Origin of the sequence: Puniceibacterium confluentis, from assembly GCF_007923445.1 — a bacterium.
Classification (GTDB): Bacteria; Pseudomonadota; Alphaproteobacteria; order Rhodobacterales; family Rhodobacteraceae; genus Puniceibacterium; species Puniceibacterium confluentis.
Genome location: NZ_VOJI01000020.1, coordinates 1 through 48,478, shown reverse-complemented (window position 1 = coordinate 48,478; position 48,478 = coordinate 1). Strand labels below are relative to the sequence as shown.

54 protein-coding genes and 4 pseudogenes are annotated in these 48,478 nt (G+C 62.7%); 29 read left to right on the top strand and 29 right to left on the bottom strand.

Annotated features, from left to right (window positions below; translation table 11 throughout):
• The 14 genes and pseudogenes from FOY53_RS18125 to FOY53_RS18055 all read left to right on the top strand — a co-directional run.
• A pseudogene (locus FOY53_RS18125) lies at positions 1-217 on the top strand (IS3 family transposase); the annotation flags it as partial.
• A gap of 434 nt (positions 218-651) precedes the next feature.
• Positions 652-822, top strand: a pseudogene (locus tag FOY53_RS18120) (single-stranded DNA-binding protein); the annotation flags it as partial.
• A 140-nt stretch (positions 823-962) separates the two neighbouring features.
• A complete protein-coding gene (locus tag FOY53_RS18115; protein WP_439332552.1) occupies positions 963-1,223 on the top strand; it encodes a type II toxin-antitoxin system ParD family antitoxin in 261 nt (86 codons plus the stop codon).
• Complete coding sequence (locus FOY53_RS18110) at positions 1,201-1,512, top strand: type II toxin-antitoxin system RelE/ParE family toxin (RefSeq protein WP_186766656.1); 312 nt, start codon at positions 1,201-1,203, stop codon at positions 1,510-1,512. The genes FOY53_RS18115 and FOY53_RS18110 overlap by 23 nt, the downstream gene beginning before the upstream one ends.
• A 61-nt stretch (positions 1,513-1,573) precedes the next feature.
• A complete protein-coding gene (locus FOY53_RS18105; RefSeq protein WP_146591479.1) occupies positions 1,574-1,960 on the top strand; it encodes a hypothetical protein in 387 nt (128 codons plus the stop codon).
• A 159-nt stretch (positions 1,961-2,119) separates the two neighbouring features.
• Positions 2,120-3,319, top strand: a complete 1,200-nt coding sequence (locus FOY53_RS18100) for a DUF932 domain-containing protein (RefSeq protein WP_146591477.1) — start codon at positions 2,120-2,122, stop codon at positions 3,317-3,319.
• A 129-nt stretch (positions 3,320-3,448) separates the two neighbouring features.
• Positions 3,449-3,889, top strand: a complete 441-nt coding sequence (locus FOY53_RS18095) for a JAB domain-containing protein (RefSeq protein WP_146591475.1) — start codon at positions 3,449-3,451, stop codon at positions 3,887-3,889.
• A 108-nt stretch (positions 3,890-3,997) separates the two neighbouring features.
• Positions 3,998-4,516, top strand: a complete 519-nt coding sequence (locus FOY53_RS18090) for a DNA repair protein RadC (protein WP_146591473.1) — start codon at positions 3,998-4,000, stop codon at positions 4,514-4,516.
• A gap of 100 nt (positions 4,517-4,616) precedes the next feature.
• Positions 4,617-5,108, top strand: a complete 492-nt coding sequence (locus FOY53_RS18085; RefSeq protein ID WP_146591471.1) for a DUF6878 family protein — start codon at positions 4,617-4,619, stop codon at positions 5,106-5,108.
• A 10-nt stretch (positions 5,109-5,118) separates the two neighbouring features.
• A pseudogene (locus tag FOY53_RS24075) lies at positions 5,119-5,462 on the top strand (DUF6915 family protein).
• Positions 5,463-5,736: 274 nt separating this feature from the next.
• Positions 5,737-6,156: a hypothetical protein gene (locus FOY53_RS18070; protein WP_146591467.1), complete on the top strand. Its 420-nt coding sequence runs from the start codon at positions 5,737-5,739 to the stop codon at positions 6,154-6,156.
• Positions 6,149-6,793 carry a DUF8835 domain-containing pootine gene (locus FOY53_RS18065; RefSeq protein WP_146591465.1) on the top strand — a complete coding sequence of 215 codons (645 nt, stop codon included), beginning with the start codon at positions 6,149-6,151 and terminating at the stop codon, positions 6,791-6,793. The genes FOY53_RS18070 and FOY53_RS18065 overlap by 8 nt, the downstream gene beginning before the upstream one ends.
• A gap of 62 nt (positions 6,794-6,855) precedes the next feature.
• Positions 6,856-7,125 (top strand): type II toxin-antitoxin system prevent-host-death family antitoxin, encoded by a 270-nt coding sequence (locus FOY53_RS18060; RefSeq protein ID WP_146591463.1) that lies wholly within the window; start codon positions 6,856-6,858, stop codon positions 7,123-7,125.
• A complete protein-coding gene (locus FOY53_RS18055) occupies positions 7,118-7,534 on the top strand; it encodes a hypothetical protein (RefSeq protein ID WP_246107458.1) in 417 nt (138 codons plus the stop codon). Before FOY53_RS18060 ends, FOY53_RS18055 begins: the two co-directional genes overlap by 8 nt.
• A gap of 28 nt (positions 7,535-7,562) precedes the next feature.
• Here the strand turns inward: FOY53_RS18055 and FOY53_RS18050 are convergent.
• Positions 7,563-7,858: pseudogene (locus FOY53_RS18050) on the bottom strand (hypothetical protein).
• Positions 7,859-8,034: 176 nt separating this feature from the next.
• Here FOY53_RS18050 and FOY53_RS18045 point away from each other — a divergent pair.
• From FOY53_RS18045 to FOY53_RS18025, 5 genes are all read left to right on the top strand, one after another.
• Positions 8,035-12,414, top strand: coding sequence for a strawberry notch family protein (locus FOY53_RS18045; RefSeq protein WP_146591461.1), 4,380 nt, complete (start codon positions 8,035-8,037; stop codon positions 12,412-12,414).
• 3 nt (positions 12,415-12,417) lie between these two features.
• Positions 12,418-13,449, top strand: a complete 1,032-nt coding sequence (locus FOY53_RS18040; protein WP_146591459.1) for a DUF7146 domain-containing protein — start codon at positions 12,418-12,420, stop codon at positions 13,447-13,449.
• Positions 13,450-13,816: 367 nt separating this feature from the next.
• On the top strand, positions 13,817-14,749 hold the full coding sequence (locus FOY53_RS18035) for a DUF2493 domain-containing protein (protein ID WP_146591457.1): 933 nt from the start codon (positions 13,817-13,819) through the stop codon (positions 14,747-14,749).
• An 84-nt stretch (positions 14,750-14,833) separates the two neighbouring features.
• On the top strand, positions 14,834-15,091 hold the full coding sequence (locus tag FOY53_RS18030) for a WGR domain-containing protein (protein WP_146591493.1): 258 nt from the start codon (positions 14,834-14,836) through the stop codon (positions 15,089-15,091).
• 50 nt (positions 15,092-15,141) lie between these two features.
• The gene (locus FOY53_RS18025; RefSeq protein WP_146591455.1) at positions 15,142-15,372 is read left to right on the top strand and encodes a DUF6429 family protein; all 231 of its coding nucleotides are present in this window, start codon (positions 15,142-15,144) and stop codon (positions 15,370-15,372) included.
• 425 nt (positions 15,373-15,797) lie between these two features.
• Here the strand turns inward: FOY53_RS18025 and FOY53_RS18020 are convergent, their stop codons facing one another.
• The gene (locus FOY53_RS18020; protein WP_146591453.1) at positions 15,798-17,153 is read right to left on the bottom strand and encodes an IS5 family transposase; all 1,356 of its coding nucleotides are present in this window, start codon (positions 17,151-17,153) and stop codon (positions 15,798-15,800) included.
• A 43-nt stretch (positions 17,154-17,196) separates the two neighbouring features.
• Here FOY53_RS18020 and FOY53_RS18015 point away from each other — a divergent pair, with 43 nt between their 5' ends.
• Positions 17,197-17,550 (top strand): hypothetical protein, encoded by a 354-nt coding sequence (locus FOY53_RS18015; protein WP_246107457.1) that lies wholly within the window; start codon positions 17,197-17,199, stop codon positions 17,548-17,550.
• 199 nt (positions 17,551-17,749) lie between these two features.
• Here the strand turns inward: FOY53_RS18015 and FOY53_RS18010 are convergent, their stop codons facing one another.
• From FOY53_RS18010 to FOY53_RS17985, 6 genes are all read right to left on the bottom strand, one after another.
• Complete coding sequence (locus FOY53_RS18010) at positions 17,750-18,349, bottom strand: TetR/AcrR family transcriptional regulator (protein WP_146591451.1); 600 nt, start codon at positions 18,347-18,349, stop codon at positions 17,750-17,752.
• Positions 18,350-18,352: 3 nt separating this feature from the next.
• Positions 18,353-18,997 carry a DsbA family oxidoreductase gene (locus FOY53_RS18005; RefSeq protein ID WP_146591450.1) on the bottom strand — a complete coding sequence of 215 codons (645 nt, stop codon included), beginning with the start codon at positions 18,995-18,997 and terminating at the stop codon, positions 18,353-18,355.
• On the bottom strand, positions 18,994-19,425 hold the full coding sequence (locus tag FOY53_RS18000; protein WP_146591448.1) for a hypothetical protein: 432 nt from the start codon (positions 19,423-19,425) through the stop codon (positions 18,994-18,996). Before FOY53_RS18000 ends, FOY53_RS18005 begins: the two co-directional genes overlap by 4 nt.
• Before the next feature lie 53 nt (positions 19,426-19,478).
• The gene (locus FOY53_RS17995; RefSeq protein ID WP_146591447.1) at positions 19,479-20,048 is read right to left on the bottom strand and encodes a carboxymuconolactone decarboxylase family protein; all 570 of its coding nucleotides are present in this window, start codon (positions 20,046-20,048) and stop codon (positions 19,479-19,481) included.
• Positions 20,049-20,146: 98 nt separating this feature from the next.
• Positions 20,147-20,629: a DUF2798 domain-containing protein gene (locus FOY53_RS17990; RefSeq protein WP_146591444.1), complete on the bottom strand. Its 483-nt coding sequence runs from the start codon at positions 20,627-20,629 to the stop codon at positions 20,147-20,149.
• 86 nt (positions 20,630-20,715) lie between these two features.
• Positions 20,716-21,027, bottom strand: coding sequence for a hypothetical protein (locus FOY53_RS17985; RefSeq protein ID WP_146591442.1), 312 nt, complete (start codon positions 21,025-21,027; stop codon positions 20,716-20,718).
• Between the two features lie 85 nt (positions 21,028-21,112).
• Here FOY53_RS17985 and FOY53_RS17980 point away from each other — a divergent pair, with 85 nt between their 5' ends.
• The 3 genes from FOY53_RS17980 to FOY53_RS17965 all read left to right on the top strand — a co-directional run bounded on the left by FOY53_RS17980 (position 21,113) and on the right by FOY53_RS17965 (position 24,920).
• Positions 21,113-21,475, top strand: a complete 363-nt coding sequence (locus FOY53_RS17980; protein WP_146591440.1) for a tautomerase family protein — start codon at positions 21,113-21,115, stop codon at positions 21,473-21,475.
• A gap of 621 nt (positions 21,476-22,096) precedes the next feature.
• Positions 22,097-23,929, top strand: a complete 1,833-nt coding sequence (locus tag FOY53_RS17970; RefSeq protein WP_369333837.1) for an RcgA family putative transporter — start codon at positions 22,097-22,099, stop codon at positions 23,927-23,929.
• Positions 23,919-24,920 (top strand): RcgR family putative quorum lactone hydrolase, encoded by a 1,002-nt coding sequence (locus FOY53_RS17965; RefSeq protein ID WP_146591436.1) that lies wholly within the window; start codon positions 23,919-23,921, stop codon positions 24,918-24,920. Before FOY53_RS17970 ends, FOY53_RS17965 begins: the two co-directional genes overlap by 11 nt.
• A gap of 76 nt (positions 24,921-24,996) precedes the next feature.
• Here the strand turns inward: FOY53_RS17965 and FOY53_RS17960 are convergent, their stop codons facing one another.
• Positions 24,997-25,656 carry a hypothetical protein gene (locus FOY53_RS17960; RefSeq protein ID WP_186766655.1) on the bottom strand — a complete coding sequence of 220 codons (660 nt, stop codon included), beginning with the start codon at positions 25,654-25,656 and terminating at the stop codon, positions 24,997-24,999.
• Between the two features lie 4 nt (positions 25,657-25,660).
• Positions 25,661-26,380 (bottom strand): ParA family protein, encoded by a 720-nt coding sequence (locus FOY53_RS17955; RefSeq protein WP_146591434.1) that lies wholly within the window; start codon positions 26,378-26,380, stop codon positions 25,661-25,663.
• A 497-nt stretch (positions 26,381-26,877) separates the two neighbouring features.
• Here FOY53_RS17955 and mobC point away from each other — a divergent pair, with 497 nt between their 5' ends.
• From mobC to FOY53_RS17940, 3 genes are read left to right on the top strand one after another with little or no spacing between them, the layout of a single operon-like run.
• On the top strand, positions 26,878-27,468 hold the full coding sequence (gene mobC, locus FOY53_RS17950) for a plasmid mobilization relaxosome protein MobC (RefSeq protein WP_146591432.1): 591 nt from the start codon (positions 26,878-26,880) through the stop codon (positions 27,466-27,468).
• Positions 27,455-29,803 carry a relaxase/mobilization nuclease domain-containing protein gene (locus FOY53_RS17945; RefSeq protein WP_146591430.1) on the top strand — a complete coding sequence of 783 codons (2,349 nt, stop codon included), beginning with the start codon at positions 27,455-27,457 and terminating at the stop codon, positions 29,801-29,803. The genes mobC and FOY53_RS17945 overlap by 14 nt, the downstream gene beginning before the upstream one ends.
• Positions 29,796-31,763, top strand: a complete 1,968-nt coding sequence (locus FOY53_RS17940; RefSeq protein ID WP_146591428.1) for a type IV secretory system conjugative DNA transfer family protein — start codon at positions 29,796-29,798, stop codon at positions 31,761-31,763. The genes FOY53_RS17945 and FOY53_RS17940 overlap by 8 nt, the downstream gene beginning before the upstream one ends.
• 53 nt (positions 31,764-31,816) lie before the next feature.
• Here the strand turns inward: FOY53_RS17940 and FOY53_RS17935 are convergent, their stop codons facing one another.
• From FOY53_RS17935 to FOY53_RS17860, 16 genes are all read right to left on the bottom strand, one after another.
• Complete coding sequence (locus tag FOY53_RS17935) at positions 31,817-33,136, bottom strand: type II toxin-antitoxin system HipA family toxin (protein ID WP_146591426.1); 1,320 nt, start codon at positions 33,134-33,136, stop codon at positions 31,817-31,819.
• Positions 33,136-33,387 (bottom strand): helix-turn-helix domain-containing protein, encoded by a 252-nt coding sequence (locus FOY53_RS17930; RefSeq protein WP_146591424.1) that lies wholly within the window; start codon positions 33,385-33,387, stop codon positions 33,136-33,138. The genes FOY53_RS17935 and FOY53_RS17930 overlap by 1 nt, the downstream gene beginning before the upstream one ends.
• A 152-nt stretch (positions 33,388-33,539) precedes the next feature.
• A complete protein-coding gene (locus tag FOY53_RS17925) occupies positions 33,540-34,568 on the bottom strand; it encodes a TrbL/VirB6 family protein (RefSeq protein WP_146591422.1) in 1,029 nt (342 codons plus the stop codon).
• On the bottom strand, positions 34,568-34,987 hold the full coding sequence (locus tag FOY53_RS17920) for a hypothetical protein (protein ID WP_146591420.1): 420 nt from the start codon (positions 34,985-34,987) through the stop codon (positions 34,568-34,570). The genes FOY53_RS17925 and FOY53_RS17920 overlap by 1 nt, the downstream gene beginning before the upstream one ends.
• 17 nt (positions 34,988-35,004) lie before the next feature.
• Positions 35,005-35,991, bottom strand: a complete 987-nt coding sequence (locus tag FOY53_RS17915) for an ATPase, T2SS/T4P/T4SS family (protein WP_146591418.1) — start codon at positions 35,989-35,991, stop codon at positions 35,005-35,007.
• A 1-nt stretch (position 35,992) separates the two neighbouring features.
• The gene (locus FOY53_RS17910; RefSeq protein WP_146591416.1) at positions 35,993-37,315 is read right to left on the bottom strand and encodes a TraB/TrbI/VirB10 family type IV secretion system protein; all 1,323 of its coding nucleotides are present in this window, start codon (positions 37,313-37,315) and stop codon (positions 35,993-35,995) included.
• On the bottom strand, positions 37,312-38,019 hold the full coding sequence (locus FOY53_RS17905) for a TrbG/VirB9 family P-type conjugative transfer protein (protein ID WP_146591414.1): 708 nt from the start codon (positions 38,017-38,019) through the stop codon (positions 37,312-37,314). Before FOY53_RS17905 ends, FOY53_RS17910 begins: the two co-directional genes overlap by 4 nt.
• The gene (locus FOY53_RS17900; RefSeq protein ID WP_146591489.1) at positions 38,016-38,669 is read right to left on the bottom strand and encodes a VirB8 family type IV secretion system protein; all 654 of its coding nucleotides are present in this window, start codon (positions 38,667-38,669) and stop codon (positions 38,016-38,018) included. Before FOY53_RS17900 ends, FOY53_RS17905 begins: the two co-directional genes overlap by 4 nt.
• Positions 38,670-38,671: 2 nt before the next feature.
• The gene (locus FOY53_RS17895) at positions 38,672-39,412 is read right to left on the bottom strand and encodes a type IV secretion system protein (protein ID WP_246107456.1); all 741 of its coding nucleotides are present in this window, start codon (positions 39,410-39,412) and stop codon (positions 38,672-38,674) included.
• 68 nt (positions 39,413-39,480) lie between these two features.
• A complete protein-coding gene (locus tag FOY53_RS17890; RefSeq protein ID WP_146591410.1) occupies positions 39,481-40,623 on the bottom strand; it encodes a lytic transglycosylase domain-containing protein in 1,143 nt (380 codons plus the stop codon).
• Positions 40,624-40,626: 3 nt separating this feature from the next.
• A complete protein-coding gene (locus FOY53_RS17885; RefSeq protein WP_146591408.1) occupies positions 40,627-40,830 on the bottom strand; it encodes a hypothetical protein in 204 nt (67 codons plus the stop codon).
• Positions 40,830-43,214 carry a VirB4 family type IV secretion/conjugal transfer ATPase gene (locus FOY53_RS17880; RefSeq protein ID WP_146591406.1) on the bottom strand — a complete coding sequence of 795 codons (2,385 nt, stop codon included), beginning with the start codon at positions 43,212-43,214 and terminating at the stop codon, positions 40,830-40,832. The genes FOY53_RS17885 and FOY53_RS17880 overlap by 1 nt, the downstream gene beginning before the upstream one ends.
• On the bottom strand, positions 43,204-43,482 hold the full coding sequence (locus FOY53_RS17875) for a VirB3 family type IV secretion system protein (protein WP_146591404.1): 279 nt from the start codon (positions 43,480-43,482) through the stop codon (positions 43,204-43,206). Before FOY53_RS17875 ends, FOY53_RS17880 begins: the two co-directional genes overlap by 11 nt.
• A gap of 8 nt (positions 43,483-43,490) precedes the next feature.
• Complete coding sequence (locus FOY53_RS17870; RefSeq protein WP_146591402.1) at positions 43,491-43,781, bottom strand: TrbC/VirB2 family protein; 291 nt, start codon at positions 43,779-43,781, stop codon at positions 43,491-43,493.
• A complete protein-coding gene (locus FOY53_RS17865; RefSeq protein ID WP_342784268.1) occupies positions 43,778-44,419 on the bottom strand; it encodes a lytic transglycosylase domain-containing protein in 642 nt (213 codons plus the stop codon). Before FOY53_RS17865 ends, FOY53_RS17870 begins: the two co-directional genes overlap by 4 nt.
• A 73-nt stretch (positions 44,420-44,492) precedes the next feature.
• Positions 44,493-44,828: a hypothetical protein gene (locus FOY53_RS17860; RefSeq protein ID WP_146591400.1), complete on the bottom strand. Its 336-nt coding sequence runs from the start codon at positions 44,826-44,828 to the stop codon at positions 44,493-44,495.
• A 183-nt stretch (positions 44,829-45,011) separates the two neighbouring features.
• On the opposite strand from FOY53_RS17860, the gene FOY53_RS17855 reads away from it, so the two are divergent.
• Positions 45,012-45,290: a hypothetical protein gene (locus FOY53_RS17855; protein WP_439332551.1), complete on the top strand. Its 279-nt coding sequence runs from the start codon at positions 45,012-45,014 to the stop codon at positions 45,288-45,290.
• 13 nt (positions 45,291-45,303) lie between these two features.
• On the opposite strand, the gene FOY53_RS17850 is transcribed toward FOY53_RS17855, so the two are convergent.
• Together FOY53_RS17850 and FOY53_RS17845 are read right to left on the bottom strand one after the other, a co-directional pair.
• Complete coding sequence (locus tag FOY53_RS17850; RefSeq protein WP_146591398.1) at positions 45,304-45,624, bottom strand: type II toxin-antitoxin system RelE/ParE family toxin; 321 nt, start codon at positions 45,622-45,624, stop codon at positions 45,304-45,306.
• 5 nt (positions 45,625-45,629) lie between these two features.
• Positions 45,630-45,872 (bottom strand): type II toxin-antitoxin system ParD family antitoxin, encoded by a 243-nt coding sequence (locus FOY53_RS17845; RefSeq protein ID WP_146591396.1) that lies wholly within the window; start codon positions 45,870-45,872, stop codon positions 45,630-45,632.
• A 168-nt stretch (positions 45,873-46,040) separates the two neighbouring features.
• Between FOY53_RS17845 and FOY53_RS17840 the strand changes: the two genes are divergently transcribed.
• Positions 46,041-46,697 (top strand): hypothetical protein, encoded by a 657-nt coding sequence (locus tag FOY53_RS17840; RefSeq protein ID WP_246107455.1) that lies wholly within the window; start codon positions 46,041-46,043, stop codon positions 46,695-46,697.
• A 236-nt stretch (positions 46,698-46,933) separates the two neighbouring features.
• Positions 46,934-47,776 carry a hypothetical protein gene (locus FOY53_RS17835; protein WP_146591394.1) on the top strand — a complete coding sequence of 281 codons (843 nt, stop codon included), beginning with the start codon at positions 46,934-46,936 and terminating at the stop codon, positions 47,774-47,776.
• Between the two features lie 424 nt (positions 47,777-48,200).
• On the opposite strand, the gene FOY53_RS17830 is transcribed toward FOY53_RS17835, so the two are convergent.
• A partial coding sequence (locus tag FOY53_RS17830) for a transposase domain-containing protein (RefSeq protein ID WP_246107454.1) occupies positions 48,201-48,478 on the bottom strand: 278 nt, incomplete at its 5' end.

Here is a 48,478-nt window from a genome sequence, read left to right as displayed (position 1 = left end):
GAACCGCACGATCAAGGACGCCACTGTAAAACGCTTCCACTACAACAGCCATGATCAACTGCGAACGCACCTCACAGACTTCATGGCAGCATACAACTTCGCGCGTCGGCTCAAGACCCTCAACGGGCTCACACCCTACGAATACACCTGCAAGATCTGGACATCAGAACCGGACAGATTCATCCTGAACCCGATCCACCAGATGCCGGGACTGAACAAATTGTCGTTCGATGAATTGAGGGACTCGGCACAGCCGGTCGATGCGGAACGACACGACAAGTTGCTTGTTAAGGCACGTCGGTCAATTCGTGAGAAGAATTTCGATTCCGCGCGAAGATCGCTGGGCGAAATGCATGGCATCCGGATGAAAGTCCTGGCGGAAACCCCAGATTTCTTGATTGAGATTCTGAAACTTCTTGCAACAGAGAGACATCTGGTCGTTGACGACGGTCTGCACGAACAACTTGTCGCTGCTGGCGTAGAAGCTGCTAAGGGCGGTGATGTAGATCGGCTAAGATATGTGATAGGCCAAATGATGAGCAACAGAGTGTCTACTGGCGCTGATGCGGCTGACATTGTCGAGCTAGCGCATCTTTTGGGTTCGTAGACAGCTTCTCCCCATTTAGGGGAATGGAGGATACGATCATGTGGAAGGTCCTCGTCCACGGCCGCATCCACTACAGCAAGTGGATCGACAGCATGGGCAACGACCGCTACGGCTGCGAAATCATCGCTGAGAAGGTCGACTTTCTCAGCCGCCCGAAGTCGGCCGAGAATGAAAACCCCGAGCTGGTCGACCGCGACCACGAGATCCCGTTCTGAGAACGGGGTCTCCCCCTCGGGCTCGGCGCGGTTCAACCGGGTCCAGTGCGCGCGGTGAGCAGGCAGGTCCGGTCTGGTGACACCGGCGCAAATGTTGACAAACTTTGCCAATTTATGCCATCGTCATCCAAAAGGAGATCATGACCATGGCGACGATGAATGTTTCATTGCCCGATCCGATGAAGACTTGGGTCGAGGCGCAAACCAAGGATGGGCGTTACAGCAACGCGAGTGACTACGTTCGCGATCTCATCCGCCGGGACCAGGACCGCCATCAGGCCATTGCTGAGCTGCAGCAGCTCGTCGAAGAGGGCATCGCCAGTGGCCCCGCGCGGCATCTGGATGTCGAAGCATTCCTTGCCCGCAAGCGAGATCAGAATGCCGAAACGAACGGTCACTGAATACCGGCTGTCTCCCGCAGCATTAAACGATCTGGACGAAATCTGGGATTATACCGTGCGCATCTGGTCTGTCGGCCAGGCCGAAACCTACATTCGCGCGATTGGCAGCGATATGTCCCTTCTGGTCCGACACCCGCAAATCGCGCGCGAACGGCTCGAAATTCGCCCACCGGTGCGGGTGTACCGCTCAGGGTCCCATCTTATCCTCTATCGGATCGAAGACAGCTGGCTGGACGTGCTGCGTATTGTGCATGCGCGGCAAAACTGGACGGCTTATCTCAACGAATAATCTTGGCTTCGTGCCAGAAAAGCCAGCGGTCGATGTTTCGCTATCATATGAGGATTTGCCCATGAAACCCGCTGACGAAGACCGCATCGCAGCCAACCTTGCGAAGATCATGGCGATGATCTGCATCCGAAATACACACCTCGAAGAACTGCACGCAGGCACGGTGCCGATAACCAGGACGGGGGACTATTCCGATGTCATCGTGATCGATGCCGAGGGTCGGAAAATACTGTGGCCCAAAGCCGCCCAAATCGACGACGACCAGTTGGCAAGCCTGATGCGTGACATCGTCAATCGCCTGTTCACGTTTCACATGAAGAGCGACGATCCGAGTTTCCGGAAGGATCTGGATTGCTGGATGGCTGTCGCGGGCAAATGGGACGATCCGGTGCTGGATCAGGCCTTCCTTGATGCAGTGGCAAACTTGAAGTCTAGACCGAACAATTAGACCAGGACCCGGTGTCACTGTGCCTGTGTCGGGCTGCTTGCCGATAGACGGTGCTTTGACCTCGTTCTGCGTTTGAGAGTCAGAGAGGTGTTGGTTGTTTTCGCGACAGGTTGAAGGCTTGGGAGAGTGGCTCCCTGCGCCTGTCGCGGAGGAATGCCGATGGGCGTTGCGGAAGTTTTGGACCCTGTACAGCCGGTGCGGGCTGGTGGCTGGAAAGTGGATGTAAGCCAGGGCGAGCGGAACGGGCGGGTGTCGTCCGAATGGTTCAACCGGCCGGATGACGAGCGGTATCTGTCGCTCGACGATCTGTGGGCCAATGTGAAGGGTCGCTCCGAGCGCAGCCGCAGCCGGGTAGTTCAGACAGCGGACATCCGTGTCGAGGCCGTGCGCGACAGCGCAGACCGGCTACACCTGGTCCTGCCGAAGGCGCATGAACCGGTTGCACCCACCCATTGGGCCTTCGGCCAGCTTGCCAGCATCGTCGGCGCGCCGGCGTCCTATATGCGGCAGTTGCCCGCGCCGCTGGCAGGGATCAATCTGCAGTATGGCCTGACCAATCATCGCGCTGAGCAGGTGAAAACCTTCGAGACGGAAGACGGCCGCACCGAACTGCGCGCGGTGACCGGCCCGGACTACGGCCGTATCCATGACTACGAGCTGGTCGAGGCGGTGCAGCGCATCGCGGGCAATGGCACGGGCGACACGCGCTGGAAGGTGCCGGGCGTGCTGGACTGGTCGACAGGGGTCTACAACCCCGATGTCGAGATCAGCCGCGACACGACCACGCTTTATGCCTCGGACCGCGATGTCTTCCTGTTCCTGGTCGATGATCGCAACCCGATCGAAGCGGGCAAGCTGCCGGACGGCTCCCCCGATCTCTACTTCCGGGGCTTCTACTGCTGGAATTCGGAGGTGGGCGCCAAGACCCTTGGCATGGCGAGCTTCTACCTGCGGGCAGTGTGCCAGAACCGCAACCTCTGGGGCGTCGAGGATTTTCAGGAGATCCGGATCCGGCATTCGAAATACGCCGCCTCCCGCTTCGCGCATGAGGCGGCACCGGCGCTGACGCGGTTTGCCAATTCCTCGCCACAGGGCTTCGTGAGCGGCATTAAGGCAGCGCGGCAGCAGATCGTGGCACGCAGCGATGAGGATCGCGCGGATTTCCTGCGTAAGCGTGGATTCTCGAAGGCAGAGTCCGGCAAGATCATCGAGAAGGTGCTGTTGGAAGAGGGCCGCCCGCCGGAAAGTATCTTCGACTTCGTGCAAGGGATCACGCGGCTTGCGCGCGACAAGACCCAGCAGGATGCCCGCCTCGATATGGAGGGGCGCGCCAAGAAGCTCCTCGACCGGGTCGGCTGACCAAGCGCCCATGCAGCGATCGCCCGACACCGGGGCGGTCGCTGCAGTCTTTTTTTCTCAACACGCACGCCGCTGGCCATGCCCCGAAAGCGCAGGGTGCTTCAGTATGCGCATTTCAGCGAGACGCCCATGACTCCCCAGGAAGAAACTGTCGTCCTCGAGGCCCGTGACATTCTTGGCCGATACCTCAGCCAGAATTCGGTCATCGGCAGCTGGCAGGCGCTGATGGACTACTGCGCACTGACCGTCCGCGGACCGATCGAGCGCTTTCACGTCCTCTATCTCGACCGCAAGAACCGCATCATCGCGGATGAGCTCCTGTCGACCGGCACGGTCGACCATGTTCCAGTCTATCCGCGCGAGGTGATCAAGCGGGCGCTGATGCTGAACGCCTGCGCCCTGATCCTGATCCACAACCACCCGTCGGGCGATCCGACGCCGTCCGAGGCCGATCTCAGTATGACCAGGGAGATCCAGAAGGGCTGCAAGTATCTCGGCCTGACGCTGCATGACCACATCATCGTCGGCGCCGGAACGGAGCTGAGTTTGCGGGCCCTCGGCAAACTCTGAGGGCCCATCGGACCCATCACCGCCGCCCCTTCGAGGAAGAGGGCGGCGGTTTGGTTTTTGACGGATGAGGCGGGGAGAGAGGCTTCCCGCGCCGTCGGAGATACTCCCATGTTCGACCAGCACTTGCCCATCCACCCGACCGCCTACGCGCGGGGCATCCCGCCGCATTTTCCCTTGGGCGACACCGATCCCGATCATCCCTTCGCCCTGACACTGTCGCGCCGCGCACCGGCTGACCTCATGTCGGGCCGGGCCGCCCCGCTGGTCCTCGCCCGTTTCGCGACGCTGGCCGAGGCCATGCAGGGCGCGATCGGTCATGCCGAGGGGATCGACCCGGGTGCCGCGCCCCAGCTTCTGGCGATCCTTGACCGCGACGACCGCCTTGTGCTGGCCGGGGCGGCCAGCGACCACGCCTTCGCCTGGTGCCACCCGGTGACGAGCGCGGCTGAGGCGCGCGGCGTCGTGACCGAGGCAAGCCAGCTGCGCGCGCAGGCGGGCCGCACGGCCGCCTGGGGTGAGCCCGATCTGGCGCGACGGCTGCGCCACCGCGCTGAGCTTCTTGATGCCCGCCTCGTCGACCCGCTCTGGCGCGCCTTTGCTGCTCGGGTGCTGCAGGTCGCGGCGTGAGGCCCGAGAGGCAGAGAAGGGCAGGGGGGATTTGGAGCTTGTCCGGGGGAGAGAGATCGCCCGGACCGGCTCCGATCCTTCCCCTTACCGGAGACACCCGATGAACCTGACTGAACCTACCCTCGCGCCGCCGATGGCCCCCCCGACCGTCGACATGGCGCAGATCTTCGCGGCGCATGCCGAACGCGCGGCCCGGATCGAAGCCCTGCGCCCCGGCAACAAGGACCGCCTCTTCGATGGCCTCACGGCCGCCGGCATCACTCATGTCACTGTCACCTTCGATGGTGCTGGAGACAGCGGCCAGATCGAAAGCATCGGCGCATGGTCCGGTGAGACCGCCGTCGATTTCCCCGCCACCGAAATCGAATACGCCGCGCTGACCTGGGACGACCCCGAGGTCGAGATGCGCAGCCTGTCGCTCGAGGATGTTGTCGAACAACTCGCCTACGACTTCCGCTCCGATGCCCATGGCGGCTGGGAGAACAACGACGGCGCCTGGGGCGAGTTCTGCTTCGACGCTGCCGCCCGCTGCATCCATCTCGAGTTCAACGAGCGCTTCACCTCGTCCGAACTCACCACCCATGATTTCTGAGGGGGCGGGTATGGCACATCCCTATCACCACGCCCTCTCCTCGGTGAAGAAATGGGGCGGCACGGTCGACGACTTCATCGCCGTGCATGCTTGGTTCGACCACAGCAAGGAGATTACTGCGGACTTTCGGCACCGGGCGCTCCGCCATGCCGAGGGCATATTCATGGCCGAGACGATCTTCGGCCAGACCCTCACGCTCTCGACCGGGCGCATCATCCCGACCCGCTGGGTCGGCGAACAGCACGTGAAGGAAGACCTCGGCTTCATCCCGAGCTTCGCCGACTGGGTGAAGGCCATCCGGCCCGAACCCTGGTCGATCCGCATCTCGCCTCGCCCGTGGTCAAAGTCAGTTGACATGACTGATCCCGCATACTTGCGCCTCGGTCTGCCGCCGACGGCATCGCCCCAGACAGTTCTGCGCGCGGCGGTCCGGGCGCTGCACTCCGACACGCGCGCCGTTCGCAGCTTCCGGACGGCGCGCAAACGCTTCTACCGGCAGATGCTCTGTGCCCACGCAGCGCGACAGGCCGCAGACGATCCGCCATCTGGCTGATCGCACGGCTTCATCCCCTCATTCTAATCCAGCGCCCGGCCCCTTGGCCGGGTTTCTTAATCTCAGGAGGTCCCCATGGCGGACTACTTCACCCATTTCTCATGCCTGATCGAAGTCGGCAGCCCCGAAAAGGCCGCCCGGGCCCTTGCCCTGTTCCAGGGCTTGCGCGCCGCGGATCAGGACGCCGATGACCCGGAGGTCTCGGGCTTCACTCTTGCGCACCAGGACGCGCCCGAGGGCAACACGCTCTGGATCCATGACGACGAGCACGGCGATGTCGAGGCGGTTATCCGCTTCGTGCTGCGCCTGGCAGAAGACCTCGACCTCACCGGCCTCTTGGGGTTTCAGTACGGGCTGACCTGTTCCCGTCCGCGCCTCGACGCCTTCGGCGGCGGCGCGCATGTCATCGATCTCGGCGCGCGCAAGTCCATCGGCTGGACCAGCACGCAAGAATGGCTGGCCGCCGCGCTGAATGGGGAGGACGTCGATGCCTGAGGTCATCTGTACAACAGTCTACCAGTTCCCTGAACTCTCCGACGTCGCCAAGGAAAAGGCGCGCAGCTGGTATCGCGAGCTTGGGCCCCATGACGACAGGTGGGACGCGGTCTACGAGGAGTTTGAGCGCATATGCGATATTCTCGGCATCCGGCTCAAAACCATGCCCGTGCGGCTGATGGGCGGAGGGACGCGGGCCAAGCCCTGCATCTGGTTCTCTGGGTTCTGGAGCCAGGGGGACGGGGCATGTTTTGAAGCATACCTCAGCCACGCCAAGGGCGCGGCCGCGCGCATCCGGGACTACGCCCCGACGGACGCCACGCTGCACAGCATCGCCGACCGGCTGCGGGCCATCCAGCGGCGCAACTTTTACCAGCTTGCTGCTGAGGTCAGCCATCGGGGCCGCTACTACCACGAATACACCATGTCCGTGGACGTCACCCGCGAGAGCCCGACCTGGCAGGCGCCCACGGAGGACGCAGAGGAGACCGTTGTCGAGGCGCTGCGCGACCTGGCCCGCTGGCTCTACCGCCAGCTTCAGAACGAATACGACTACCTGACCTCGGACGAGTCCGTTGAGGACGGCATCATCGCCAATGAATACACCTTCACCGCAGGGGGGCGGCGGTTCGGATGACACAGGGGAGGTCGCAACCCATCTCTTGCAAAATATCCAGAAAGTATGTATATTCTGTACAAATGGAGATCCCGATCATGCATGAGCTTCCCGAGTTCAAAGCGGCCGACCTGACGCGGCACACCAGTGACCTGTTTGACGCGGCCATTCGGTCGCCGATCGCGATCACCAAGCACCGCAAGCCGAAATTCGTGCTGATGAGCATGGATCAGTATCAGCAACTCGCGCGGGGGGCCACGCAGCAGGCTCACATGATCGACGAGATGCCAGAGGATCTCAAGGCGCTGATGATAGAAGGGCTCGAGCAGGATTTGACTCAGTTGGATGACTAAGCCGAGCGCTGGAGAGGTTTTCCGCTATCCGTTCCTGTGGAAACGCGAACAGATGGCCGGCGAGACCGAGGGCCGCAAGACGCGACCGGTCTGTATCGCCGTCACTGTCGCCAAGTCCGATAGCGAGACCGTGGTGTTCATCCTGCCGATCACGACGCAGCCGCCTTTGCCCTCGCGCAAGTGCATCGAGGTGCCACAGATCGAGTCGCAGCGCGTGGGGTTGGAGACCCATGTCCGCAAATGGGTCATGCTGGACGAGATCAACACCGATATTCTGGAGCGGTCCTATGTCTGGGAGGACCGCACGCCCATAGGCACGTTCAGTTCCGTCTTCACATCCAAGATCCAGTCCAGCCTCATCGCGCTTGCAAGGGCGGGTGGAGCATCCGTTGTCGATCGGCTGAAGTAATCTCGATCACCGTAGGATCTGTCTAGCTTCACTTGTTCCCGTCGATCCACTTCGACATCAGCCCCTTGTCGCGGAAACATTCATCCGGGACGGCGCGGCGCTTGATGCGGGCGAGACGCTCGGCAAAGGCGACCTGTTTGGACGAGGGCAGGCTGTCCAGCGCTGTCGCGGATGTGAGCTTGGCTTGTGCGTCGATCCAGGCGCTCAAGGAGCGCCGGTCTTGCTGAACCTCCCACGGCAGAAGCGTCTGGTTGCGCAGGCGAGTGAGCGCGCATAGGCGATCTGCTTTGGCGTTGCCGGCAGGGCGTAAGTGGTGCTTTCCATCGGGGATCTCCCTTCCTAGCTTGGCTTTCAGTAAAGAACATAACATGAACAAAAGCGAGCCACCTGCGGAAATCATGGGGTTTGAGAGGAAGATGAGGGCCGGGGAAGGTCAGGCCTGAGGGTGCCCGAGAGAGGGTGTCCGGGCCTGATCCTGTCCTTCATTCCGGAGTTTCCCGATGACCCATCTCGTCCCTGTTGTTCAAACGCGCGCGCTTGCACCCGTTGTCCCCATCCCGTCCCTCGATACGGCTGCTGCGATCTTGAGCGTAGCCGAGGCGCTGCAGCCTGATGTGGCGCAGGGTTTCCAGATCGATGCGCTGCGCCTGCGCGTTGAGATGGAACGCGCCTTTGGCGGCTCCGATGCGGATGGTGCTTGGGATTGGAAACTGGCCTATGAGGCGGGCGAGGCCGCGCTGGTCCTGTTTTTGCGGAAATTTGGCCGCGCGCTCTTGGCACGTGCCGGATCACCCACTGCACTCTTGCCGATCCTTGCCAAGGTGTCCGGCCTCTTGCCGACCCATACGCGGCGATCCGAGGAGATGGAGCGGTTCCAGCAATTCTCAACGCCGCTGCCTATGGGGCTTGCGGCTTTGGCTGCGGCAAAAATCACCGCGCGCGATCTGGTGCTGGAGCCATCGGCAGGGACCGGGCTTCTGGCGATCCTCGCCGAGATCGCAGGCGGCGGCCTCGCGCTGAACGAGTTGGCCGACACCCGCGCCGACCTTCTGCGCCGCCTGTTTCCGGGTCGACCGGTCACCGCGTTCGACGCCGCACAAATTGACGATCATCTCGACGCGGGCCTGCGCCCGAGCGTCATCCTGATGAACCCGCCGTTCTCGGCCGTGGCCAATGTCGACGCCCGAAGCACCGAGGCGACAGCGCGGCATCTGCGCTCGGCGCTGGCGCGTCTGGCGCCCGGAGGACGGCTGGTGGCCATCACGGGAGCCAGTTTCACGCCCGACGCACCCGCCTGGGCCGAGACCTTCGCCCGCCTGAGCGAGGCCGCGCATCTGGTCTTTACGGGTGCGGTGTCCGGTGCCGCCTTCGCCAAGCACGGCACCAGCTTTGAGACGCGGATTTCGGTCTTCGACAAATGCCGCGGTGGCAAGCGGGGCGGCATCACAGCCGATCTGGTGCGCCCGATTTCGCCTGATGTCGCCAAACTGATGTCGCTGATCACTGCCCATGTCCCGCCGCGTCTCGAACTGGATCAGATTCCACCGTTGAAGCAGGACCGCTCTTCCCCTTTCCCGGGAAATCCTGCCCCCACCAAGCGCATCGCGCCTACGGGTTCTCGCGCTACGACAGCAACACCGGCCACCAACACCGCTCCGCAGAGCGAGGCCGCAGACCTCGCCTATAGCCTGCGTGATGCGACCGAGGACGGTGCCAGCGCGCGCCTGTCGGATGCCATTTATGAGACCTTCCGCCTGCAGGCGATCGACATCCCCGGGGCGGAACCGCACCCGACCAAGCTTGTGCAATCGGCGGCCATGGCCTCGGTCGCGCCCCCGAAACCCACCTATTGCCCGAAACTGCCCTCCTCCGTCCTGCGCGACGGCCTGCTCTCCGACGCACAGCTTGAGACCGTGATCTACGCGGGCGAGGCGCATTCTGCGCGTCTTGCTGGGTCCTGGTGCGTCGATAAAACCGGCGACATGGTCTCGGCCGCACCTGAGGATGCCGCTGACGCCGTCCGCTTTCGCCGGGGTTTCTTCCTTGGCGATGGCACCGGGGCGGGCAAGGGCCGCCAGTCAGCCGGGATCCTGCTCGACAACTGGTGCCAAGGCCGCCGCAAGGCGCTCTGGATTTCGAAGAGCGACAAGCTCCTCGAGGATGCGCAGCGCGACTGGTCCGCACTCGGCCAGGAGCGGCTTTTGGTGACGCCCCTGTCGCGTTTCGCGCAGGGACGTGACATCCCGCTGACCGAGGGCATTCTCTTCACCACCTATGCCACGCTGCGCTCCGAAGAGCGGGGTGCCAAGAAATCCCGCGTCGATCAGATCGTCGACTGGCTCGGGGCGGATTTCGACGGGGTGATCCTCTTCGATGAAAGCCATGCCATGGCGAATGCCGCCGGAGGCAAAGGCGAGCGCGGCGATGTCGCGGCCTCGCAGCAGGGCAGGGCGGGTCTGCGCCTGCAGCACAGGTTGCCGAATGCCCGCGTGGTCTATGTCTCGGCCACCGGCGCGACCTCGGTGCATAACCTCGCCTATGCGCAGCGCCTCGGCCTCTGGGGCGGCGAGGACTTTCCGTTCGCCACCCGCGCGGAATTCGTCGAGGCGATCGAGGCCGGTGGCGTTGCCGCGATGGAGGTCCTCGCCCGCGACCTGCGGTCCCTTGGCCTCTACACCGCCCGTTCGCTTTCTTATGACGGCGTCGAATACGAGATGCTGGTTCATGCGCTCAGTCCCGAGCAGCGCGGCATCTACGATGCCTATGCCGGGGCCTTCGCCATTATTCACAACAACCTGGCCGCCGCGATGGAAGCTGCAAACATCACTGGAGATTCTGGCACACTGAACCGTCAGGCCAAGTCCGCCGCGCGCTCGGCTTTCGAGTCTGCCAAGCAGCGCTTCTTCGGCCATCTGCTCACTTCCATGAAAACCTCCACCCTCATTGCCGCCATCGAGGCCGATCTCGCCGCAGGCCATGCAGCGGTGATCCAGATCGTCTCGACCGGTGAGGCGCTGATGGACCGCCGACTTTCGGAAATCCCGACTGACGAGTGGAACGACATCCGGGTCGACATCACGCCGCGCGAATACGTCCTCGACTACTTGGCCCATTCCTTCCCAGTTCAGCTCTACGAGCCTTTCACCGACAGCGAAGGCAATCTCTCGTCCCGGCCTGTGGTGCGTGACGGCCAACCGGTGGAATGTCGCGAGGCCGCCCGCAGGCGGGATGCCCTGATCGAAAAATTGGCATCTCTGCCACCCGTACCGGGGGCGCTTGACCAGATCGTGCAGCGCTTTGGCACCGACCTCGTGGCTGAAGTGACGGGCCGGTCGCGCCGCATCGTGCGCAAGGGCGAAGGGGCAGCGGCACGGCTGGTCGTGGAAAGCCGGGCGGGCTCGGCCAACCTCGCGGAAACCGCCGCCTTCATGGACGACCAGAAGCGCATCCTGATCTTCTCGGATGCGGGCGGCACGGGGCGCAGCTATCACGCGGATATCGGCGCCAAGAACCAGCGCCTGCGCGTCCATTACCTTTTGGAGCCTGGCTGGAAGGCCGATGCGGCCATTCAGGGTCTGGGCCGCACCAACCGGACCAATCAGGCGCAGCCGCCGCTCTTCCGGCCGGTGGCCACCGATGTGAAGGCGGAGAAGCGGTTCCTGTCGACCATCGCGCGTCGCCTCGACACGCTCGGGGCGATCACGCGCGGCCAGCGCCAGACCGGCGGGCAGGGGCTGTTCCGCCCCGAAGACAACCTAGAGAGCCCCTATGCCCGCGATGCCCTGCGCCAGCTCTACCGCCGGATCTATCGTGGCGATGTGACGGGCTGTTCACTTGTGGCTTTCGAGGACGCGACCGGTCTCAGCCTGACCGATGACAATGGGCTGAAGGATGGCCTGCCGCCGATCACGACCTTCCTCAATCGCCTGCTGGCGCTGACGATCGACATGCAGGCCGTGCTCTTCTCGGCCTTCGAGGAATTGCTGGACCAACGGATCGAGGGCGCCATCGCGGCCGGCGTCTACGACCTCGGCCTCGAGACGCTGCGCGCCGAAAGCTTCCGCGTCACGGATGCGCGGGTGATCTACACTCATCCTGGTTCGGGCGCGGAAACCCAGCTTCTGACTATCGCAGAAAAGCGGCGCAACACGCCGACAGCGCTCGCGGATGCGCTCGACTGGCTCGACGACCCAAAGGCACGCCTGCTGGTCAACAGCCGCTCGGGCCGGGCCGCCGTGCAGGTGCCCGCCACCAGCCTGATGCTGGACGATGGCACCATCGAGCCCCGCCTGCGGCTGATCCGCCCGACTGACGCCAGCACCGTGCCTGCCAGGATCATGGAAGACAGCCACTGGCTTGAGGCAGATCGGGCGGCCTTCACCGCCGTTTGGACCGCGGAACTGGCCGAGGTGCCGGAGTTCAGCGAGTCCACCCTGCACATCGTGGCGGGTCTGCTGCTGCCGATCTGGAAGCAGCTGCCGCAGGATGAGACCCGCGTCTACCGACTACAAACCGACGATGGCCAACGCATCATCGGGCGCCGCGTCTCTCCCGCTTGGGTCGCGACCACGCTGGCCGCCGATGCGCCGCAACTGACGGTAGCGCAAGTCCATGCCCTCGTTCTGGAGGGCAAGACTGTGGTGCGCCTGTCCGAGGGCATGGAACTGCACCGGTCTCGCGTGATGGGCGTCAACCGGATCGAGCTGTCGGGCTTCTCTGAGGCCGCCAAGGACCGGCTCAAGGCCGATGGCTTATTCTCGGAGATCATCAGCTGGAAGCTGCGATTGTTCTGCCCAACGGATCCGAGCGGGCTCAAAGTGCTGGATCGTCTGCTTGCACGTTGTCCTGTGACGGGGCTACATGCACGCGGAGGTTGCTGAACCATGTATTCCGAAACCGAAGATGTGATCCGCGCTTTGGCGGAGAATGCAGAGAGCGTATGTCGCGCCTACCTTCCCGCCGGACGGCGGGAGGGGTCCTACTGGATCGTGGGCGATCTGCAGAACAACCCCGGCCGCTCGCTCTTCGTGCGGCTGACCGGGCCTGTGTCTGGGCCGGGTGCTGCCGGCAAGTTTACCGACGGCGCCACGGGCGAGCATGGCGATCTTCTGGACATCATCCGTGAGCGAACGGGGATCTCCCGCTTTCCCGATCTTCTCACTGAGGCCCGAGCGCATCTTGGCCGTCCGCAGCCGGTCCTCCCGAATACGCCAGTGCCGAAGAAGCCCAACCCCCCCGGTGGCACGCCAGCTGCGGCGGCGCGTTTGTTTGCAGCCTCTATGCCGGTCGCAGGCACGCTTGCCGACACCTACCTCCGCTCCCGGGGCCTCACCCAAGGCGGCACGATGAGCGCGCTGCGCTTCCACCCGACATGCTGGCATCGGGATGAGGGCCAGACCCGCAGCATCCCCAGACCGGCGCTGATCGCCGCGGTCACCGATGGGGCAGGGGCCTTGCAGGGCGTGCATCGTACCTGGCTGGCCCCTGACGGACAGGGGAAGGCGGAAGTCAAAACGCGGCGGCGGGCCATGGGTCACCTCTTGGGCAATGCCGTCAGGCTGAGCCCTCATGAGGACATCCTCGCGGTTGGCGAAGGCATCGAGACCATGCTGTCCCTGTCCGAGGCGGCCCCCGGCCTTCCGGTCTGGGCGGCGCTGTCGTCGGGTCATCTCGGGGCGGTCCAGTTGCCGGAGGGGGTACAGCGCCTCTACATCGCCATCGACCGGGATCCGGCCGGGCAACGCGTGGCAGAGAGGTTGAGCGCCAGAGCCATCGAGATCGGGATTGGGTGCCATGTGCTCGAGCCGCAACTCGGGGATTTCAACGATGATCTCCGGGCGAACGGCAAGGATGCGCTGCGCCAGCATCTGGCGGGGCAGATCGGGCCCGAGGATCGACATCGCCTGTTCTGCTGAGGCGCATCGCGCAGGGGGCGGGCAAGGCACAGCGGGGCAGGGGTCACGGATCCCTGTCGTGGTGCTGGACCGTCGCTTTGCCTCTTCCCGGGCAATCTCATTCACCCGTCACCCGAGCGGCCTTCAAGAGATGGGCAGGCGGCCGTCAAAGGGGACGCCCCATCAAGGGCGGCAGGCAAGCTATTTCCGCCGCGGGGACGAGCCCCCGCTTTGCATCGCGAAACAAATAGCTTGCCTGCCGCCCTCCTCCACATGCGTTCCGGCCCCGAAGGCGGGGTGAAGGGGCGTCCCCAGTGACAGCTTTCGCAGCCCATGAAGGCCGCGCGGGTTGTCGCGCGGACGAGACAGGCCCGGAGGCAAGAAACCGATGACGATCCACACCCACGACGACGCGTATGAACCCGCCCATACCGCATCCCAGACCGCCCATGCGCTCGATGAGTTGCAGCTCTATGGCTACCGTCCCTTTGATGAGCCCGATCCCCGCCCGATGCCCGATGGGCAGCGCCTCGCAGTGGCCGTCGCCGACATCTTCGATGCCCTCGTCGCGACCCTGGAAGACACCCGCATGGAACCCGACCTCGAAGAGGTGCTCTGGGGCCAGGTCAACCTCTTCCACCGCGCGACGGCCCGGATCGAGCGGTCGCTCGATGAGAACGAGCAGGCGCAGCGCCGCCTCCAGCGCGAGCAGGACGGCTCCGAGGTAAAATCCGTCGAACTCGAGCGCCTGACGGCCGAAGGCCTGACGCTTATCGAACGGCGCAACTGCATGGACATGATGCGCGATCACGCCGCCACGGAGTTCGTCCATCACACGGGCTCGGCCTGGCGACCCCGTACTGGCTCGATGGTAAACCGCCAGCACATGACCGCGGCCCTGATCGACAGCCGCGACTTTTTGGCTGCCAAGCGCCGCGCCGAGACCGAGGTGATGCTGCCCGCAGGCCCCAAGGTCGCCCTCACCGGCGGGACCGATTTCAACGATCACTGCCTGATCTGGGGTAAGCTCGACCAGGTCCGGACCAAATATCCCGACATGGTCCTTCTGCACGGTGGTAGTCCGAAGGGCGCAGAGCTCATCGCCGCCAAATGGGCCGAGGCAAGGGGCGTGACGCAGGTTGCCTTCAAGCCCGATTGGAGCAAGCATGCCAAAGCCGCCCCCTTCAAACGCAACGACGCGATGCTCGATGTGCTGCCCGTGGGTGTTCTGGTGTTCCCAGGAACCGGTATCCAAGAGAACCTCGCCGACAAGGCCAAAAAGCTCGGCATCCCGGTCATGAAGTTCGAGAAGGGGGCGTGAGCCCCCTTTTCCCCTCGCGGGAAATCAAGGTGGCAGGGCATGCGTCCACTTGATATTATGGAAGAAAGCCTGCTGGATCCCGATATGTCTCACACTGTCGCTCAACTTGAGGTGTTCCCGACCGACCTGCAGATTCGGCGGATCGATCCAGCCTGCAACATGAGGCGGTTTTACCGCATGAGCATTCAGCCCGATCTCTTTGGGGGCGCCAGCCTGGTGCGCGAATGGGGCCGCATTTGCGCGCGCGGGCAGATGATGATTGAGCAGCATCCGGATGAAGGGCGCGCTGTCACTGCGCTTATGAAACTTGCCGCGATGAAGAAGCGGCGGGGTTATGCATGAAGCGGGGTTGCGCTTCGAAAAACCGGCAGACACAGGAAAACGGGGCGGAGATGGCACTCGACATCGATAAGGTTGATGATGCGGCTCTCGCGATCCTCAGCCTGACGCTGCATTACGGCGATCAGGTCTGGAAGGGAGTAGATTGGGCCATCACTGGCCGGCTCCATAACAAAGGTCTGATCGAGGATCCGAGGCGCAAGACGAAATCACTGACACTGACGCCCGAGGGCATTGAGCGCGCGCAGGCAGTACTGGAACGGGAATTCACAAAGGTAGAATGATCGGGGAGAGCAGTTCGAGCTGGCGGTGCGCCAATCGAGACGCAATATTGGACAAACGCGAACTTTTCCGTAGCTGCGGCATGACTCGACCCATGTGGGGGCAATGCGCAGGGAGCTGGCTTTGCAAAGTTGCGAACTGTGGTCGTCCTTCAAAGAACCCCCGGCCCGAAGCCGACCTTTGAAAGAGGTGAAGGTGCCGGGTCGCAGTACATTATACTTGACGTTCGTCTATATGACGCTGAACGATGTAGTCGGCAACTGAAGTTCGATATTTGGTTCCGTCCAATCACAAGCTTTCCCAGTGTAGGACCATTGCCATGATCAAGATGCGAGATTTGAATTCCGGATTTGCGTATCGATCTTCGTGGACCGGATACGCCAAGGGTCGAGGCCTCGATATCAGTAGTTCATCCTGATCAATGATTTCAGGCTGGGGTTTGCAGTTCCCGATGTCGCCCGGCGCCTTGGGTGAACCCTCTGAGCATTGTGATCAGCCAGATGAATTGGCACCAGAAGACCTTCAGGTGGCGCAGGATCATGCGGATGTTGTGACCGCAGCCGCAGAGGACCGCGAAAAGGGCATCACCTTCGGTTCCTTTGAGTGGGCATCGGGTCAGGCGGCCATCGGTTTTCATATGGCCGATCACCGGCTCGATGGCACTTCGTCGTCGCAGCAGTTTTGCGATCGTCCTGGTGACGCCGCGCCTCGCACCGCTGATGAAAACCTTTACAGTTTCGACGCCATGGCCCCGGTAGCCACGATCAACAAAGGCCATGTCTGGGCGCCGGTCGGTCAGGATCTCCACCTGTTCCAGCGCCTCGTGCAGGGTGTGTCCATCGTAAGGGTTGCCCGGCAGCGCGCGCATGCCGACGACGAAGCCGCCTTCGGTGGTCGTAGCGACGCTGACCTTCGTGCCGAATTCGTAGCGCTTGTGCGCCTTGCCTTTGGAGATGCAGTCCACGGCCGGTTCATGCAGGCTGTAGAGCTTCTTGCGATCCTTCGGCTTCTGCGCCAGCAGCCGGTTCACCAGCGCCGTCGTCTCCGCTACCCGCGCTTTCAGCGGTCCCTCAGCCACCGTGTCCATCTGCCGTTCGATGTCGCGCAGCACGCGGCCGGTATAGCCCTTGAGCTGACGCAGGGCCTTGCGCATCCGCTTGAACTGGCGGGCATGGGCATAGCGGCCGACCTGACCGGACAGCCGGGGGCCGAGGCGATTGTAGTTCTGACGCAGGTTGATATCAGCCGCGCGGGCCAGCCCGACCAGATTGCGCCGTGCGACTTCGTAAAGCCGGGCATCGGTGGGGTGCGCGATGTTCTTTTCCATCACCGTGGTATCGACAGTGATCTTCTTGAGGTGGTCATCCTGCACCGCTCCGGCGCGCTGTCCGGCCTTGATCGTCTCGGTCAGCAGCCACTCGACACCTTCCTCGCCGATCCGGTTGCGCCAACGCGTCATCGACGAGGGGTCGATTGGCAGGCGGTGCTGGAAAAACGTCTCCCCGCAGAAATGCTGCCAGTATGGGTTCTCAGCCCACCGCGCCACGACGGCTTCATCGGACAGTCGGAAGGCATGCTGGAGATAGAAGAGCCCAGCGACCCGGCGGGTCGGTGTGGCTGGGCGACCGACTGAGGACGGGAACAGCCCCGCCCACTCCCGCTCAAAGACCTCCCAGTCGATCAGGGTGGCGAGCTTCACCAGCTCGTGGCGCATGTCGATCATCTCGACCAGTCGTGCGCGCAGCAGATCATCCTGTTCCGGGGGAGGCTTTCTGGGCTTCATATCACAGCTCGAAATTGCAGGGTTCCGGCTGCAATAATACCGAATGCTGCATCCAAAACCTAAGGGAAATACCGCATTATCTCGCAAAAACAGTGGGATGGGCGTTGTTCAGGGTGAACTCAGTAACGCACCGGTACTGCACAGCGCACGAATTGATGCCAACCAAGTATACAGAGACCCTTTCAAGGGACCTCGGTACAGTTTTTCAAAAAAGTATGAACAGTTTATAGACGCCCTAAAAACGAGCGAGTACGCCATTGTCAGACATGGCGGGAAAACGGAAAATCAAGAGCTATTCGGTTCGGGCAAGCTGATTGCCGTTTATGAGCTTGTTTCCCACGAAATTGACGAAAGCGGTGGTGTCGAGATCCAGCTCGGCAAACGTGTCGCGTTTTGAACCGGGCTTTTTCGTCTTTGGTTCCAAGCGCCGCTACACTTTCTGGCGGGCCCTCTGACGCAGTAACGAACGGCCCTTACCGGCCATTTGGCGTTTCCGTGAGGAATGTCCGGTTCTGACTTGTCCATGGGAAAAGCGAGCTGTTCAGTTGCTGAGGTTCATCGGCGCAGAAAGGACACGCTATGGTCGGGGCAAATTGCTAAAGCTTGGAGTGCAAGCTTTCGATCTCTTGAGCCATATCTTCCGACAGCTCTTGGATGTCGCCTCTTGACGTTCCGCGATGCAATTCGACTCGCAGGGCCGTGACGTTTGCCTGGAAGCGGCGGGCAAGGCGATCCGGGTCAGCATTCGGCGGCAGCTCTCCCATCTGGCGGGCGGTTGTAAAGGCTCGGGCAAATTCTTCCCGCATTTGGTCGAGGTAGATCTGTGTCGCCTCGGCGATTTTCGGGTCCGTCGTTTTGGTATCAACAAGTGTCTTGGTAAGCATGCATGCTTGGCGAGAGGCGTCTTCTGGGGCGAGGTCGGCGTATGATCGAAAATGCCCGGCCAGCCCTGCAAGCGGGGAGGCAGCCCTTGCCATGTGATCGCGGAACCCCTGGCGGGATCGTTCAAAGTACCGCTGAAGCGCCAGAAGATAGAGGTTCTCTTTGCTCTCAAAGGCCGCATAGATGCTGCCCGGCTTCAGTTGCAGCGCGGCTTCCAGATCCTTCAGCGACGTCGCGTGATAGCCCTTGCGCCAGAACAGGGTCATGGCGGCCTCAAGGGCGGCGTCGCGGTCATAGCTGGCGGTGCGGGGCATGAATCAGTCCTTCATTTCAGCAAGTTGGTTCAGAATGCTGGTGTAGCATTCCACCCCTTGCGCGCCGGTGACAAGGTGCCGGCTGTCAAAGATCACGGCGGGCACGCCCTGAATTTCCTGTTTCTGCCAGAACGCCTCATGTGCGCGGACCTCATCGGCGTGACGCTGATCTTGCAGAACGGCCAACGCCTCGGCCCCGTCCAGCCCGTTTTCCCCCGCCACATCGGCCAGAACCGAGATGTCGGACAGGTTGCGCAGGTTGGTGAAATGCGCGGCGAAAAGCGCCTGTTTCAGATCATGCACCCGCCCCAGTTCGCGGGCCCAGTGCAGCAACTGGTGGGCATTGAAGGTATTGTGCATCCGCATGTCGTCGGCAAAACGGAAAGGGAAACCCAGTTCATTACCGATGGCGGTCATCTGGCGGCGGGATTGTTCGGACTGCTCGGGCGTGGTGCCGTATTTTTCGATGATATGCTCGCGCAGGTTCTGGCCCTCGGTCGGCATCTGCGGGTTCAATTCGAACGGATGCCAGTGGATTTCGTGGGCTGTTCCGGTCTCTTCCAATGCGCGGGCCAGCTGGCGAAACCCGATCACGCACCAAGGGCACATGACGTCAGAGACAATGTCGATACGCAGCGGTTCGCTCATGACGGTTTCCTTTGTTCCTGCCCAAGAACGTGGCGATCTCCGCAGAGCCAAAGGCGCAAGTCGTTGATGTCGAAGACCAACGAAAACAGGTTCGTGGCCAGTAGGATGGTCAGATAGGCATCATAGGTGCCCGTTGCCACCGGTCTGGCGAAGATCAAGATCAGCACCAGCGGCGTCCAGAAGAAGACATGCCCGCCCGAGACCCGTTTCGAAAACCCGCGATGCAGGATCAGGGTCGTGATGCTGGCCGCCATACCACCAAGGGCCAACAGGGCGATCAGGATGCCTTTGGGTTCGGACAGAAAGGCGATGCTGGCCATGTTGACGGGCCCCAGAAGGAGGCTCATCCAAAGGATAACCCAGATCGGCAGGGCCCGAAGCGAGCGCCAGATATCGGCAAACACGGATTGCGTAGTAGTAGTGCTCAATTTATGGATTCCTTCGAAGAAGGGGCAGCTGGATGCCAGCCGCCCCGAGAGGATCATTCAGCCGCGACAGCGGTATTCTTTTCCCAAGCGAACTTCTGGAACACTTTGTCGACCGGAGTCTGGGCGAAATGATTGGTGTAGTTCGACATCACCTTTTGCGACACGCCCAGGATCACTTCGAGAATGTTGCGGGTCTCAAAACCTGCGTCGAGGAAGGCTTGAGTATCCGCCTCGTCGACAAAGCCACGGTTGCGGACAACAAGCAGGGTGAAGTTACGAAGCGCTTCGAGCTTGGCGGTCGGCAGCGGGGACTCGTTGCGCAGGGCCTCGGTGATGGCGTCATCGACCTTCATCATCTTGGCGATGCCGGTATGGGCCGGGACACAGTAGTGGCAGTTCTGCTCGACGTTCACGGTCTGCCAGACCACGGTCTTTTCTTCATCCGTCAGGTTGGTGGCAAGGAACTGCTGGTGGGCATAATTATAGGCGGCCAGCAGCGGCGGGGCATCGGCCATGGTGCCATGTAGGCCGGGGATACGACCGTTGTTCTTCAACGAGGTTTCCAGCAGAGGCTTGCCGGCCTCGGGAGCGGTTTCAATGTTTTGGATAGTGAAGTCAGCCATGGTGTTTTCCTGAATGGAAGAGGGTTTCGGTAACGGAGATTTAGCATTTCTTGAGTGACCGCTCAATATTATTCTTGAGCGGTCACTCAAATGTGAGATTAGCTACGCAGAATGGCGATCAGGCGTGGCCGGATCAAAGTGGTCATGACCAGCGGCATGGCCAATCCGACCGGGAAGGAGGTGACAAGTGCGTTCCACCAGAGGCTGGCAAAGTATTGAGCGTCGCCGAATCCAGCCGTGGTTCCGGCGGTAATGCCGGCCATCAGGGATTGCATGACAAAAGCCATGAAGATCGCGAGGACGAGGTTCTGGCCCAGGTGCGATACTCTTGGTAGCGCGGACTCGATCACCCGCGCCAGCAGGCCCATCACGATCAGGGCAAAAGGCATAAGGACGAAGACGGCCTTCAAGAACGAGACACTCCAGTCGGCAAGGAAGGCGTTTCCAAACCCTGTGTTGGCCCATGTCATGACCCCCGTAAGGATCGCTACCACCGGCGCCATGACGGACAAGGCAATGGCGATTTTGGCCGAGACGGAACGCTTGGTTTGAGGTGCGTGGGTAAAAGTGCTGTCGGTCATTTCGGGTCTCGCTTGCTGATGAAAGGAAGGCCGGGCAAAGGCCCGACCAGTTTGGGAGGTGCCGGTTCTTTGTCGCGGTTGGCGCGTCAGGCCCAAGCTGCGACTGAGGTGGTGTTGCGACGGCGCAGCCAGGCGTTGACCAGAGCCAGCCCCAGCATGATCAGGGTGACAACCGGCGGCTTGGACTGGAACGGCAGCACCTCGGCCGGAACATTCGGGTGCAGGTGGACATAGACCGCGACCAGCATACTCACGACGATCACAAGGTTGGTCAGATAGAAGACCGCATCCGCAACCGGCCCGCGCAGGCGGCGCCCCAGAACGAAGAAGTCCAGCAGAACAAGGCCGACAGTGATTTCACCGGCCTTCCCCTGGAACGCCTTGGTGTCGAGCCGCACCGCATGGGCTCATCTCTTCAGGATGTCGCGGACTACGCTCTCGAACTGAACACCTGAAACAAAACCTCAAACCAAGGAGAATTCCATGCCCGTTATCCGCGTCGAGATGCCCGAAGGCACCGACTATGACACCAAAACTCGCATCCGCGAAGGTGTGAAACAAGCCGTGCTCGACACGCTTGCCCCCAAGGAAATCAAATACGATTACGTCGCCGTGCGTGAGGCATTCGGCATTCTCGGGGACGGCCTGCCGCTGGTCACGGTAGATCTGCGCCCTGGCCGGGACGCTGGTCGCAAGAAGGCGCTGACGGACGCCATTGCCGCCATTTTGCAAAAAGAGCTGAACTCAGACCCGACCGACCTATATGTACTCTTCGGGGAAAATCCCACCGAGAACCAGTATACCGGGGGAACCCCGTTGCCGGATTGGGTGCCGGCGGATCAGTAAACGATTTCACCGGAAGCGGTCATTGGTGCAGCTTGCAGCGGGTGACCGCTTCCCGCCGTGTTTTACATAAAACGCATTATCAGATTTTAGGTAAAACTCTGATATTAATAACAATATCGAGCAATCACGTAGCCAAATTTCAAACCATGTCGCGCGCGCGGCCTCGGGCATAATTGGCCGAACGCACCCTGCCCTAACAGATATCGAAAACTATGTGGCCTCAATGGTGCTCGCGTAGGCGCAGTGTGTTCGGGGGTTTCCGGCGCTCAGGTGATCTTCGAAACCGACCGGCCGCGCATGGGCCGCGCAGTTTTCTCGCTGGCCGGCCGGTCATTCAGCCGACAGCTTTTGATCATATCAACAACTGAGATATGTTGGTGCTGAGGGTACTCAGCGCAAGTTGCTTCTCGCCTGGCCATATCGCGCAGCGCTTTTGCCCTTAGACGATGGGAACGCGTATCAGGCTGCGTCGACCATCGGTTCGTATCGCACGTCAGTCATGGCTTCGTTCAGCCATGCAGGCTGCAGGTCGCCATTGTTCCACTGGTACAAGTAGCCCACCACCCTTTCGGATCTCTTGCAACGTATTCGCATGATGGCTTCACCTGTGAGGCGCTGTGAATGTGCGGAGTTCTTCGCACCTACTCTTCGCTGCTGGTTCGTCATTCCCATTTTCTATCTCCGGTTCTTGATGCGGGTCGTCAAAATTCGGCGGAGAACTGCTTGTTGTGGCGTTCTGTCCACCGGCAAGAGACAACTCTGGCGAGAGTCCGGTTGCGACCCTCAATCGATGGCGCTACATGCCGTCGACCAACCCTGAGATCACGGCCTGATACGAAGCCTCCCGAAACAAGCCGAAAAGCTTTCCAGTATGTCACTGATCAAGAACGGAAATTTTTTCTTCCGCCGGTAAGGTCCGAAGACGACTTCAAGGTGCTCTTCGCGCGCGTCGCTGCGGCCGGGGTAGGACGGCCTGTCGACAAAGATGGCTGCCCCCAAGGACCGTGGACCCCTGATCTGCTTGCCGCCGCGATTTCCGAGATCGAGGCCAATCGGGAAGGCATTGACCTCCGCACAGTGCAGCTCTGGTTCGAGGCCAACGACAAGGGCATCAGCGCCAACAACATCCGCTGGCTCTCCAGGGTGCTCGGCTGCAACGACCCTGAAGCCGCGAGCGCCTGGCAAGCCGAGTTGAGCGCCTCCCAGTCTCGCCTCACCGCCAAGCGACGCCAAAGCCGGCGTGGCGCAACCCGCGAAATGACAGCGAGCGGGGATGAGAAACATGAAGCTCCAGCATCGGAGGCGCCTAAAGCTGGCGACGCCGCGCGTGGTTTCGGCCTCGCTCGCGGTACCGAGGGACTTTTTTCTCGAGGATCACTCCTGAATCTCCCGGCCACGATTTTCGCAGGTGCGGTCATTCTTCAATTGGTGTCGTACTTTCTGTCGATCCACGACATCACTTATCTCCGCGAAGACGGAGTGGCCAAACAGGTCGGCCTGTTGTGGGCTCCCAATTGGACTGTCCTGTTCATCTTGTTGCTCCCCCTCTTCCTAGGGATCATCGCCGAACAAGTTACTGCATGGAAGAACGGTAACCGAGGTCGGCTCCTGTCCGCCATTGGCGACCGCAACCGCGACGGAGAATGGGCGGACAAGGTCGAGACCTTTTCTCATACATATTGGGTGGTCTTCTTGGTATGCATCGGCTTCGCCGGTGTGTTTCAGTGGGTCAGCGTGCGGCTTCTACCGTTGCTGAACGGAGGGGGAAACTACGCGATTGATTGGGGGTCCACGGCTCTTGCGTCGAAGGATCCGACAGAAATTCTGCAACAAGCGGCATTCACGGGCTTTGCCTATCTTTATATGAGTATCTGTTTCTACCTGCTCATCGCAGGTCTGATCCTGCTGGTGAGCTTGGTGGATGACTTCGTCCAGATCCGGACTGCTATAACGGATCATCAAAATGATCCGATACCAGATGGCGATGCCATTGGCTCGAGAATCCTGAAAGGCATCGCGCGTTGCACGATTGGCGGCCTGCTAATCGCAACCTGTATGAAGCTCCAAACCCTATATCTCGCTACATCTGCCCCGAATATCCTAGAATGGCTAGTTTCGGATGCGCGTGCGTTATTGCCGCGATCCGTGGACCCTGTCCAATGGGACAACGTCAGTTCTCCGACGAATTACACGAGCCTGCTCGTCGTGATTCTTGTGTGCGGTGTCTATCTTTATGGAAAAGTTAGGATCAGCACGTCAGGGTGCGTCGGAAATTCCACTGTGCGAACCACCTTGATCATTGTCTTTCAGGTGGCCGTGTACCTGCTGCTCGGCTCCATCCCCGGATTCTCGCTCCTGCTCGTGGCCAGCGTTGTTGTCGCCGTTCATGCCTTGGTCGACCCCGATTTCGGATTTCGCCGAAAGCCGGCACAAGGAGAAGGCTATGTACTATAGGTGGCTCGACCGGTGGGATGAACGCAGAACGCGGCGCAGTGATGACGTCAAGAAGGTCACGGATCTGGTTCTCGCACCCGAGTTTGCTTTCCCGGAAACGGAAGTCGTGACCGATATTGGTGCATTCTGCGAAACTGCCGAGCGGGCGGCGTCGGCGTCGGATGCTTTTTTCAGCCCACCAAGTGCTCTTCTCGATGTGATTTGGGATCGCGGGTTCTTGCGCTTCCCTTCGGACATTCTGACCGAGACTACTGAAAACAACTTGGTGCACGCGCAACTGACGCGCTCAAAGCGGCGCGACCACGCACTGTTGGTCTTCCACCACTGGAACGCGTCATCGCGCAACGCGCAGCTTTCCCGGTTCTTTTCCAGGCACGGAATTTCCGTGTTCGAGATGGCCCTGCCGTATCACCTTGAGCGCAGCCGCCCAGGTTCAACATATGCCGACCACATGCTCAGCCCGAACCTCGGCAGGACGATTCAGTCATTTCGGCAGGCGGTTGTCGATGGCCGACAGCTCATCCGGATTGTGCAACGCGCCGGGTACGAAAAGGTCTCTGTCCTGGGCGTAAGTCTGGGTTCTTGGGTGGCCGGACTCGTTGCAGCTCATGAACCCGCGGTAAAAAAGGCCAGTTTACTCCTGACTGCCGGAGACCTTGCCGAGATGGTTTGGACTGGTGGCGCGACACGACACATCCGGGCCAGTCTCGAAGGCAGGATCGAATTGTCCGACCTCCAGCGTGCTTGGGCACCGCTCGATCTGGAAAACCACGCGACCAAACTGGCCCGACCGGACCTAGATGTGCAGATCGTGCTCGCCAAGAGGGATCGGGTTGTACTGCCGGCCTTGTCAGAAAGGCTTGTTCGCCGGCTGGAAGGCGCTGATTCAATGCCGGATGTGAAACGGCTGAATTGCGGTCATTATTCGCTGACGCTGCCACCATACATCATCTTCACTGGCATGCGCGTTTCGCGGTTCTTGAACCGCTAATCTCCTTCAGGTGCCAAAAGTGAGAACTGCTTGGCAAGACCTGCGTGCCAGCCGGAGCGCTGCCTAGTAAATATTGTCATGGTTCGACGTCGTCCCCGGGCCCACGGCCGCACTGTGGCATGGCCCCGGTTCGCTCGCCGGGATCAAAGTCTTGTCTCAATTCGACGAGGATCGCGTCGATTTGCATCCAGACTAGGGGTTCCAGCTGGCCGCGGATCAGCGACCACTTGCTGCAGACATCGAGCGGATCCTCGGTGGCCATGATCGCGGTCAGGGCCTCAACGTCCACGGCCACGGTCGTGCGCATCCTCCAGGAAGATGGTTTCGCAGTCCGGTCGCTCTTCGGCGAAACAAACTCCGGTTCCAGCTGCCATTGCTTTGTCGCACGCCTCAGCGCGGCCCGGACGACATGGGCCGGATTGATACCACAGGCGTTCAGGTCAGCTGCCTGGCGCTCCAGAGCGGTCACCCGCACATCCACCTTCCGGGTCCGCACGGATTGAGGCTGCGCAACACCTGGCGAAGGATCAACGACATCTGGGACAGCTTCCGCATGGGGCGTCGGTGGCCGTTCGGGCGGCATCAGCTCTGACCCCTCGCCTGCAGGTGTCTGCCCGGTTCCTTCCAGGTCAGATCGGGCTTCCTCCCGTGGTTGCGGTTCGACAGGCGCTGAGACCTTCAGACCGGCGGCATAGCCGGGGTCCGGGCGCGTGATCGTGGGGATCTTCTTGCGCATCTCGTCAGGCCGCGAGGACATTGTTGAGAATGTCGGTCGCTTCCTCCAGGGCCTCGACCATGTGGCGGACATGGGGACGCATCAGCGGGTTGGGATCGGTCTGCTTCTGCAGCGCGATGGCATGCAAGAGCCCCTTCTCGTCCATTTCCTTGTAGGCGTTCCGGCGCAGCATCACGGTCTCGATGAGCGGGAACATCCCGATTGCACTCTCGATCAGCGCCGCATCCGCCTTGGTGGTCTTCGGGTCGACCATGTTCAGGACGACGTGGTGCCGGGGCAGCGCGGAGGCGTCGTCGACGCGCGCCGCGAGCTGCCGGAACCAATCCACTGTCTGGCCGCCGACGTCGAAATCCGAGGTCGAGAGCATGACCGGGGTGACGATGTGATCTGCGAGCACCGCGATCTCGTCTGACCATTCGGCCCCCACACCGGCGGTGTCGATGAATATGAAATCCGCCGTGCCGTCCAGGTAGACCTGTTCGATCATCCGGTCGACGTCGCCGACGTTCCCGGCGACCGACGAGCGCAGTTGCGGTGAACCATACCCCGCTCCTTCGGCACGCGCGTGCCAGGACGACAGCACGCCTGTGCTGTCGGTATCGATGAGCATCACCCGGCGTCCGGCTGCGACGGTCGCGCTGATCAGGGCACGGGAGAGCGTGGTCTTGCCACTCCCCCCTTTCCGGGCCATCGCGGCGATCACCACGAGGTTGTCGTTGGGCATCTGGCATCTCCAGCAAAAATGGTGAAACGTCGCAAAACGATTGCCACGTCGGTATCCCGACCAGTTGTGGAGGTCAAGCATTGCGCGGGCTGCGTTGAACGGGGGCCAGTTTGCGCGTCGCACTGTCCGGGGCGCGGAACGCATCCGGCGTCCGACATCCGACGAGAACCAGTGCGCATCCGGCATGCTGCGCTGCACATCCATCAGACAACGCGGCGCACTGGACGTGAGACGGGGGCCGGAACGCCGGACCGCATCCCGCAGAAGGCGGCACGCAGAAGACGGGATACGGGCCGCGGAACGCGGAAGACGGGGCGCGAAGCGCATCTCGCGGGCTGCAGGATGCAGCGCGCGGGATGCACTCCGCAGAAGACGTCAAATCGCCCCTGCAGGGCGATTTTCTACATTGAGTACAAGCCCTTATGGCCGACTCCACTTGCGTTGGGAGTCGGCGGGCTTGTACGAAGTTGGCAAGAAATAGGAACGTTAACTTCAAAATGCCCCGCCGTCGCAGACTTTCAGAGATCGAACGATCGACCATCGCCCAGGAGCGCCTGAACGGCATCTCCGCGGCGTCTCTGGCCGCGCGCTACGATGTCAGCCTGAAGACGATTTACAACGTGGTGAACCACTGGGATGAGCGTCAGACAGCAAACGGCAGCCGTTCGCGGGTTGTGGGGATCCGGGTCTCGGACGACGACCTGCGCCGGTTCGACGCGGCGCTGTCGCGGCGCGGGATCGCGCACCGCTCGGATGCCATGCGCCGCCTGATGCTGGCGGCCGAAGGTGTCTTCCTGCCCGACGACGAGATGTGCGACGAGTTGCGCAGCCTCGGCGCCGCGCTCAACCGGGTCGGCAACAACGTGAACCAGATCGCGCGACGTCTGAACGAGGCCAAGGTGCGGGGCGAGAGACTGTCCTACCCGGCCTCAAGTCACCGTGACGTCCGCGCCCTTGCAGGTCTGGTCTTCGACCTGGCTGACCAGGTCCAGGAGATGTCGCGTGCGCGGCGCAGCGTGTTGGATCTTGCGATCAGCTCTGCCCTGGCGGGCCTCGTCGCCGGGAGAGATGCGAATGGCGCGGAGTGACCGGGTCCGGGGCATCGACCCGGCGCTCTTTGACCGCGGCTGGAGCCGGGTTTCGGGATCCTGGCAGGGGCTTTCCAGGGGCGCGCAGATGGTCCGGGCCGCGCGCGGCTATTCGCCAGCGATCTTCAAGGCCATTTCCAAGGGGGGCTGCCACACCGGGGCGCAGCTACGGGCGCAGCTCACCTATCTCACGACGAAGTCGACCCATATCCTCGACAGCCGCGGCACCCATGACGGGAAGAAGCAGCTCTCGGAGGCGGAGATCAACCGTGTGGCGAGGCGCTTCGAGAACCAGTGGAACGAGCGCTACAGCCCCAAGCTTGGCCATACCTCGCATCTGCTGATGGCATTCCCGGTTGGAACCAGGGGTGAAGAGGTGCGCGATATCACCCAGGCGGTCTGCGAGAGGTTCTTTCAAGGTGAGGGGTCGCAATTCGACTACATTGCTGCAATACACCAAGATCGCGCACATCCACATGCGCATATCGTACTGAACCGCCGCAGCAAGGATGGCAAAATGTTCTTCCTCGGGAAGGATCACCACTTCAACTACGACGCCTTTCGCGAGGCGATGGTCGAGGCGGCCCGGGTTCATGGAATCCGCCTTGAGGCGACGCGTCGTCTGGATCGCGGCGTCACGACCTACGCCGCCGAGACCTCCGAAATCTACAAGGCCCGCGACGAGGGCCGTCCCCCTGTCGAGCGCCAGAGAACCGGTGCCGACCTGGCGGCTGCACTGGAAACCGTCCGGCACAACGCATTGATCTACCGCGGGCTCGCGGTGGAGGCGTCGAGATCGAATTTCGAAGACGTGACCGGGGCGCTCGAGAAGGCCAGCACCATCCTTGCCAGTGGCGGTCAGATTCAATCTGACGGAGCCATCTACATGTCCCAAGACGAAGCAGCGTTCGACACGCTGATCACCGAGTTTTCTCAGAACATTCGCCAGATCGAGGCGGCAATCGACAGGGCGCCGGCGGCCGAGAGGTCGGTGATCGAGCGCAAGCTGACCGACGTGCTGGCCTCGGTCGCGCATTTGAACCCGCTCGGGGATCGCTCCGCCGCCCTGATCGATGCGCCGTCCCGGGACGGCATCTATGCAAGGCAAAACGCCAGTGAATATCACCTCGCGCGCCTTGACGATGGAGAGGTGGCACCAAGACTGGCCGAGGCGTTGCAAGGCACGGGCATCGACGCCGGGGCTGTGGCCGCGCGCCTGCGGGAAGGGGCAGGCAATGCCGCACTGGAACGCCAGTGGCTGGCACAGGATCTGCAGGCGATTGCCAAGGAAGGGGGACTCGATCTGGAGAAACCTGCGGACCGGGAAGACGCGCTCGACCGGCTGGAAGCCGTTCATGTTCGGTTGGGCGATGTCCTGACCGATATACGCGTCCTGCGCGCGCCAACCGAGGTCGACGAGGTGGATGACGCCGAGGCAGTGCTCGGTGAGCGGTTGACGACACCTGGGGGTGATCTCGCGCAAGACGGGTCCGACATTTTTGCCCCATCGGAACGGCAGGCGTTCAGGGCGCTGGTGGCGCAGTTCCGCCGGACGGATTTCGATCATCCGTTCTCCGACGACTCGTCCGTGCGGCGGGCGGGCGCCGTGGAGGTGGAAGAGGCACGTGCCGCGTTCGACGCCTACGCGCAGAGATCGCCGCAGCATGCCGAACTGGCGTCGATGGCCTGGGAACAGATGACTAACAGTCGAATGCCGCCGCAATATGCGGTATCGGAGCAGGACCGCACGCTTCAAGCTGGCGACATGGACCTCGCCTTGCGGGATCCTGCGGATCATCTCGGTCCGATCACCGAAGAGCTCCGCACCCTCGCCCGCTATCGCACGGAGATGCCGGATGACGAATTCGGGCAGGCCGTTAGGGGCGAAATCAATCACCTACGTTCGCTCGGTGCGTCGCGTGCTTATATCAGCGAACGCAGTTTCGAGATCGAGGACCAGGCGCGACACGACTACGCCGAGCGCCGGTATCTGGAAGAGACCGCGCCAACCGTCATGGCCTTTGTGCGAAACGCCGACGTCGAGGGCCCGCTCTCCGAGTCAGAGCAGCAGGACATCGTCCGGCAGATAAACGAGCGACTAAGCCCCGACGCTATCGACGCGCTGCGGGCCGGTAACGCGGACGTCCTGGACACATTCACCGAGGATCCGCTGCGCCAGCTGGAACTCGCCAAGACCTATCTTCAAAGCAGCGAGGTCACCGCGCATGGCCCGGCCATGGAGCGCGTTCTCGATGCTCTGGCCGAAGAGCAGATCGAGGCGCAGCGCGCGCGCCACGCCGCGGCACATGGTGAGAAGGGGATCACCCATGGATAAAGGCAAGATTGCCCTCGGAGTGTTGAGCCTCGTGCTGGTCGGTCTCGCCATGGGCTATGTCGTGGCGACCGGCTTTGTCATGTTCCGCTATGGGCTTTCGCCCACGCGGTTCGACGTCACCCTGCTCGCCCGGGAATATCGTGGACGGTCCCAGTCCGCGCCGAAGGACTTCCTCTGGGTGAACCTCATCCTTGGCGGCTTCGGCCTGGCATCGCTGATGCTGAGCGTCACGCTTCTGGGGGATGCATTGACCCGCTTCGGGACGACGCATTGGCAGACCCGCGGTGAGATGAAGTGGAACGGTTTCTTTGCCAAGCCCGGTGGCGGCTTCCTTCTGGGCAAGCTCGGCTCCCCGAAGTCCAGGCACCCGTTCCTTGTCTCGAAGACCTTCCCGCACGCACTGATCGTGGCGCCCACGGGCCGGGGCAAGGGCGTGGGGTTCGTGATCCCGAACCTGCTCACCTACAAGGGCTCTGCCGTGGTGCTCGACGTGAAAGGCGAGAACTTCCGCGAGACCTCGCGCTTCCGCGCCAGCATGGGCGACAAGGTCTTCCGCTTCGCGCCGACCGACTGGGATCGTCCAACCCACCGCTACAATCCGCTCGCGCGCATCGCGGCCATGACCAATTCCGACCGGCAGCAGATGGAGCTGAAACTCACCGCCAAGCTCTTCCTGCAGACCGACAACGAAAAGCTGAGCGGCCTTCTCGCGGGCGGTATCGACCTGTTCGTGGCGGCCGGTCTTCTGGCCTTCGAGCGCGGCGTGCCGACCATCGGCGAGATCTACCGCATCACAGCCTCGGGCGGCAACAAGCAGAAGGAATACCTCAAGCGCTCGCAGGAGGTGAAGAACAAGTCGGCCAAGCTGATCTTCGAGCGCATGGCATCGACCAACAATGACACCCTGACCTCCTACCTCTCGCTTCTCATGACCTCGGGTCTCGACACCTGGGACAACCGCGCGATCGACGCGGCCACCGCGACATCCGATTTTTCCTTCCGGGATATCCGCCGCCGCCCGCATGCGATCTATCTTGTGGTCGAGTCCGAGATGATCCGCCCGCTGGCCCCGCTGATCCGCCTCTTCTTCTCGGACCTGATCGCCTCGCTGCAGGCGCAGGAGCCCCGTGAGGACGAGCCCTGGCCCGTGATGATCATGCTCGACGAGTTCGACCGGCTCGGAAAAATGCCGATCGTCGCCGAAAGCATCAAGACGCTGCGCTCCTTCGGCGGCAACCTCGCCGTCGTGACCCAGACGATCCCCGCGCTGGACGAGATCTACGGTGAGAACACCCGCAGGTCGCTTCAGGGCGGCGCCGGCGTAAAGCTCTACCTCACCCCGTCCGAGCAGAAGACCATCGAGGAGCTGAGCCAGGCCGTTGGCAAGACCACCAAGCGCGTGGTGACCCGCTCCCGCGCTGTTGGACGCAATCCGTTCGAAGGGCGCAGCGTCTCGGAGCGAACGGAGGATACCCCCCTCCTGACCGAGGATGAGGCCCGGCGCATGGATCTCGACGAGGTTATCCTTGTGATCGACGCGCAGATGCCAATCCGGACGCGGCGGATCAAATACTTCGAAGACCCGGCCCTGAAAGTGCTTCACGCAGGCCAGTCGGGGAGTTTCCCGTACCCAGATGAGGACGGGCTGCGGCGGGATCGGCAGATGTCCGAGACCCGGGAGACGGTGGAAAGGCTTAAGCAGGAACTGCAAGAGGTGCGGGCGGCAAATGTCGCTCGGGAAGCTAGCTCGAATGCGCCGGAAACGTCGAGCGCCATTTCTCGGCCGGGCTCCGGCACGCTGTCAAAGGTACGCGGCCGTTCGGCTCGTGCTGCTGCGGCTAGCGGGGGCCAAGGTAAGCTTTCGCTCGATGTCAAAGGACTGGGCATCAAGAATGCAGACCAAACGGCACTGGCCTCTGCCGTACAGACCACGCGCGCTATCATTGCGGAGCACGGCTAGGTGTTGGGTCAAGTAAGATAGCGGCCTTCGACCGGCCGTTTGAAAATTCCGCTTCACACGGCGCCGGATATTCTAAGGCCGCTAAGCCGCCCCTTCAAAGCTCCGCTGACACTATAGACAATTGCAGGTGGAAACTCGTCCGGTAGGGCATTCGCCGCTGCATCGAGGGCCTCAGAGGCGCGCGCCTCGACCTCTTCGATCAAGGCCACTGCGCGCTTCTGAGACAGGCCCGCGTGCATGGCGGTTTGCACAAAATGCCGGCCATGAATCTGGTCAAATCGATAGTGTCGGCTTTTCCCGACCGACATCGCCATTTTCATCTGTTTGCGCTCTATCTGGCGCGCGTCCAGCGCCCCTTGCGCCGTAACAATGTCGTAGAGCGGGGTCATGCGGTAGCTACCGCCGATGTTCAGAAAGACGCTGAAATTCTTTGCATGGGCATCCGTCGCCCCCATCAGCCAGAAGACGATCTGCGCTTTGAGAAAGACCTCCTGATCCTCGGTCGGCGTGTCGCTGCCCCTGAGCAGACCAAGAACGTCCACCATCCCCGGCCCGCCCTCGTTTTGGTATTTCAGCGTCGGCGGGACCGAGAGCGCTTGGCAGCAATCCTCCTGCGGCAAACGCAGCAAACGGCCATCCTTCGTCCAGCGACGATCAAAGCGTTCGATGAGCAAGGCCTTGGTTTCGCCGAAGGTCTCGATCACGGCTTTGTTCACCGGAAGTCCGAAGGCTTCGGTAAGTTTCAGGGAATAGAATTCGTTCTCGACACTGTCCGACAGGTCTATGCCGCCCGGTAGTTTGCCAATCTGCGTCTTGAACAGATGCGTCGTCGGTGTCGTACCATGCGGCTTGATCCATCGACCTTCATGCCACAGCAACGCTGTCTTTTCTTGCGCGCCTGCTATGGAAATCCGGAAAGCATCGTCAGTTGACAGGCCAAGTGGCGCCTGGCTCAATCCGTTCAGAAGCTTCTCGATTGCGGTTGCATCGACAGGTTCGCCCTCGATCTGGCCGGTCGCGTCCGGGGCATCGTCTTCGCCCGCGACGAACTGGAGCGCACCCACGCAGTCGTGCCCGATCTTGGTCAGCAAGCTGTAGGCATCTGTCCCGCGCGCACCGACCTTTTCGGCGACAAGGCGGCGGAGGTGATCTGAGTCCGGCAGCAGGTTTTCGAAGACGGCCATGACGGGTTCGCCCCGATAAGGCGTCTCGCGCAAGGGCAGCGACAAGGAGACCGGCATGGCATGGTCCCAGTCCAGCCAGTCTGTGTCGTAAGAAAACCCGATGGCCCCGCTTGCCTCCCTGTTCAGGGTGCCGACGCGGCGGTTGTTAATATAGACGCGCAAAGGCGCATAGGCCGGGCGCCGCCCCATCAGAAAATCTCTTCGATGTCGCTGGCATCACCCTTGGAGCGTGCGCCGATCCGGAATTCCAGATCGAGGGCGGAAAGGACGGCCAGGATGGTGTCCAGCTTTGCGGGCTTCTCGCCGCTCTCGATGGTTGAGATCGTTGCCTGCCGCAGGCCGGCTCGTTCGGCAAGTTGCTTCTGTGTCCAGTCGCGCCTCTTGCGGGCCCGCTGGATGAGAGTACCGATTTGCCTTGGTGTGCGGGCCAGATCGTTCATTAGACCTTGATACGCCAAAGCGGATAAACAGTCAATATGCGCCTCAGCGCATCAATCAAAATTAAACGCCTCAACGTATAAATCATTTTTATACGTTGAGGCGTTTAAAAAGCGCAGTTCTCATCCCGCGCAGCAACGCGCTCCCGCTGCCGTCAAGCCTTGCTCATCCTGCGCGCTCTGTCAGCCACGCGCGAGACCATCGCCCCACTTGTTCGAACGGTTGCAACCGTTGCCGCAGGCGCTTGCACAATCCCTCGCCCGATGGCCTCCCCAGTCGTCAGCGCACCTATCCGTGCGCGCCCATTGACGCCTGCCGTATTCGCCATGCCACGTGCAACCGCAGCGGCCCCTCCAAATGCGTTCGGCCCAGCCATCAGCATGAAATTTCCCGACAGCCCGCGCACGATGAGCGGCGTCGCGGCAACGAAGCCCTTTGCCAGGAACACCATGACGAAGAAGGGGATGAGCGAGCCGATATTGGTCGCGGAGCCCGGATCGCCCAGTTGTGCCAGGAGCGCGTTGGCCATGCCCACCACGGTCGAGAACATGGCGGCGATGACGACGGGGTAGAAGGCATAGCTGACGGTCGTCGAGACCCACCGGTGGAAGAAATCCTTCGTCGCCTCGAAGAGCGAGAGCGAGATCATGACGGGCGCAAGGCCGAGCATGAGGGTCAGCATCATCTTGGCGAAGATCAGGACGATGCCGGTCATGAATCCGAGGAGACTCAGGAGCACGAGGCCGATGCCGCCGAGGATCGCGCCGGTCATCCAGTTCAGGTTGCTGCCTATGGCGTTCAGGTAGTCGGCAAATCGTTCGATCAGATTGTCAAACTCGCCAGCGAAGTGTGTGGCCCCTGCCTCGCCTACACCAACTGAGGACATGAGCGCGCCTGCGACGTAATCCAAGCCTCCAATCACCGCATTGGCGACTGCGTTGAACTGGACCCAATTGAAGGCGAAGAGCCCCACCAGGATCAGCTTCAGGAGGTACCAGAAGAAACTCGCGCCATCCATGCTACGGTACTGGAAGGCCATGTTGATGAAGAGCCCGATCACCGAGAGGATGACCATCAGCAGGACGATTGAACCGATATTGCCTGCAACCGCCCCGAACTGGGACTCCGCGGCGTCGGCGAGGAAGGCGTCCGCCGTTCCGACCATCCAGCTGACGACACCCATTACCAGTTGCCTTGGGCTTCGCAGATATCCTGAACGCCTTGGCGCATGTTATTGCGTTCCCGGCGGATTTGAAGCTGCGCTTGTGTATGCTCAGCATTTGAACTGGTTGCAAGGCGCTCACGGTATTCTTCCGAGGCTTCTTCCCACTCCGGAAAACGAACCTCGCAGGAACAGTCTCCAGCTTCTGCGATCCGCTCCCAAGCCCGCAACTCGTAGAGATCCATCATCGTCACCGCCTTGTAGGCTTCGCGCGGATGCAGTTCATCCATCCAGGCGGGGCGCGCGGGACGGTCGTTGCAAATGCGGAACTGCTGCGGCGCCATGTCGACCGTGAGATCGGTCGACACGTCGGGCGCGCCCTCGGCCAGTGCCGGACCGGCGCCAAGAACGACAAGAATGGCAAAGTTGGAAAGGTGCATGGCGTATCCTTTGACGGTCACTGCCCCGGGTCTTCGGTCTGGCCGGGCAGGTAGAATTCGGTGATGCCGCGCGCGCCCTCATGGCGGCCGGCCTGGATGATGACGTCGATCGAGCCTTCGATGTAGCGGATCATGTCGGTGTAGGTCAGGGGCAGATCGGTCTTCAGCGCGGCGATGGCAAGCCGTCGCACGGCGAGCTGGGGGGTTTCCGCGTGCAGCGTGGTGAGCGAACCGCCATGACCGGTATTGATCGCCTCGAGGAAGGTCATCGCCTCCTTGCCGCGAACCTCGCCGAGCACGATGCGGTCGGGCCGCATCAGCAGGGTCGAGGTCAGAAGCTGGTCGGAACCGCGCGTGTCGCTCTCTCGGTCCGAGATCAGCGTCACCGCGTTCGGTTGTCCGGGCCGCAACTCCGCCGCCTCCTCGATGGTCACGATCCGCTCCTCATCCGGGACGAGCGAGAGGATCTTCCGGGCCGCGACGGTCTTGCCGGTCGAGGTGCCGCCCGAGACGATCATGTTGAGTTTGTTCCGGACACAGAACTTGAGCGCGGAGTCGATGTCACCCGAGGCCACGACCTCGCGCAGGGCGAGGTTCCGCTCGCGCCGCAGCGCCTCGAGGCTGGTTTCCTTGTCGAAGAGATAGGCGAGTCTGATCTCCTGCAGCGGCAGGCTCGAAAAGAACCGGAGCGAGATCGAGAAGCCGCCCTCGACGGCGGGCGGCTGGATCACCTGGGCGCGGATCGGGCGGTCCCGGTAGAGGATGCTGACGGAGACGATGGGTTTCTTCTGGCTGAGCGTCGTGCCCGCGGCCGAGGCGATCTGATTGCCGAGGTCCTTGATGGCGGTCTGGCTCAGGGGCGTGCCGAGCGCGGACATGAAATGATCGCCATGGAACTCGCCCCAGGTGCTGCCGTCGGGGTTGATGCAGATCTCGATCACGTCCGGACGGCCGATGGCTGGCGCCAGCGCGTCAAGCGAGGCTTCGAGGTAGCTCGCCGCCATGTCAGAAGATCTCGAGATCGCGGTCGACAATGACGGTGATCCGCGTGCCCTGGTCGACATGGATGACCGGCTTGATCGCAAGGTACTCCTGCATGACGCTCTGGGTGCTGTCGCGCAGGTCCGACCCGACATCGCTCGCCACATCCGCGGCGGCCTCGTCCTCGATCTGGCCCGCCGCGGCCGCGGGGAGCGCGCCGATCAAAGAGATGAGCGCGGCCGAGCCGAAGCGTTCGGCGAAGCGCGTGTCGACGAATCCGGTCGTTCCCGAGCGTCCCAGTTCGTCGCCGCCATAGGCGCTGATCTGGACCGACTGGTTGTCGGGCAGGATGATCCGGTCCCAGGCCACCATCACCCGGGACTGCGCCAGCGCCACGTCGGAGCGGTAGCGCCCGATGAGCCGCGACCCGCGCGGGATCAGGATGCGGGAGCCATCGAAGGCATGCACGTTCTCGGAAACGATGGCCCGGATCGCACCGGGCAGGCTGCTGTCGAGCGCAGTCTCGGTCACGGCCTGGATCATCGTACCCTGCGGCACGGTGTGGGACGGGTTGGCGATCACCTCCGCGCGGGTCACCTCGGACACCTGCGCACCGGACCGGACGAAGGCCTCGTCGGCGCTGAGGCGCGCTTCGATTGCCCCGTCCCTGGGCCCGTTCCCGGCACCGGAGAAGGCGATCATCGGTGAGGCGATGCGTTCGGCGCGGGCCTCGGCTTCCGCCACGCGGCGGCGTTCGAGTTCGGCGAGGCGCAACTCTTCCTCGGTGGGCCCGAGCGCGGCGGGCGCGGGCTGCTGCAGCTGCGCCAGCTCCAGATCCATGCGCATCTGTTCCAGCGCCCGGTCGCGCTCGGTCAGCTGCCGTTCTAAGGCGCTGCGGGACTCTTCGCCCGCCGCCTGCAGTGCCGCGATCTGGGCGGTCAGATCGGCGATGGCGGCATCGGCGGATGCGGAAGATGGCTCCGCCTCCTTGGCCAGGAGCGCATCGAGTTCGGCCCGCACCGTCGCCAGGGCCTCGGCCAGGGCGCGCTCGGTCTCGCTCGGTCCGGCGTCCGCCGGTGCAGGTTCCGGGGTCCGGACCGGCAGGACGGCGGGCACCAGGTCGCCGAAGCCCGAGCCCTGGTCCTGGAACTCGGCCGGCGCGGCGGTCGGCATCGGCGCCGACGCCTCGGTCTGGAGCGCGGCATATGCGAGACCGCCCAGGCCCGCGATCCCGAGCACGCCGAGAAGGACCGTGACCGGGGACGGGCGCCGGGCCCCCGCCTTCTTGCCGCTCGCGCCTTCGAGCGCGGCAAGACGGGCCGCGAGATCGTCGGGCTCGTTGCTCATGCGCCCGCTCCCCTGCGGCCGAGGTCCCGGATGCAGACCACCTCGTCGCCGAGGCGCAATACCCATTCGGAGTTCACCCCGGAGACCCGGATCACGCCATCCGCCTGCGCCTGGCTGTTGACCGAGCGTTCCGCGCCGCGTGTGTGACGGAAGATCGCCGGGACGGGCGCGTTCCGCGCGAAGCGGAAATAGGTGAACGTGCCGTCGTCCCAGACCGAGAGTGGCGTGAACTCGCGCTGCGCGCTCGCGCCATAGTTGGCATTTGGCACGGCGGCCGCCACCGCCTGCCGGGGCGCGCTGCGGCTTTCGGGGTAGCGGAACTGCACGACGTAATGCGGGGTCTCCCGCGCTTCGATCACATGGAGGTAGTAGGAGCGCCGGTTGGTGTAGACGGTGATGTTGGTGGCGACGCCCGAGGCCACGGGCTTGATCGCGAAGGCGCGCCCGCCCGGGACCGCGTCGAAATGGAACCCGACCGTGTCGCCGGCGATGATCGAGCGGATGGTCTCGCCCTCGCCGAACTCGACGGTGGTCACGCGGGTGAGGCTGGTCACGACGCGGAACACCTGGCCATCGACCCAGGTCGCGATCCGGACCCGGCTGTCATGGGCACCGCGCCCGGGCGTGGTCTCGGCCCAGGCGGGGAGGCCCGCGGAAATCGCCGCGGCAATGAAGAGGCCGGAAAGGCAAAGGCGGGTCGTCATTCGGCGCGGTCCGATCTGATGGCATATTGCGTGACGGAGAAGCCGAAGGGGTTCTGCCAGACCTCGTCGAGGACGCGCGGGGTCTCGGGGTGGAACTCGAACATCAGCGTGGCCGTGAAGGCGCCGTCCTGCACGCCTTGCGGGCCGGTCAGGCGCTTGCGCAGGCGCACCTGAGCGCGGTTCTCGCCGATGAGCGTGATGCTGGCGATCTCGACCGCCATCTCGGCCCCTGCCCCGTAACGTGTCGGCGGATAGGATTCCTGCCCGCTGGTCCAGGTCGCGCGCATGCTGACCTCGGCCGCGCCCTTCGACTGCGCGAGCACCCGGCGCACGCGGAGGTCATTGTCGAGCTGGTTGTAGGTCTCGCGGTCGGTGATGTAGCGGTAGATCTGCGCCTCGATCACGGCAGGGCGCTCGGCGAGCGTCACCGTTCGCACGGCGGCATTCGGCAGCGCGAGTCCGGTCGCGGGATCGAAAGGGACAACGACCGGGGGCGGGGTTTCGATCAGGAGGGCGACGGCGGCGGCCGAGAGGCAGCCCAATACGCCGAAGACCGCACCGCCGATGCCGATCTTGCGCCAGGTCTCCTCGCGGCGCAGCGCGCCATAGACCAGCTCTTCCTCGACGATGGCGTCGATGTTTGTCCCCATCGTCATGGCCGGAGCTCCGGCAGGGTGAAGTCCATGTAGCGGCGCTCCTCGGCGATGGTGGCGGCATCGACCACACCCGCATTGCCCGCGCCGACGGTCTGGATCGCCTCGAGCTCCCACATGCGGGTCATCGCGGTGGCAAGCTCGGCGGTCACCCGGGTGTTGTGATCCATGGAGGCCTTCAGATCTTCCATGTCCGGGATCATCTCGACCAGGCGCTCGACGCGTTCCAGCGATTGCGCCGCCTCGGCATGGCTGTTCTGCGCTGCGGCTGAGAGCACGGCCCCGGTGGTGGCGCGCGTCGCCACCCCTTGCGCACCGGGACTGCCGCTTCGGGCGATCTCGGCAAGGCTGTCTTCGTCAAAGCCGGCGCTCGCCAGCGCGCTTTCCATCTGGGTGCGGAGCGGTCCGGCAGAGGAGCCAAGGAGCGCGCTCCAGTCGCCCTGCTGGATGCCGGTGATCAGATCGCCGATGTCCGAAAAATCCGCCTCGAGCAGCCCATCGAGATCGCCGCCCATGAAGAGGCCCAGGATGCGATCCCGTGCACCTGTGAGGGAGGCGTACATCTGGTTCAGCTGGTCGAGTTGCTGCTGCACGAGATCGAGCTGTTCCAGCAGGGTGTCCAGCTGATCGGTCTGGATCCCGAAATCCTCCAGCATCTGCTGCAGCTGGCGGATTTCCTGGGCGATGTTCTGGGTATCGACGGTCGGCACGCCCTGGGCGACGGCCGGCGCGGACGCCATGCTCATCGACAACGCCACCGCCGCTGCTGTTCCGAACAGAATTCTCCGTACGCGCGGAAAGGTCGTCCTCATCGCAATGTCTCCAAACTGAAATCCATGTATTGCCGCTCGGCGGCCTGGGCTGCGGCGAGCGCGATCTCATTGGCGCTCATCGGCTCGGTTCTGGCGGCCTTGAGGCGGGTGCGGATGGCGACGAGGCGCGCCAGTTCCGCGCGGGCATAGGTGTTGAGGGCCAGCGCTTCGTGCAGATCTTCTGTCTCGCCGATCCGCTCGATGATGTCCTGCACCCGAAGGGCCGCAGCCCGGACCGAGACCATGGAATAGTCGCCATAGATCCCGGAGCCATGCGCCGAGAGGCTGAAACTCGCATTGGCCAGAAGGACCGGATCGATGGTGCCGAGCGCGTCGATCCCGCCGACAGCAGAAAGGTAACGGTTATACTGCTCGGGGATGACCACGACGTAGTGCTGGGTTTCCGAGAATGGCGGCACGCCGCCGTAATCCTGCACGTTGCCGGGACCCGCGTTATAGGCGGCGAGAGCATGGATGATGTTGCCGCCGAACATGTTCAGCATCTGCGCGAGGTAACGCGCGCCGCCGGTCACCTGCAGGTAGGGATCGTCGTAATAGGCGGGGTAGATGCCGAGATCGGACGCGGTGCCGGGCATGATCTGGGTGAGGCCGAAGGCGCCGACAGGAGAGCGTGCGCCGATCTGGAACCGGCTCTCCTGCCAGATCAGCGCCTGGAGGAGGCAGCGCCATTGCACGAGGGACAGTCCGGCGCGCGACACGCCCTGCAGAGAGAAGGTGTCGCGCGCCGCGCGGATGATCAGCTCCTCGATCCCCTCGCGCGCGTCGCCGAACATACGTGCCGCAGCAGGATTGCCATCCGTAGGCCCATAGAGCTCGGCGGCAGAGGTCTCGGAGCCCCTGCCCGCCTCCAGTCCCGCGATGGTTGCAGAGACATCCGTTCCGCCCAAGCTTGTCGCTTCGACGAGATCGTTCAGCGCCGCGAGCTGCTGGCGTTCGATCTCGGCCAGCTCCTCTTGCCCTGTCAGCCGGTCGCGCTGCAATGCCAGATCCCGATCGCGCTGCGCGATGAGCGCCGCCGTGCGCGCGAAATCCTGCGCATCAAAGGTCGGCACACCCTGCCCCGATGCGGGACAGGCGAGCGCGGCGAAAGCGAGAACGGGAGGAATGCGGCGCAACATGGATCAGTCCGCGATCCCGAGCGCGGTGAAGGTGCAGGAGGTGTCCGCCCGCGTGACCGCCACGCCCTTGGTGGAAACACGCGGTGCGTTCGCGGTCTCGGCCCGGAAATTGAAGCAGTTCGCCGTCGCGGGCTTGTATTCGGCGCAGGCCGACAGGGTGAGCCCGAGGGCGAGAAGCCCCAGGCGCAGGGTCATCGTCTTGTTCATCATGTTCTCCAGAAGTCTGGGCGGTCTCGGTAGTCGCTGCCCACCAGCTCCTCGCCCTTCTCCATGCCGCCGAGGATGGTCACGAGCGGTCCGAGGCTCGCGAGATCGGCATCGATCACCACCGATCCACGGTCGTCTCGGACGAGCGCCAGGCGCGAGGACGAGCCAACGCCCAACAGGATGTCGAGCTCCTTCTCCGAGAGCCCTAGCATGGCATAATCGGCCTCGCTGGCGCGGATGTTCGGCAAGAGGATCTGCGTCGGCACCGCCTCGACGATGGTCCTGCCGGTGCGGGTGCGCTCGAGCTGGCTCGCGTATTGCGTCATCATCACGACGACCGCGTTCTGTTTCCGGGCGGTGACGAGCCAGTTCGACAGCCGCTCGGCAAAATAGGCGTTGTCGAGCGCCTTCCAGGCCTCGTCGATCAGGATGACGGTCGGCTTGCGGTCCTCGATCACGCGTTCGACGCGCCGGAAGAGATAGGAGAGCACCGCCATGCGCTCCCGTTCACTCTCGGAGTCGAGGATGCCGGTCAGATCGAAGCCGGAGATGTCGCCGACGAGGCTGCCCCCCAACTTGAACGTGTCTTGCGCATTGGCGCCGAAGATCCAGCCGTAGCGGCCTTCGGCGGTCCATTCCTGCATGCGCTCGAAGAGATCGCCCTCGTCATCGGTCGAGACCAGCAGCGAGGCAAAGTCCGACCAGTTCCGGAGACCTTCGTGACTGGCCGAGGCGTTCTGGCGCACGACCTCCTGCAGCCGGTTGGTCTGCACGGGCGTGAGCGGCCGGTCCCGGCGTTCGAGCAGTGTCGCCAGCCAATCGGCGAGCCAGGCCTGCCCGCGCGCATCGGTCTCGGTCTGCAGCGGGTTGAGCCCTGTCGGGAGTCCGGCGCGCACGGTCGAATAGCTGCCGCCGAGCGCCCGCACCGCCATCTCCATGCCGGCGCGGTAGTCGAAGACGAAGAGCCGGGCACCCGCCCGCCGCGCCATGGCCATGAGGAAGGCGGCGAGCACGGATTTGCCCGAGCCGGGGCGCCCGAGGATCAACGTATGCCCGCCGGTCGGCTCCCGATCCGGCGCGCCCTGTTCGTGGAAGTTGAACCGGAACCCGCCGCGCTCGGGTGTCGGGAAGAGCGTGATCGGCAGACCCCAGGGCACGTCGCTTCCGGGCTTGCCCAAAGGCGTGCGGTGCAAGGTCGCCAGGTCCGCGAAATTGTGGTTTGTGATCGCCGCCTTGCGGCTCCGCGCCCCGGTATTGCCGGGATGCTGGGCCATGTAATGCGCCCGCGCGCCGAAGCCTTCGGAGATCAGGTTGATGCCGGTGCTGGCGGCGATGTTGCGGACCTCGGCGCAGATATCGTCGAGCGCGGCGCGGGTCCTGGCGTAGACCGCGACGGTCATGTGATGCTCGCCGAAGATCAGACGCTTCGATTCCAGATCGTCCTGTGCGAGTTCCAGCTCCTCGGCGAGGCTGACCGCGCCATCATTGGCGGCCTGCATCAGCCGCAGCTGCCGCTTGATCCGGCCGGCCATGATGTTCGAGTTGATCGGCACGAAGGAATGCGTGACGACCATGTCGACCGGCAGGTTCAGCTCGTCGAGCATCAGCGCGTCGGTCCTGGCCGGGTAGTTCTTCACCGCGAAGATCGCGCCGAACTTCTCGCCCGCCGCCCCTTCGGAGAGGCGGATGGTGGGACCGTCGAAGGTCACCCGCGTGTTGGCCACGTCCTCGGCGACGATGCCGAAGCGCGAGCGCGGGAAGAGCGGATGTTCGCAGCCCGTATTGAGGCTGCCGAGGAAGCCGAGCAGTGCGCCGGACTGGGCCGAGAGCAGCCGGGGATTCATCTCGTCGAAGGTCGAAAGGATGAACCCCACCACCTCGTCGAGCTTGCGCAGCCGCCGAGCCGTGTCCTGCGCGAGCCGTGCCCGGGAGGCGGCGGCGAGGAACGGCAGGCCGCGGCCAGCCTCGGGGCGTTTGAGGACCGTCAGGGTCAGCGTCTTGTCGCGAAGCCCCGAGGCGCGAAGATGCGCACGCCAGCGCCGGCCGATCTCGCCCGCGAAGCCTGTGTCCTCGATCGGCGGCAGATCCACCTCGACCGCTTTCGAGACCTTGTGCAGGTAGAAGGAGAATCCTGTCCCGGCCTGCGCCACGATCCCGGCCATCAGCGCGCCGATGCGGTCGAGATGTCCGTCCTCGCTCGTGGTGCTGTTCACCCCCTCGAGCCGGATGCATTGCATGAGCTCGTTGCCGCGGGTGCGGGTCGTGGTGTCGCTGACCAGGCTCACATAGGGCAGCATCTGCGAGAGACGCTTTTCGCCCGCGACCCAGGGCGGCAGCGCCGTACCGAGATCGAGGTCCTCGCCATATCCAGCATCACGGGGCATAGCTGTCGCCTCCGTGAAGTTTGCGGTTTCGGGTCGGCGGCGTCTCCTGGAGCGTGATCACCAGCACGTCGAGGAAGTTCGGATCCCAGTCGGCGGCCTTCCAGAGCGCGGGCCAGGCGATGCCGGCGATCAGCACCACGACCCAGCTCTGCACCCAGAGGAACAGGAGCGTGGAGCCGAAGAGCCAGACCATGGCGTACATGATCGGCAGGCCCATGAGCTTGGGCGGCCTCAGGAGACCGATGAAGACGCGCGACTGCTCCGCCATGCTCTGTCTCAGGTGGTCCAGATCGCGGCGACGATGGTCGGGGCGGCGGCGATCCCGGCGATCGCCACGACGACCCAGAGCGCCTGGCGGAAATCGAGGATGCCGAAGAGCCAGGACAAAAACACGCCGATCAGCGCCAGCGTGCCGATCACGATGCCCAGGGGGCCGGTGATCGCGTCGACGATGCCCTGCAACAGGGTCTGCACCGGCGAGAGGTCGATGCTCTGAGCGAGCGCCGGTCCCGCGGCGACGATCAGCAGGGTCGCCGCGACGGCGGTCAAAGTCTCTTGTCTTCTCACGAAATCTCTCCTCTCAGGCGCAGCATCGCGGCGGTCACTTTCGCCACATGGCCCATGGTTTCTCTGTAAGGGGGAATGCCGCCGTGACGGTCCACCGCCTCGGGCCCGGCATTGTAGGCGGCGAGCGCCAGGCGGCTGTCGCCGAAACGGTCGAGCATCATCAGCAGATACCGCGCCGAGCCGTCGAGGTTCTGGCGCGTATCGTGCGGATCGACGCCCAGGGCCTGCGCCGTGTCCGGCATCAATTGGCCGAGCCCGATCGCGCCCGCGCCGCTCAGCGCGCGCGGATTGTAGGCGCTCTCGATCTCGATATTGGCGCGGTAGAGCGCGGCCCAGTCGGTGACCGAGAGACCGGCGCGGCGCAACCCGGGATGACCGGCATAGCGGAAGGCTGTCGCCTCGATGGCCGCGAGAATCTCGGGAGGAGCCGGGACAGGCGCGCGCGGCGCGGTCTCAGCGTCCGCTTCGTCTTGCAACCGATTGGAGAAGAGAAAGAGCCGGTCGCCGGGACCCGTTGCATCGCCTGTCTTCAGGTCGGTCGATGCGTCTGGATCACCCTGCGTGGCGGAGATGTCGATCAGCCGGCCGTCCTGGCCGACGGAGAAAATGAACCCGCCTGTTGTCGCCTGTGCCAGCAAGGCCGAGGGTGCGGAACAAACACCTGTTCCGAGCAGGGCAAGGACCGCGAGAACGCGGCGGGCGATAAATCCGTCAGGCCTTGGCGGCCAGAGGTTTGCCCGGGGCTTCGTGGGGAACCCGTCCGCCTTCTTCGAGCGGGATGGAAACGACGGTTGCGCCCATGTCGGCAAGGAAACTGACGAGGCCGACGATCGTCTTGAATTCTCGGATCTTGAGATAGCTGCGCGAGGTGACGAGCAGTTTCTCGTCCCGTCCATCGGAAGAGACGGCCCGCACGGTCCAGGTGCCGTACCAGCTGTTGTGGCGTTTCTCGGCGCCTTCCCTGCAGACGACCTCGGCCCTGTATCCCTGGCCGAGCAATCCGCGCAGTCCGTCTTCGGTGACCACATTCGGTGCTTCTTCTATCATGACCTCCCTTGGGCCCTCCTCATCATGAGTACCGGCCCGCGGGACATTTCCACACGGTCGATACAAAACAACATTAATGACTTCAAGACGATTTATTTATCTTGACTGGCTGCTTTCGCGCACATAGGCCCGCTATCACACAAATCCACCGTTTCACACCGGCAAAGGAGTTTTGCCCTGCGCATGTTTTGTGTCGGACGCGCCAACCTGCCCGGTTTGGCGGCAATCTTCGTGCTGAGCGGTCAGATGGCGAGCGCCTGCATCGCGCCGGACCGGCCCTTCCTGCCCGAAAGCCCTGACGACGTGCGCGAGTATGCCGATCTGTTGCGGGCCGACTTCGAGGGATATATCGCCGACATCCAGGAGTACTTCCGCTGCCTCGATGCCGAGCGCCAGCGCGCCTTCCTCGAGGCACAGGAGGTCAGCCGCGAATACGGACGGCTGATCGAGATCCTCAAGTGAGGACCCGCAAGCATCAGCAAGCGTCGAGATCTTCGTAGTAGACCAGGGCGGGCATATTCCGGCGCTGGTGCACGATCCGGAGGATGACCGGAGCGCCATCCGCGGCGTCGAGCTGCTTGAAGAAGATCACGTGCCGCTGACAATTGACGGACCGCATGCCTGGCACGAAGAGGCTCCGGTCCTGGGCAATGTCTGGGTCCCCGGCGACCCGCTCAAACGCGGTGACCAACTGGCGGTAGTAGACGAGCCACTGATCCCTGCCCCAGGTCCGGACGGTGTAGTCGCGGATATCTTCGAGATCGGACCGAGCCAGACTAGAAAGACGGATGATCATGCCGGTCAGCGGTTGAACGCATCCGGCTCGAAAGCCCGCGCATCGAATTCCGCGAAATCACCCTCTTCGGCTATCGCCGCCGCCTGTTCGAGATCGGCCTTGAGCGCGTAGAACTGTCGGGCACCGTCCTTCTCCATCAGCATCCGGATGCCCGCGCGCACGACCTCGCTCAGATTGGCATAGGCGCCGGACTCGATCTGCGCCTGGACGTATTTCTGCATCGGTTCGGTTAAATGGATGTTCGGCATCAAGCTCTCCTCGTATGCTCGATCTTATCAGATACTGACATAACCTCGCAAGGTTTGGCGGCAAGCTGGCCGGTCCCCCCTTCAGCCTCTGAGTGCCGCAACGAAATCCGATTGCCGTCATGCATGTTGTATTGTATTCGTTCGCACAGTTTTGTGGAGAGTCGATACATGCGACGCAAGTTCCTGCGGCTGGCAATGGCCGCGACATTGACGCTTTCGGGACAGGTCCCGTTGGCGACTCCGGCGCGCGCCTACCAGGTGGACTGCGCCATCCTGCTCTGCCTCGCGGGCGGCTGGCCGACCTCGGCGCCATGTGCCCATGCCCGTGCGGTGTTCATCCGCCGGATCACCCCCTGGCCCATCGAACCGCCGCTTCAGATCTGGCGCTGTCCCATGGGGGCGTCGTTTTCGCCGGTCGAAGTCCCCGGACCGGTCGATCGCCTGTTCGACGCCGCCTTCCAGGCCAACCTGCCCCGGCAGTCCGTCCCGGAAGACGCGCCGGTCGTCGAGGTGCAGGCCACGGACGGAGCCGACATCGACATCTCGGGCGACGCCTTCGATTTCGTGCGCAGCATCCGGGTCTATCACATCCAGTACCGCCAGCACGAAAACCGCGACGGCGACTGCAGTCGCAGCGACTCGACGCGGCTCGGGTCCTACGGCGTGCAGGGTGACTACCGCTGGACCCCGTCCAGCAAGGCCCAGGTCCCGCCTGCCTCGCAGCTGAGGATCCCGAACGGATGCAACGACTATTTCTACCGCTCGGTCTTCGTCGACTGGCGCGACCACGCCGGAAACTACGGCTCCGAGGAAGTCCGCTACTGACCATTCCCGGCCCGGGTCACCCCGGGCCTGCTCATCCATTTGCACCGGAGGCTGTGCATCCCAGACCCAGAAAAGAGAACGACGCCAGACCGATAGTCCGACGCCGCGCCCGATTACTCACTGTGCCCGAGTTTTCTAGCCGATCGTCCGGAGACCTGCAACCAGCAAAGTTGTTTTGCTGGCAGGAATGTTGTTTCCTCACGATCTGACGTCGTCCTTCCAAAGAGACGACTTTCATGGACCTTACAACCGGCTCAATCCTGCGGCAGATACTCCGATGCGATCTGTCGGTTTCCGCGCACAAGCTCGCGACGATCATCCTCGACGGCATCGCCTGGAAGGACGGCTACAACGGGCTCGATCGCGGTACCGCCGCCTTCACGCTTTCCACACTTTCCGACATCATGGGTGTGACCCGCCAGCATCTCACGACCCTGCTTGCCGAACTCGCGGCATCGGAGCTTCGCGTCGAGCGCTGGAAGCCGAACGGAAAGTTCGCGCCATGGCTGTTCCGGTTTGGCTGCGTCTCCGACGAGTTGCCGCAGCATCTGGCGTCAACTGTGGGCGACACATCACTATCTAGAGAATATAATAACAAAACTATCTTCTCCGGGAAGATCGAGATCGCCCCCGGTTCGAACGTCCATCGCACCTCCTGGGCCGCGCTCATCAAGGCGGCGAAATCCGCCCTGCCCTGCTGGAACGTCGACACGCAAGCAATCTGGGATCGCTTCATGGCCTTCAACGAAGCCCGCGGAAACACCTGCGTTCCCGCAGGCTTTCTCCTGGGTTTCATGCGCCGTTGGCAGACATCGGTTGGGCGATCACCGGGATCGCCGAAGCCGATCAGCCAGCCTTTGGCTGAGCCGGACCGTCTCCAAGACGAATTTGCTCGCCTGACATGTGTTGCGCCAACGAGAAATCGCCAGTTCCACGCATCGGACTTGCAACGCAAGATCGGGCACGCGGCCTACGAAGCGCGGATCCTCGACACAATCCGCAAGTTCGGCTGCCAGAGATTCTCCGCAACCTTGGCCGTGCACGGGCGTGCGGTGTTGGCAGGGGAGATTTCGAGGTAGTTTGACTGGGATATCGAATTTTAGGGCTGCTTAGGCACCGCTACAGGTGTCAAGCTCCGATAGTGAAGTTTATGTTATAAATAGCCCGCGGCCTTGGGATTCCTAAAGTGTGTCTTAAGTTCATTTATTTGAAGTGACCTTTGCACAAGGCGGCATTGGCACGGACCAAATATGCAACAAGACAGGACCCGCAAACCGGCCATGCGATTGCGCCGGTTGTTGCAGCGGCGCTCTGTATCAAGCCGCGGCGCAGGTATTGCCAAGTTGTTCGGTCGTTATGAACAGGTTAAACTGATCCTATGAGCACCCCAAACGGGATTGCCAACTTGACGGCAGCAGCATGAGACGGCCGCCATGGGTGTTTGTGTCAGGCGGTCATTTCGAGCGCATAGTTGTGCCACAGTAAGCGGGTAGCTGAGGCCGTTCAGGCTTGGTAATTCCAGGGCATAAGGGCGTGGATTTCGGCGCTCGGCCACTGGTTGGCGACGCGCTCCAAGGTCTGGGTCAACCAGGCGATGGGGTCGACGTTGTTCATCTTACAGGTCTGCAGGAGGGTGGCGATAGTGGCCCACGTGCGACCACCGCCATTCGATCCGGCGAACAGACTGTTCTTTCTCGTGATGGCCAGTTCCCATTCATTCTGCCCATGTCGGGCAGGTTTATCGGGTTCATTATCGATGGCATGCCTATTTTGGCGCGGAC

Bases quoted from the DNA above. Each gene is read 5' to 3' on its own strand.
- FOY53_RS18115 (WP_439332552.1), top strand. From the start codon at position 963: ATGACCATGGCGACGATGAATGTTTCATTGCCCGATCCGATGAAGACT.
- FOY53_RS18110 (WP_186766656.1), top strand. From the start codon at position 1,201: ATGCCGAAACGAACGGTCACTGAATACCGGCTGTCTCCCGCAGCATTA.
- FOY53_RS18105 (WP_146591479.1), top strand. From the start codon at position 1,574: ATGAAACCCGCTGACGAAGACCGCATCGCAGCCAACCTTGCGAAGATC.
- FOY53_RS18100 (WP_146591477.1), top strand. From the start codon at position 2,120: ATGGGCGTTGCGGAAGTTTTGGACCCTGTACAGCCGGTGCGGGCTGGT.
- FOY53_RS18095 (WP_146591475.1), top strand. From the start codon at position 3,449: ATGACTCCCCAGGAAGAAACTGTCGTCCTCGAGGCCCGTGACATTCTT.
- FOY53_RS18090 (WP_146591473.1), top strand. From the start codon at position 3,998: ATGTTCGACCAGCACTTGCCCATCCACCCGACCGCCTACGCGCGGGGC.
- FOY53_RS18085 (WP_146591471.1), top strand. From the start codon at position 4,617: ATGAACCTGACTGAACCTACCCTCGCGCCGCCGATGGCCCCCCCGACC.
- FOY53_RS18070 (WP_146591467.1), top strand. From the start codon at position 5,737: ATGGCGGACTACTTCACCCATTTCTCATGCCTGATCGAAGTCGGCAGC.
- FOY53_RS18065 (WP_146591465.1), top strand. From the start codon at position 6,149: ATGCCTGAGGTCATCTGTACAACAGTCTACCAGTTCCCTGAACTCTCC.
- FOY53_RS18060 (WP_146591463.1), top strand. From the start codon at position 6,856: ATGGAGATCCCGATCATGCATGAGCTTCCCGAGTTCAAAGCGGCCGAC.
- FOY53_RS18055 (WP_246107458.1), top strand. From the start codon at position 7,118: ATGACTAAGCCGAGCGCTGGAGAGGTTTTCCGCTATCCGTTCCTGTGG.
- FOY53_RS18045 (WP_146591461.1), top strand. From the start codon at position 8,035: ATGACCCATCTCGTCCCTGTTGTTCAAACGCGCGCGCTTGCACCCGTT.
- FOY53_RS18040 (WP_146591459.1), top strand. From the start codon at position 12,418: ATGTATTCCGAAACCGAAGATGTGATCCGCGCTTTGGCGGAGAATGCA.
- FOY53_RS18035 (WP_146591457.1), top strand. From the start codon at position 13,817: ATGACGATCCACACCCACGACGACGCGTATGAACCCGCCCATACCGCA.
- FOY53_RS18030 (WP_146591493.1), top strand. From the start codon at position 14,834: ATGTCTCACACTGTCGCTCAACTTGAGGTGTTCCCGACCGACCTGCAG.
- FOY53_RS18025 (WP_146591455.1), top strand. From the start codon at position 15,142: ATGGCACTCGACATCGATAAGGTTGATGATGCGGCTCTCGCGATCCTC.
- FOY53_RS18020 (WP_146591453.1), bottom strand. From the start codon at position 17,153: ATGAAGCCCAGAAAGCCTCCCCCGGAACAGGATGATCTGCTGCGCGCA.
- FOY53_RS18015 (WP_246107457.1), top strand. From the start codon at position 17,197: ATGCTGCATCCAAAACCTAAGGGAAATACCGCATTATCTCGCAAAAAC.
- FOY53_RS18010 (WP_146591451.1), bottom strand. From the start codon at position 18,349: ATGCCCCGCACCGCCAGCTATGACCGCGACGCCGCCCTTGAGGCCGCC.
- FOY53_RS18005 (WP_146591450.1), bottom strand. From the start codon at position 18,997: ATGAGCGAACCGCTGCGTATCGACATTGTCTCTGACGTCATGTGCCCT.
- FOY53_RS17995 (WP_146591447.1), bottom strand. From the start codon at position 20,048: ATGGCTGACTTCACTATCCAAAACATTGAAACCGCTCCCGAGGCCGGC.
- FOY53_RS17990 (WP_146591444.1), bottom strand. From the start codon at position 20,629: ATGACCGACAGCACTTTTACCCACGCACCTCAAACCAAGCGTTCCGTC.
- FOY53_RS17980 (WP_146591440.1), top strand. From the start codon at position 21,113: ATGCCCGTTATCCGCGTCGAGATGCCCGAAGGCACCGACTATGACACC.
- FOY53_RS17970 (WP_369333837.1), top strand. From the start codon at position 22,097: ATGTGCGGAGTTCTTCGCACCTACTCTTCGCTGCTGGTTCGTCATTCC.
- FOY53_RS17965 (WP_146591436.1), top strand. From the start codon at position 23,919: ATGTACTATAGGTGGCTCGACCGGTGGGATGAACGCAGAACGCGGCGC.
- FOY53_RS17960 (WP_186766655.1), bottom strand. From the start codon at position 25,656: ATGCGCAAGAAGATCCCCACGATCACGCGCCCGGACCCCGGCTATGCC.
- FOY53_RS17955 (WP_146591434.1), bottom strand. From the start codon at position 26,380: ATGCCCAACGACAACCTCGTGGTGATCGCCGCGATGGCCCGGAAAGGG.
- mobC (WP_146591432.1), top strand. From the start codon at position 26,878: ATGCCCCGCCGTCGCAGACTTTCAGAGATCGAACGATCGACCATCGCC.
- FOY53_RS17945 (WP_146591430.1), top strand. From the start codon at position 27,455: ATGGCGCGGAGTGACCGGGTCCGGGGCATCGACCCGGCGCTCTTTGAC.
- FOY53_RS17940 (WP_146591428.1), top strand. From the start codon at position 29,796: ATGGATAAAGGCAAGATTGCCCTCGGAGTGTTGAGCCTCGTGCTGGTC.
- FOY53_RS17935 (WP_146591426.1), bottom strand. From the start codon at position 33,136: ATGGGGCGGCGCCCGGCCTATGCGCCTTTGCGCGTCTATATTAACAAC.
- FOY53_RS17930 (WP_146591424.1), bottom strand. From the start codon at position 33,387: ATGAACGATCTGGCCCGCACACCAAGGCAAATCGGTACTCTCATCCAG.
- FOY53_RS17925 (WP_146591422.1), bottom strand. From the start codon at position 34,568: ATGGGTGTCGTCAGCTGGATGGTCGGAACGGCGGACGCCTTCCTCGCC.
- FOY53_RS17920 (WP_146591420.1), bottom strand. From the start codon at position 34,987: ATGCACCTTTCCAACTTTGCCATTCTTGTCGTTCTTGGCGCCGGTCCG.
- FOY53_RS17915 (WP_146591418.1), bottom strand. From the start codon at position 35,991: ATGGCGGCGAGCTACCTCGAAGCCTCGCTTGACGCGCTGGCGCCAGCC.
- FOY53_RS17910 (WP_146591416.1), bottom strand. From the start codon at position 37,315: ATGAGCAACGAGCCCGACGATCTCGCGGCCCGTCTTGCCGCGCTCGAA.
- FOY53_RS17905 (WP_146591414.1), bottom strand. From the start codon at position 38,019: ATGACGACCCGCCTTTGCCTTTCCGGCCTCTTCATTGCCGCGGCGATT.
- FOY53_RS17900 (WP_146591489.1), bottom strand. From the start codon at position 38,669: ATGGGGACAAACATCGACGCCATCGTCGAGGAAGAGCTGGTCTATGGC.
- FOY53_RS17895 (WP_246107456.1), bottom strand. From the start codon at position 39,412: ATGGCGTCCGCGCCGGCCGTCGCCCAGGGCGTGCCGACCGTCGATACC.
- FOY53_RS17890 (WP_146591410.1), bottom strand. From the start codon at position 40,623: ATGTTGCGCCGCATTCCTCCCGTTCTCGCTTTCGCCGCGCTCGCCTGT.
- FOY53_RS17885 (WP_146591408.1), bottom strand. From the start codon at position 40,830: ATGAACAAGACGATGACCCTGCGCCTGGGGCTTCTCGCCCTCGGGCTC.
- FOY53_RS17880 (WP_146591406.1), bottom strand. From the start codon at position 43,214: ATGCCCCGTGATGCTGGATATGGCGAGGACCTCGATCTCGGTACGGCG.
- FOY53_RS17875 (WP_146591404.1), bottom strand. From the start codon at position 43,482: ATGGCGGAGCAGTCGCGCGTCTTCATCGGTCTCCTGAGGCCGCCCAAG.
- FOY53_RS17860 (WP_146591400.1), bottom strand. From the start codon at position 44,828: ATGATAGAAGAAGCACCGAATGTGGTCACCGAAGACGGACTGCGCGGA.
- FOY53_RS17855 (WP_439332551.1), top strand. From the start codon at position 45,012: ATGTTTTGTGTCGGACGCGCCAACCTGCCCGGTTTGGCGGCAATCTTC.
- FOY53_RS17850 (WP_146591398.1), bottom strand. From the start codon at position 45,624: ATGATCATCCGTCTTTCTAGTCTGGCTCGGTCCGATCTCGAAGATATC.
- FOY53_RS17845 (WP_146591396.1), bottom strand. From the start codon at position 45,872: ATGCCGAACATCCATTTAACCGAACCGATGCAGAAATACGTCCAGGCG.
- FOY53_RS17840 (WP_246107455.1), top strand. From the start codon at position 46,041: ATGCGACGCAAGTTCCTGCGGCTGGCAATGGCCGCGACATTGACGCTT.
- FOY53_RS17835 (WP_146591394.1), top strand. From the start codon at position 46,934: ATGGACCTTACAACCGGCTCAATCCTGCGGCAGATACTCCGATGCGAT.